Below are 53,923 nucleotides of genomic sequence, written 5' to 3'. Positions count from 1 at the left end.
CCTCGGGGTCCTCGGCGGCTGCGATCTGGCCGAGCGTGGCCACGAAGGTCTCGCGTGCGGCCAGTGAGGAGAGCACCGCGACGTTGATGCGCCAGTCGAAGCCGAGTGGCTCGAGGACCGGCTGGACCGCTTTGCCTCCCTTGGCGGCCCAGGAGTTGTCCATCGTGTAGGAGGTCTTCTGGGCCTCCAGCAGCTTGTCCAGCTCCTCGGGGTCGGTGACGGTCTCGTCGTCGTCGCCCTTGACGGTGGACGACGACGGCTCCTCCACCGCTGCTGCTACGGATGCGCACTCGGCGTTGGCGGCGCAGTGGGCGCTGAACTGCTCCTCGGAGCGCATGGGGACGTTGAGCAGCACCCACAGGATGATGGTGGTCAGGGTGATGATCGTGCCGGCTTTCTTCACGAAGCCCTTGCAGGCGTCCCACACCATGAGCGCGACGGCGCGTGGCCGCGGCAGCCGGTAGGGCGGCATCTCCATGTAGAAGGGCAGGAGCACCCCGCCGCGGTCGGTGAGGCGCTTGACCACCCAGGCGGCCGCCATCGCGGAGACCGCGCCCAGCAGGTAGAGCGCGAACATGACGGTGCCGCGCGCTCCCAGGGGCCCGATCCTGGCGTCGCCGGGCACCATGATGGAGGTGAGCAGGACGTAGACGGGCAGGCGCGCCGAGCAGGTCATGAGCGGGGCGGCCAGCATCGTGGCCACCCGGTCCTTGGCACTGGGAAGCGTGCGGGTGGCCATGATCCCGGGGATCGCGCAGGCCAACGAGGACAGTAGCGCCACGAAGGCCCGCCCCTCCAGCCCGGCCCGGCTCATGATCTTGTCCATGAGGAAGGCCGCTCGCGACATGTACCCCACGCCCTCCAGGACGGCGATGATGAGGAACATGGTGATGATCTGGGGGATGAAGGTGAGCACCGAGCCCACGCCCCCGATGAGGCCGTCGCCCAGGAGCCCGGCCAGCAGGGGGTGGGAGTCGTCGAGCCAGCCGTGCACCACGGTCCCCAGCGCTCCGAAGCCGTCCTCGATGGCCCCTTTGAAGGGCTCGGCCCAGGAGAAGATGGCCTGGAAGAAGACGTACATGATGGCGAAGAACACCAGGGACCCCAGGACCGGGTGGAGCAGTACCCGGTCGACGGCGGCCGTGGCGCGGTCCTGCTGGGGCGCCTCGTAGTCGGCGGCGGTCAGGATCGAGTCGGCCCAGGAGGCGACCTCACCGGGGTCGGTGGGCGGCGGCAGCGGCGGGCGCTGCCAGTCGGCGACCTCGGTGAGACGCCTGCGCAGATCGGGCATGCCGATGCCCCGGTTGCCGACCACTCGTACGGCCGGAATCCCCAGGGCCCGGCCCAGGGCCTCGACGTCGAGTCTCCCGGTGCGGCGGCTGAGTTCATCGGTCATGGTGACCACCAGGCAGGTGGGCAGGTCCAGGGCGAGGGCCTCGGCCACGAAGTTCAACCCCCGCCGCAGCGTCGTGGCATCGACGACGACCACTAGGGCGTCGGGGACGGAGACGGCCTGCGAGGCGTCGGTGAGGACGTCACGCACCACCTGCTCGTCGGGACTGATCGGGTCCAGGGAGTAGGCGCCCGGCAGGTCCTCGATCGTCAGGTCGGTCCCGCTGATCCGGCAGGTCCCCAGTGACCGGGCGACGGTGACGCCGGGATAGTTGCCGGTCTTGGCGCGCAGGCCCGTCAGGGCGTTGTAGATCGAGGTCTTGCCGGCGTTGGGGGCACCCGCCAGGGCGATGCGTCGGGCCCCGGCCACCAGCGTCTTGGAGTTGGAGGAACCGCAGTGGCAGTCCGGGGCGCCGGGGACCTCATGGGCGGCGCAGTGGTCGCTCATAGGCGCTGCTCCTCTCCCAGGATTCCGGCGACCGGCTCGGTGGAGGGCACCGTCTTTCCCGTCTCCGCCTCGGCCGCGGGGGCGGACTCCGCCGCGGCCTCGACGTCCTTGTCGGCCTTGGTGATGGTCTCGACCCGGACGATGCGGGCCTCGTGGTGGCGCAGGCACAGCTCGTAGTCGGCCACACGGTAGACGACCGGGTCGCCCAGTGGGGCGCGGCGCAACGGGGTGACGACCCTGCCGGGGACGAAGCCCAGGTTGCTCAGCCGCCTGATGATGGGGCCGCTGGCCGTGTCCTTCACAAGGCCGACCACGCGACTCGTGGTGCCCACGCGCAGGTCGGAGAGGAATCTTTCCGCCGGAGGCGGGCTGCTCGCGGTGCCGGTGGAGGTCGATGTGCTGTGCTGTGAGACTGCTGTCGCCATGATGTCCTCGGATATCGTCGGAGTTCCTCAGAGTCCTGTTCTGTCCTCGGTCTCGATGCGGACGATGCGCATCGTCCACAGCAGTTTAAGGTGAGGCTTCTCTATCGTCAGGCGATCGTGGTCTCTCTGACACGGCTCAGGTCGATCTTGCGTCGCTCGCCGTCGCTCTGGTCGCCCCTGCCCTGACCACGGCGCACAGCGAGCCCCACAGCCTTGAACCCGGTGAACGTCGCGAAGCCCAGCAGACAACGGTGGGGCTGCGCGACCTCCGCCCGGCTCGGCGATGGACAGGCGGCTCGGCGAAGGAGGGGCGGGCCCGGCGCGGCGACGAGGCCGATGCCCCCTACCCCTCGACCCGGCGGACCTCGACCAGCCAGGGGCAGCGGCGCCGCAGCAGGTGCTCGAAGCGCGCGTGCATCGTGATCTCGGCGGCCGGGCAGTCGTCGCAGGCGCCCTCCATGGAGATCTCGACGACGCCGTCGCGCACCGAGCGCACCATCAGCGAGCCGCCGTGGCTGTTGACGAAGGATCCCAGTGAGCCGCTCGCGATCTGCCGGGCGGCGGACTCCAGGGCGTCGTCGGGCCCGGAGGCGTGGGCCGCCTGGCCGCCCTCCCAGGAGCCCGGGGCGCCCAGGGCGTCCACCAGCGCACTGCGCACCCGGGCCCCCTCCTGGCGCCAGCTGCGGCCGGGCCCCAGAAGAGTGAGCACCGCGCCGCCGTCGACCCGCACGGAGCTCAGGGTGCCGTCGTCGATGAGGGCCTGAAGCAGAGCCGGTGCGCGGGCCACCTCCCCGGTGAAGGGCAGCAGGCCGTCGGGGACGACCCACCGCAGCACGTCGGGGTCCGGCGTGGTCACCGGGTGCGTGGGAACGACGGGCACGGCTGCCCCACCTCCCCTGAACGTCCTGTCGCGTGTCCGGTCATCGTCACAATCATATGAACACGGTGATGAGCGCGTGGGGCGCCGCCGTGACCCAGGTGGTGACGAGCATGCAGGTGCAGGCGATGGCCGGCTATTTCCGGGTGGCGGTGTCGCAGTGCATCGCTGCGGCCGTGGCCATGCACGGGAGGGCGTAGGCGAAGAGCACGAGGATCGCGACGACGGTGGACGGATTGAACAGCCGCACAAAGGGCCGAGCCCATCCTCTGGCCAGGGCCCCTGGGAGGGCTCCCGTCGCCGCCCGTGGTCGCCACCGCCCAGTGGGGCCACTGGGCGGTCACCACCCGCCCCCACTCCGGAATTCGGGAGTCGCCATGCGTCGAGCCTAGAGGAGAGAGGCCTCGACGGGGGATGGTCCCGGCATGTTGCCGGGTCCTCCGGGAGGACCGGGGTGAGTACGGAATGGCGAGCACGCGGGCCGGCGCCCGCCTATGTCACAACCCGGAGGCTCGGCCGGGCCGGTGGAAAAGCGCCACCGCCGGAGACATCCTGCGGGGAGGCGGCGTCGGCGTCGGGCGCTGCGCGCAGAGCCTGCCCGAACATGAAGTCCGCGACGTCGTCGGGCCGCAGACCGATGCCTTTCGCCCAGTCGGCCACCGCGACCCCCTCGGCCCTCAGGCGCTCCAGCACCGTGCTGAAGACCCGCGACTTCTCATAGGGCAGAGCGCTCCCCGGCTCGCCCGTGTGGAATCCTCGTGACGTGAGCGTCGCCACCAGCTGGCGATGGCCCCACTCCGACAGGAGGCCGGCGTCGCGGATCGAGCGCGCGGCCGCCATGGCCGAGGCCCCGTAGGCGCTCTTGATCCTCATGAGGTCCTCGATGGAGGGCGCGCCGCGGACGCGGGCGCGCAGGGCCTCGGTGGGCAGGAGGAGCTCGGCGGCGAAGACATCGGCCTCGCGCTCGATCTCCCGGTCGGTGGTCTCCCCGGTTCCAGTGACGTCGCAGTGGAGCACCAGGTGACCGATCTCGTGAGCCAGGTCGAAGCGCGAGCGCTCCGCCGTCTTGATCCGGGACAGGAAGACGAAAGGGCGTCCGTCGGGCGCCCAGAAGCTGAAGGCATCGACCGCGGCGTCCGCCAGCGGGATGCCGAGGACCCGGATACCGTGGGCCTCGGCCAGCTGGACCAGGTTGGGAGCGGGTCCCATCCCCATTCTCCAGGCCAGGCGCAGGGCCCGCGTGGCCTGTCGGGGAGAGTCGCCCGGCTCCGCCTCGGGCATGCTGAGCGCAGGAGTTCTGAAGCGCCGGCGAATGGAGTCGTAGAACCCGATGCCAAGAGATCCGAAGGCCGCTGATCGGTGCAGGAGGGCGGAGGGCGAGCGTCGTCGTGCCCGGAAGAAGATTCGATCCTCCTCGAGCAGGTCGATCGCTCCACCGGAGAAGAACTCGGCCGGCATTCCTGTCGCGCCGGCGATGTCGCTCAACCGTGATGAGGGGGCCCCTCTGGACTCCCAGGTCGTCACCGTACGCGGAGCGACCCCCGCCGCTCGGGCCAGAGCGGTCTTGGGCAGGCCCGCTCGTTGTCTCGCCAGGATGATTCGCGAGGGCTCCAGGGTCATGAGATGGCGGTGATCTCGAAGTCCACGTCCTGCGCGGGTGGCGACGGCACGTCGTCGTTGCTGCGCAGATCATCGTGGCTCGACAGGTCTTGCGCGGGCAGAATGATGCGGGTCTTCCACCGGGTGACGACACCGTCCTCGCAGGCGATCGGCAGCGACAGCTCAAGACGCAGTTCATCGGCCCTGCGGTCCCAGAAGTAGAGCAGCATCCACGTGCGCAAGCCGTTGAATCGAGTGCCGTCGTCGCCCAGGTCGCCTAGGGCGAGGTCGAGGCAGGGCTGGGTGAATCCGGGAGCGCTGCTGCCCTCCCCATTGTTCTTGACCTCGGCGTCGAACGTCGACCCCTTCCGACGAGCGCGGGCATTGCTCGGATCGGAACTCGCGCATGCGGTGTTCTCGTCGCCACCGATCGCCGCGATGGCCATCGTGCCGTCCGGGTTGACTGACCGCGGGGCGTTGACGGTGTCGGGGGATCGCCACCCCCGTTCGTCGAGCAGGGTGCGCAGCGAGCCCACGATCTTCGCCCAGATGGAGAACCCCAGGGCGATGTTCGGTTCGAAGGACGAGTGCTGATTGACGGCGGTCCGCAGCCCTTCGACGCACGCGCGGGACAAGGGAGCGACTGCCAGTCCCATCCCGCTGAGCTCCTGCTCGGCGTCCGGGCCGGCGAGCACCTCTGCGTGCGGTTGGTGTGCGATGGATTCGGACATGGACGGCCTCCACGAGCCTCGAACGAGTGGGCAGAACCGGAAGCTACCACGAATGAGTGCGCGGAACCGGAAGCTCGCCGGGCACGGCACCGCTGAGCCGAGGCGATCTCAGCGCGGCCGGCTCGCGGCGACCCTACGAGCCCTCTCGGCCCAGACGTCGGCCCGCTCGTCCACCCCGTCTGCCTCCCACGTCCCGCCGGCGCGCTCGACGGCGCGGGCCAGGAGCCAGTCGGCCACGGCCGGGTTCTTGGGCAGCAGGGAGCCGTGCAGGTAGGTGCCGATGATGTTGTGGACGCGCGCGCCCTCGGTGCGGTCCCTGCCGTTATTGCCGTCGCCCATGGTCACCCGCCCGAAGGGGCGCGCTTCGGGACCGAGAGTGGTCAGCCCCGAGTGGTTCTCGTAGCCCACGATCCTGCCGAAATCCTTCGACTCCAGGGTGATGTTCCCGATCAAGCGCCCGCTGCCGGCCACGGTCTCGGCGTCGAAGATCGAGATGCCGGGGATCTGCCCGCCGGTGCCGGTGACGAAGTGGCGCCCGAAGAGCTGGTAGAGCCCGCAGATGACGAGCATGGGCATGCCGTCGCGGGCCCACGCGCGCAGCTGCGGGCCGCGGGCGGTCAGGTCCTCCTTGATGCGCTCCTGTCCGGAGTCCTGGCCGCCGCCGCCCACGAGGAGGTCGACGTCCTCCGGGAGCTCGTCGCCGGGGTCGTAGGACAGCAGGTCGACGTCGTAGCCCGCCCACTGCGCGCGGCGCGCCAGGACCAGGGCGTTGCCCCAGTCGCCGTAGATGTTCATGTCTCGCGGGTAGAGCTGCAGCAGGCGCAGGCGCCCGCGGGCGGCGCCCTCGGTGGTGTGCGGGTAGGTCGGCTCGCTCATGTCAGGGCCTCCTCGACGTCGGTGAGCTCGGCCAGGTGGGCGCGCAGGGCGAGCATGGCGGTGTAGGTGGTGAAGATGCGCATGGGGCGGCCCGCCCCGTCATCGGCCTTCCCGGCGGCCTCGCGCAGGAGCGCCACGGCCCTGGTCAGGTCGGGCTCGACCGTTCCCACGGGCACCTCGTCGTATCGCAGCCGCAGCGCCATGTCCCAGGCGCGCACCCCGGTGACCACGGCGACCCCCTCGGCGCGCAGGCCCGCGAACTCGACGTCCCACAGCCAGGACATGTCGCGGCCGTCGGCGTACTCGTCGTTGATGGCGATCATGACCGACTCGGGGCCGCCGGAGCGCACGGCCTCGGCGGCGGTGAGCAGTCCCATGCGGAAGCCCGCGGGGTTCTTCACGAGCGAGAGCTGCACGTCGCGGCCGTCCAGGGCGAGGACCTCACCGCGCCCGAAGGCCGCCTGGACGCGGGCGAGGGTCGTCAGCAGCCCCGGCAGGTCCGCTCTGTCGCCCAGCGCCTCCAGGGCGACGGCCAGGGCCGCGCAGGCGTTGAGCTGGTTGTGGATGCCGGGGATGGTGAAGGTCACGTCGTGGTCGGTTCCGTCCACGCGCACGACGGCGTCCCGGCCACGCAGGGATTCCAGGCTCACACGCGGGGCGAGGGCCGCCGGGGCCTGCGGGACGGGGGCGCCCTCCTCGCCGGCCTCCTTGGCCGCTCCGCTCGCCCGCGGCTCCTGGGCCCGGGCCCCGGTGCGCAGGTCGTCGTCGGAGACGAACAGAGCGCGCAGGGCCTCGCCGGCGCCGAAGGCGGCGACGCGGGCCCTCAGATCGCCGATGAAGGAGGCGGCGCCCAGGCGCGGGTCGTCGGCGTTGACGACGACGGAGCCGGTCGTGGCCAGGGCGACCTTGTGCAGCAGGGAGGCGGTGTAGTCGATCTCGCCGAAGCGGTCGAGCTGGTCGCGCATGACGTTGAGCAACAGGGCGTGGCGGGGTTTGACGAGTCGGACGAAGCGCACCGCGTGGGCCTCGTCCAGCTCCAGGACGGCGACGTCGTGATGCACACGGCCGCCCGCGTCCACCTCGGTGAGCAGGGAGGCGAGCACCCCGCGCACGAAGTTCGACCCGGAGCGGTTGGTCAGCACCGTTAGACCCTGCTCGCGCAGGAGCTGAACGACCATCTTGGTCGTCGTCGTCTTGCCGTTGGTGCCCGAGACGACGATCACGCCCATGGGCAGCTGGCCCAGGGTGCGGGCCAGAAAGCCGGGATCGGTCTTCTCGACGACCAGGCCCGGCAGCGCGGTCCCGCCCGAGCCGCCGCCGCGCAGACGGGAGACCAGACGGGCCGTGCGGCCCAGAGCCACGGTGATGCGCGAGCGCAGGGACGCTGCGGGGGAGAGGTCCATGGGTGCGGCTCCTGCGGGTCGAGGACTGGGCGGCGCCAGTCTAGGGCCACCGGGACGCGATGGCGCCCGGGGCGCCCACGTCGGCGGCGGATCAGCCTGCATCGCGCGGCTCCACCCCAGGAGATCCTCATCGGCGAGGCACGTCGTGACCGACGACGACTTCCCCACCTGGTGGGAGAAGAGCGATCGGCTCGAGGAGCCGGACTGCGATCCGGTGGACATGACCCCCGGCCCGAGGCCCCTCTACCGCGGGCTGCGCCGTTGCCTCCCGCCCCTGAACGGCCCCGACGCGCGATGGTTCTCAGCCCCGGGGGATGTCGATCGACTCGCCGTCGGCGAGCATGGTGGCCCCGGTCGCGCCCTCGTTCCGCAGCGCGTCGATCACGTGGCGGGCGACCGAGAGCCCGTCCGCGTTGAGCAGGCCGTCGTGGACACCGACGACGAGCTCGGGGCGCACGTCGCGCACGTAGCGGATCAGGTCGGTGGCGCGCAGCCAGGGCGCGTCAGCGGGCGTGACCAGGGTGGTGAGACGGCCCGGCGGGACCGGGTGCTCATCGCCGGTGACGAACAGCCGCTGGTCGATCAGGTAGGCGCGATTCTCCGGACCCGGGAGAGCCGGGTGCAGCTCGGCGTGACGCTCGCCGGCCACCTGGACGGGCAGGGAGCCGATGCGCAGCGTCGTGCCCGGAACCGCCTCGTGCAGGCCGCCGTCCTCGATCCCGTCGGGAACGCCGATGTCCCCGAGCGCGTCCCCCGGCGCCCAGACGGGGATTCCGCGACGCAGCGCCTCCGCGACGAGGTCCGGGTCGAGGTGGTCGACGTGCCGGTGGGTGATGAGCACGGCGTCGACTCCGTCCAGGCCCGGGCGGGGCCCGAACTTCCCGGGATCGAGCAGGATCCTCGTGCTCCCGTCGTCGATCGTCAGGCAGGCGTGGTGGATCTTCGTCATTCGGATCGGGACCGGCATGACGACAGGCTACCGCGCCGCCGCCGGAGCGGGGCCCGGCCGGGAGCGGAGGCCGCGCTCAGGACAGCCGGGCGATGGAGCGCGGCGTGATCGCGTAGGCGTCGACGGCGCCGTCCGCCAGAGCTGAACGGCGCTCGCGGTTCCGCGCTCTCCAGTCCTTCCCGGAGCCTCCGCGGCCCTCAGGGCCCGCCACGCCGAGGCCGCCTCGGTGCGCGTTCGGGCCCGACGGACGCCTCTGCCCGCGGTGACCCTGCAGTTCGAGCAGGCCGAGGCTGGAGTCGATCGCTTCGAAGTGGTGCGGCGCGGGAGCGTCACTCCGAGGACTCGTGTGCTACGGTTGCGACGAGGTGATGGCCGTGTCGACCACGATTACGCATCGCGAGTTGCGCAATAGCAGTGCGTCGATCCTTCGTCGTGTTCAAGCAGGGGAGACCTTCGAAGTCACCAACAACGGGGAGCCGGTGGCTTTGCTCTCTCCCATGGGCGGCGAGCGTCTTGCTCTTCTCAGGCGGCGCGGGGCCGTCACTCCGAGGGCCCGTGTGGACTTCGCCCGGTTGAAGCGCGCAACCGGCATCGCATCTCGGGATGCGCTGGATGATCTGCGCGGCGAACGGTGACGATCTACTACCTGGATACGTCCGCGGCGCTCAAGCTCCTCATCGAGGAGGATGAGTCGGAGCCGTTGGCACAATGGCTCAATCAAACCGTGTCGCACAGTCCTGACAGTGCGGGCGATATCGCCCTGTGCTCGTCCTTTCTTCTCTCCACGGAACTCCACTGCGCCGCCAGGCGCCGTCGCGAACTGGACGAGGAGGCGGTCGCGACGCTGCTGTCGGGGGTCGAGCTCGTGGACGTCTCCAGGGAGCATCTGCTGAATGCCGCCGGAGACTCGGCGGGGCTGCGCTCCGCAGACGCCATTCATTTGACGGTCGCCCTGGACATCCGCTCCGATGCCCTTCTCACGTACGACCGTGAGATGCGGATCGCCGCGCGTCGCCGTGGGCTGGGGGTGGTCGCGCCGGCCTGATCGCGGACCCTGCGGGGGAGCCGCGAGGTCCTCGCTCCGATTCACCGGGACCCGCCCAGCCTCATCCCCGCCCTGGCCGCCGTCTCCCCGCCCTGGCCGCCGTCGGCGCCGTACGGCTCATGAGCAGCGTGGGACCCGCCGTGTAGCCGGGCGTGGCGATGCCGATGCCCATGCCGATCATCGTCACCGAGATGACGATGAGCACGAGTCCGCCGTCAACCGCGAGCAGGGCGAAGCCCATGGCCCCCAGGCAGGTGCCGACGCGCAGCAGGGTGGGGGGTGCCCACCTCGAGCGCGGCACGATGACGCTCTGGGCGAGCACCAGCCCGATGCCGGCCGCCAGCAGCGCCCCGCCGGTGACGAGGCCGTCATGTCCGCGTCCAGAGCGAGGAGGTCGTGTACGAGGAAGCCGGTGACGACTCTGATGATCCCCAGTGCGGTGAGCATGCCGAACCCCGCGACGAGGAAGTGCCAGGCCGGGCCGAAGGGGTTCATGTACGCGGGCTCGGCGGCCGGCTCGGTCCGAGTCTCTCGGCGCAGGGCGACCATGACCACCGGCAGGCCCGCGAGCAGCTCCCGCGTGGTCGAGGCGTGAGCGTCGCCCGGGCCGAGCGTCTGCGTGCCCCGCACGGTGTCGCCGACCGCTGTTAGCGTCGGCTTTGTTCTTCGGGGCGCCGCCCCGGCCGTCGTGAGATAAGGACTGGCTATGCCGGACTTCTGCCCGAACAGCATCATCCTCTACGTCGCCGACGTCGAACTCAGCACCGCCTTCTACTCCAGGATCCTCGGACGCGGGCCGCAGGAGACCTTTGAGGGGTTCGCCGTCTTCGCCTTGTCGCGGGCCGTGACCCTCTGTCTGCAGGAGGCGGCGGCGATTGAGCCTGCGGCCGAGCCTCACGTGGGTGGCAGCGAGCTGTCGCTGAGCGATGTCGGTCGCGATGATGTCGACCGCATCTATGCCCGGTGGCGGGAGCTGGGCGTGCCCATGATGCTGGAGCCGACCGAGCTCGATTTCGGCTACACCTTCGTTGCCGTCGATCCTGATGGCCATCGCCTGCGCGTGTGCGCGACTGACACCTCGGGCCTGAGCTGATCGTCCTGCTCGGCGTTCTTCACTTCGCGCATCGCCTCGTGGATGTGCGTGTCCGACGATCTCAGTCCATAGGTTCAGCGTCCGGCTGCTCAGTGCTGTGAGCGTGTCACGGACTTCGAGAGGCAGTCGGCGGGGATCCGGGTCTGATTCTCCGAGCGGCCTTCGACCGGTTCGTAGTGGCGATGACTGATTCAGCCAGGCAGGGGACCAGGGGTTCGTGGGCCTCGGTCCGGGTTGCGACCGGGCGGAGGGCCGTCCAGTTTCCAAGGTTGCCGTGGCAGAGCGAATCGTCCCGGAAAGGCATGCTTGTGTGTGGTGCTCTTGGGCGCCGGTGGCGGCGGTACTAGCGGTACTGGTGGTCCGTCGCACGTTGCCGTGGGCCTTCGCGGGCGCTGTCATGGCGGCCTCGTGACGGACGCGGTCGACGCGGTCTACGTGGGTGTCCTGCTATTTCGGATCGTGATCGATGACGGGATGCGGGGCTCGGCTTGGAGCGGGTGCCGGTGCTCAGGCCAGCCGGGCGATGGTGCGCGGCGTGATGGCGTAGGCGTCGACGGCGCCGCCCGCCAGAGCCGTGACGGCGCCGGGCCGCACGAGGACGGTGCCGACGCCGGCCAGGGCAGCGACCGCACTGGGCGGGTCCCGCAGGACGGGGGTCAGGACCTCGCGACTACCTTGAAGGGGCGGACGAGCGGTCAGGGCCCGCTTGAGCGCGCCGGCGACCGCTCGGCGGGTCCCCTGGGCCTCGGCCGCGCCCAGAGCGAGCGCCATGGTCGAGCGTGTGCGCGCTCCGGCCCTGGCGATGAGCGGACGCCGGGGCAGTGGACGACCGGTGGCCAGGGCGATGGAGAGCGCCGGCAGGTCGACACCCGCCGCAGCGGCGTTGGCGGGCTCGGTGGTGCGGGGATTGCACTCGATGAACAGGTTACGTCCAGCGTCGTCGCGGAAGTAGTCGCACGTGAGACCGCCGTGCCAGCCCAGCTCCGCCCCCAGACGCGTGACGACTCCGACCGCATCCGGGTCTGATACCGATAGGCGGGCCGCCGCGGAGCCGCCCGCACCGGTCCCGATGCGCTGGGAGCAGGCGGCCGCGACCAGCCGGCCGCCTTCGAAGAGCCCGGCAACCTGCCGGTAGGCCCCCGCGGCCGGAGCCTGCACCATGACGCCCGCCCCCTCGGCCCCGGCGTGAGCGAGACCCCGCCACGCCGAGACCGCCTCTGCACGCGTTCGGGCTCGACGCACACCGCGTCCAGCGGTCGAGTGGGCGGCCTTGACCCACACCGGATATTCGATACGGTCCAGGTCCTCCTCCTCGCGCACCTCGCTCCAGGTCGGCTGGGGGATGGCGAGCTGATCGCACAGGGAAGCGAAGGCGATCTTCGACTGCACCCGTGCGAAGGCCTCTGCGCTGGCGACGGCCAGGCGCCCGGTGGCGTGCGGCAGGTGCCGTTGTCCTGCCGCGAGTAGCCACGCCTGCTCATGGGTGGCCAGCAGTGCCTCGTAGCGCCCGGTGGCCAGCAGGGCGTCGAGAGCGCGCAGGTAGCCGACAGGGTCGGTCCCGGCAGGTGGCAGGCGGTGCACGGCTCGACACCATCTGCTGAACGACGCCAGCGGGAATCGGCTCGGGGAGGCGACCTCCACCTCGAATCCGCGGATGCCCAGGACGGTAACGAACTCGCGGGCCGTCAGACTCGACCCCTCTGTCAGCAGCACGCGCTCTCGGCCCACGGACAGAGCTTAATGGAATCTCCTCGGCTCATTTAGGCGGCGGATAGTGGCCGACCCGGCACGGCCGATCAGAAGAGGACGATAGCGCCGACGGCGTGGCAGACGCCGGCGAGCGCCGCCCCCGCCGCCATGCCCGGAAGACGCCGTAGGCCGCCGATGACGGCGTCTCCGAATTGAGCGAGCGCGGCGACGGCCAGGATGAACGGAGTCAGCGGGTACGCGGACGCGAGCCAGCAGACCGCGGTGACCAGCAACCCGAAGGGCACGGCTCGTGCCGCGTACATGGTCGGGTAGAAGCGGGCGCTGGGGTCGGTCCCGGGCGGCGCGATGAGCTCCGGCCGTGCCGCGGCTGCGGCCGCGATGCCGGCGGAGCCGGCACCTGCGACCGAGTTCAGCAGGGTGAGCCACCAGGGCATCAGGATCACAACCTCAGATCGTTCAATAATGAATGATTCTGTACTGTAACATTATGTTCGTGGAGGAGGAAGCGGATGAAGCGAGTACGAGTGGGGGAGAAGGCGGCGAGGCGATCCTGTCGGCGGCGTGCTTCCGGCTGGGAGTCCTGGGCGCGCGGGTCACGAGGTCCTTCTCCGAGCGGATGGACGGCACCGGGCTGACCCCCAAGCAGGTGGGGCTGCTCGCCGTTGTCGACGCGGGGACCGCCCGGTCTCAGCGGGAGATCGCATTCCGGATGCATGTGGCCCCGAGCCTGGTCGTCTCGCTCGTGGACCGGCTCGTCGACCTCGGAGCTGTTCGCCGGGTCCGCTCACCCACCGACCGCAGAGCGCGCACGATCGAGATCACCGCGGAGGGACGCCGGCTTCTCGCCCGCGGCATCGATGCCGCACGGGAGGTCGACGACGAGCTGCGCGCCGGCCTGTCCCCGGTCGGGCGCTCGGCCCTGGAGACCTTCCTGATTGAGTCGGCTGAGCTGATCGTGCCGACTCAGCCCGTTGATTCTGCCCGAGCCGTCGGGTCAGCCGATCCCTCCTCAGGTTCCTGAGCGCGAGCCGCATGGGAGGGAGACATGCCGAACGGACATGGACCGACTCGACCTGCTGCGACGACGCGGCGCCGTCTCGCCCGCTCGATCAGGTGCGCCGGACCGGGAACGCCACCGCTGGGCCCTCCGATCCTCGCTCACGCCTCGGGAGCGACAACCAGGAGCGCTTCGGGCTCGATCTCGACCGTGAGCGAGCGGGTGGTGCCGGTGGTGTCGCCGTCGAGCTCGAAGGGGACCGGCCTATCAGTCGCGATGCGCATCCGGGACGCCGAGGTCGTCGAGAAGCCCTTCTGGTCCCGGCCGGTGAGGATCTGCGCCCCCAGCCGCGCCCAGTCGGCCACCTTTCCGGGGCTGGCGAGCATGAGGTCCACCTTGCCGTCCGACGGCGAGGCGTGCGGGAACAGCGTCACCCCGCCGGTGATCGTGCCGACGTTGCCCAGCAGCGCCATCACCACCTGCTGCTCGACGGGCTCGCCGTCGTCGAGGGCGACTGTCGCAGTGAAAGGGACCGGCGCCGCGTTCTGCACCGCGGCCACCGCGTAGGCGCCGGCGCGGATGACCCTTTTGAGGTCGTCGCTCGTGTCCTCCATGATCTGGGCGTCCAGCCCCAGGCCCGCCATGACGACGAAGCGCTGGGTCATCGCGCTTTCACCGCCTGGGGCGTCGGTCTCGCAGCGCACGACGTCGATCGCCCGGGCGCGCCCGTGCAGCGCCAGGCGCAGGGCGGCGTCGGTGTCCATAGGCACGCCGAGATTGCGGGCCAACAGGTTGCCGGTGCCCGAGGGCAGCAGCGCCATGGGCACGCCGGTGCCGGCCAGCTCGGTGGAGACGGCCCGTACCGTTCCGTCCCCGCCGGCCACCAGGACGAGGTCGACGCCGGCGTCGAGCGCCCGCCCGGCCGGCTCGTGACCGGGATCGTCGACTGTGGTCTCCAGCCAGAGGGTCGGGCTCCACCCCGCGGCGAGCACCTCGGCCTCGACGCGGCGCCGCAGCAGCGACAGGTCGTCGAATTTGGCCGGGTTGAAAATGACGGCGGCTCGCTTATCGGTGCTCTCGCGCGGTAGGCCCAGCCGCGCCCAGGCGGACAGGATCGAGTCGACACCGCCGGCGCTCAGTGCCAGGTTGGCCACCGCGGCCCCCAGCAGCAGCCCGCCCACGATGTCGGACAGGTGGGCCAGGCCCATGATCCACTGGCACGCGGCGGTCAGTGCGACGGCGCCGACGCCGACCCCGACCCATTGGGCGACCGAGGAGGTGGGGCGCCGGTGAGCACGGGTGAGAGTGACGAGGACCCAGGCGCCCAGGGTCATGGCGGTGACATGGCTGGCCGGGTAGGCGCCCCCGAAGTGAGAGATCGAGTCGGCGAAAGCGGTGTGCGGCCGGGCGCGGTGGGTGGTCAGGGCGAGGATCGTCTGCAGGGGGATGCCTGCGGCGGCGACGGTCAGGGCCAGGGCCAGGCGCCGCATGCGTCGCCTGAAGGAGAAGACGGTGACACCCGCGATGGCGATGACAATGACGAGGGGGTGGGTGACCAGGGAGAAGGCCTCGGCGATCTGACCCGCGTAGGAGCGCGGCGGGAGGAAGAGTGGGCGGATGCGGTCGACAGCGGCGGTGCACCCGGTCAGGACCAGCCAGCTCCAGACGAGGAACAGTGCGACGAACAGCGCGGACAGGACGACCTCAGGCAGGTGCGGGACCGTCCGTCGCACCGCTGGGACCCAGGGCGTCATCGCAACCTCCTTACCAGCAGTGCGAGAATCGCCGCGCCCATGCTACGAGTCTCCTCCCGCCCCGCCCCGAAGGCGTGCCGTGACAGACCCCGCGCCGACGAAGTCGGCGTACTCCGGGCATCGGCGGATCAGGGAGGCGTGCGTCGAACCCGTGATCGTCCCCGATCCCGAGACGAATATGACGGCGTCGTCATCATCGATCAGCTCGAGGTCGTGCGTGACGATGAGGAAGGCCCGAGACCGGTCCTCGCCGATCGTCTGGCGGAAGACCGTACGGACGGTCTGCTCGTCGAGGCCGATGAACGGCTCGTCCAGCAGGACGAGGCTGTCACCGGCCGCGAGCGCCTTGGCGATGGCGAGCCTCCTCCTCTCCCCGTTCGACAAGTTGGTCCCGTCCTCGGAGACGTAGGAGTCGAGCCCCAGCGGGAGCCGGGTCACCCGTCCCCTCAGGGACACCGCCTCAAGAGCCGCCCGGCCATCGTCGTCCGTCAGGCCGACCCCGCGCGGGTCGAGGGCCTGCCGGACGGACTCCCCTCCCGGTCGCGTCTCCGCGAAGGCGACCCCCAGATGGTCCCTGAGGCCGGGGGACAGGGCGATGGTACCCGTGTGCGGGAGGAGGCCGACGAGCCCCTTGAGGAGCGTGGACTTCCCGCTTCCCGACGGCCCGACGATGAATGTCCTGGACGCCGGGGCGATCCTCAGGCTGACGTCGTCGATGACCCGGTTCCGCCCGAACCCGATGGTCAGCGCATCCGCCTCGATCAGGTCCTGGGACGCGACAGTGCGGTCCACGAAGTGCTGAGCATCGGTGCTGTCGAATATCTCCGTGTGTCGGTCGGTATTCTGACGGACCTGGTTCAGAGTCACCACGAGGGTGAGCGTGTCCTTCAGACCGCTGGCGACCAAGCCGCCCGCGACCTGGATCATAAGGAGGGTGCCCAGGGACATGGCGCCCGACTGGAACCGTGCGGCGGAGTAGAGCGCCAGGCCGGCGCTGATCAGGAACGTGAAGATGCTCGACAGCCCCTGCGAGTAGCCGGTCGTCCGCACGACCTTGATGTAGGAGTCGGTCAGCCTGCTGTTGGACTCCCCCCACGCCGTCGCGGTCGAGTCCGTCACCCCCAGGGTGATCATGTCGGCGATGCTCGCCAGGTCGCGCTGAACGAGCTGGCCGAACTCCTGCTGCCTGAGGATGTATGAGACGTTCGCCGAGTTCTGCTCGCCTATGAGGACCTGGTTGATGGCCAGGAACGCCGCCGAGCAGACGAGGATGCCGCAGGCGAGCCAGGGGTCGAGGAGAGCGAGGTAGGCGATGATGACCGCGGACGTGATCGTGGATGCGATCTGCGGCAGGGCCGAGACGATGATCGCGTCACGGATGGCGAAGCGGAAGCTGAGCCTTTCCATGAGGCTTCCGCGGCTGTTGCGCTCGAAGTAGGCCAGCGGCTTGGCGAGCAGGCTCGAGAAGAGTCGGTTGGAGTACCTCGCATCGAAGGAGCGCGCCCCGGCGGCAGTCCCGTGCACCTTTGTGACGACGGACAGGACGGACGCCAGCAGGATGCCGGTCACCAAGAGGGCGGATACTGCCGCGCTCCGGTGCTGGTCGACCAGGTCGCGCAGCGCCCAGGACAGGCCGAGTGCGCTGACCTGCGTCAGGAGGTAGGCCAGGAGCATCATGAGGTGGCTGCGCTGGCCCAGGGCGTTGACGACGCGGCGCAGGGCATACCTCCCCGGAGTCCGCGCTGCCTGCTTCGCCAGCAGCGCGGTATCCTGGGGGTAAAAGGAGAAGATAGCGCCGCTCGCACGCTCCTCGAAGTCCTCCTCACGGAGGTCGTAGCGGCCGATGGCCGGGTCATGAACCCGCATCTTCCGCCGGCTCCGCGCCGCTCTGACCACGACATAGTGGTGGGGCGTGAAGTGCACGATCGAAGTCTCCCGGGACGCCGTGAGAGCTCTCCAGACCTCCGACGGGCTCCCGCGTCTGGCCCGCAGCCGCAGGCCGTAGCCCGCGGTGAGGGCGCGCAGCTCCGCCGCGGAGATGCCCTCCGACTCGAAGGCGGTGGTCTGCCTGATCAGCTGCCACGGCTGCCTGTTGATGCCGTACGTGCTGAGCGTCATGGCGAAGCAGGCCAGCAGGCAGTCGCGCTCGGACTGCTGAAGTATTGTCCTCATGAGGTCATGCCCTCGGGCGTGATGGGGAGCAGCGGCTCCAGCGTGGGGCGGGGACCCGCGTGGACGTGCAGGGCGTGCAGGACGCCCGCCAGGCCGGTCATCAGCGCGTAGGACTGGTGGGTATCCGTCCCGCAGCGCCAGTCCCCGCCCAGGCCGAACGCCGCGACCTCGGCGAAGGCCTGTGCGATCCGGGCGTGGTAGCCGCTGACGGCTGATGTCCTGTCGAGGTAGTCCAGTGTCAACAGGCTGCCGGCGACGCCGTGGCACAGCGAGAAGCTCTCGGTGTCGTGGATTGCGGTGATCAGGTAGTCGGCCACGCGGCGCAGGTCGTCCGTGAAGCGCTCGCGGACGGTTGCGGGGAGCAGATCGCCTCCGGTGCGCTTGTCGAGCTCGAGGGCGGTGATCCTGGCGACCGCCAGTCCGGTCGCCCCGTGGCACCAGTGGGAGCTCGATGCCGGCGCCTCCTCTATGCGCAGGTCCTGCCACATGCCGTCGGCGGTGCGCAGGCGCTCGTCGGTCTGCAGGGCGGCCAGCCCCACCTCGACGTACTCCCGGCGTCCGGTTGTCACCCCGGCCACGAGCAGGGCGGTGCCGATTCCAGCGTTTCCGTGGGCGAAGCTGGCGTTATTGAGCCGGTTCTTTCGCTCCAGCGGCCACTGGAGGACGTCGGCTGAGGTGTCCCGGGAGTCGACCAGGTGCTGCGCCAGCGCGTCTATCACGTCGATCTCCGCGAGGTCCCGGGCGTGGCGCCATGAGAGGATGATTCCGGCGCTGCCCCCTATGACGTCGTACACGGAGTCGTCTTTGACGGACTCCCGCGGGTCGATGTCGGGCGAGTGCTGGGTGAGGAGGGGGCTCGACGGGCCGAGGTAGACCGAGCGTGACGCGTCCTGGGCCAGGATCTGGGGGCTGACCGGGGTGACATCTTGTCCGAGGGCGTGCTGGACGCCCTGGATGCCGTTGTAGATCCCGTCGGAGAGGGGACTGATGACGAGATTGTCCCTGTCGTCGACCGTTACGCTCTCCCAGCTCACGGAGTCGTCCGGGCCGGTGACCATAGCATCGCCGATCTGCTCGCGCAGGGTGTCGATGGCCGTCGCGACCGGTGAGGTGCGGGCGGGCCGGATCGCTTCGGCCCGGCGGGAGGGGTCGCTCCAGCGATGGGCCTGCATCTGCTGGGCACCGACCAGGGCGAAGGTGATGATGTTCATCTGGAAGTCCCGGTCCGCGGCAGACAGTCCCGCCATGTGGTCGAGCACCGTGCTGTAGGGGCTTGAGTCGAGGACGCAGACCGTGCGGCCGCTCTCGTCGACGACGTTCCTCGACGTGAGGTCGCAGCGGAAGGAGGGGATGAGGCCCGCGCGCAGACTCTCGCACTCCGAGTCGATGAGGGGCCCGGCGAGCGCGGTGTTCGAACGGCGCAGGTGGTCGAGTACATCGTCGGCACGGCCCTTGAATCGCTGGCTGCCGAGGGCCTGACGGACGGCGACGTACTCACTGGTGTTCCTGGCCAGGACGCGCGTCACGCACGCTTCGGCCCACTGAGAGACGGCCGCCGCCACACCGTCGGTGCTCCTCAGGTAGGCGTTGTAGGCCTCGCGGAAGCCGGTGAGGAGTGACGGAACATAGTGATCGTACCGGATACGGGTCTCCTTCCCGTTGGACTGTGCGCGCGTGAAGGGAAGGTGGTCCGTGACCTTCGTGATGTTCATGCGGCGCTCGAAGCGCATATTGTCGGTCGCCACGTCTTTGAGAACCCGGATCTCGCGGCGCAGCTCGTTCGCGGCGATGGCCGAGACGTCGGGGGCGCCGCTGTCCGCCGCGCCCAGCGGCAGCATGCCGGTCAAGAGCACGCTGTCCGCCAGCCGGTCGACGATATGCAGCGCGGCCGCGGTGGGCGCTCTGGCGGGGAGGAGCCGCACGGAGCCCACGGTCTCGGAATCGACGAGGACGGGGCAGTCCCCGTGCGGAATAATGTTCTCATAGTGGAGGTCGCTGGTCTGCAGCAAATAGGCCAGAAACAGCAGTTGACCGAGGCGCGCGTAGTAGGCGCTGGCCTCCTCGGGGCTGGTGAGCGGCAGTCGACTGACCTCCTTGGACCAGGTGTAGCCCCCCGATCTGAATGACTCCTCCCACGTCAGGGGCAGGAGCGAGTCGTCAGAGCCGTCCATGATCGCCGCCCAGACCGACGTCATCATGGCGGCATTCGCACTGGGATGGCCCTTGCGGAACAGGCGGACGCCGGCGGCGGTCAGACGTGCGGCGGGCTCCTGGTCGTGCCAGTCGCCCATGGCGGTGACCTCGATCGGCCGGGCCGGTTCGACGGTGGGGACGTAGCCGTGCTCGAACAGGGCCGACCAGTCCCGGGAGAGTGCCGCGGCGGCGGAGCGGGTGAAGGCCAGGTCGCGGTTGTTGTCGGCCAGGATCCGGTCGATAATGTCTTTATTGTCTCGTTTGAAGCCCTCGAGGAAATCATGCGTTCCCGAGTCGGTCTGGAACTCCTCGAACCGTTGCTCGGAGGTGTCCGCGTGAAGACGGCCGAGGTGCTTGGCCCTGTGCAGGTTGAGGAGCAGGGGAGAAATGGTGTAGAAAAGGATACGCTCGTTGGACCAGTCGTCGGCGTTGAGGCCGAGATCGGTCCGTAGATTGTCGGTGAACTGTGTGAAGACGGCGGTTGTGGGCTCAACGAGGTGTGACTGGATCATGGGGATTCTTCCGGGGGTCGGGTGACTTTCGGGTCTCGTGCTGGTTTACGTGTCTACCGGCCTATTGGACGGTCAATGGTCAGCAGCAGGTGAAGATGAATGCCCAGGAGTTGTAGTAGCACTCGTGGGAGATGGTGTGGAACACCCCGTTCCCTGCGCCGAGGGTGGCGTCGAGTTCGGCGTCGGTCATCTCAACGAGAATGTCAGCAGTCATAATATGTCCTTTCGTGGTTCTGAGTGAGGTGTGAGGGTGAGATCCGAAAGCCACCCGACGGTGATCGCGGTCACGGGACGAGTCTTTGCCTTGTGGGACGGGAGCGCTAGTGGCTGAAGTCGTTTGTCACCCTGGGGTGACAGTGGTTGCGGAATTGTTATCCGGGGCGGTTTGCGTAACAGAACAATATCTTTGTCGCACTTTTTGTTTCACTGTTATCTGATTTGATCGTGGTGCCGCTGACGGCGGTGATGTCGATAGAGTGAAACCTCATGATTCCGGGGAATACTCCGACCTGCCGGGTCGCCGGCCCGCGGCAGTACCCCATGGGTGACAGCTTCAGCTCCAGCGGTGCGGGCGGGCACGGCCTCGAGGTCTCATGGCTCCATGAGCACAGCAGCGAACTCCCCCGCACCCGCGACCGCGCCCTGGTCGGCTCCAGGCCGGCCGCCCGCGCAGCAGTCGGCTCCCGCGACGCTCGGCCCGGCGGGACAGCCGTCCTCCGGCCCCGGACGCGGCGCGCACGACCTGGTCGTCGCCACCGACGGCCTGACGAAGACCTACGGCGACTTCCACGCCGTCGACCACGTGGACCTGCGGGTCCCCCACGGCGGCATCTACGGGTTCCTCGGCCCCAACGGCGCCGGGAAGTCCACCACCATGAAGCTCCTCCTGGGGTTGACCCGCCCCACCTCGGGGACCATGAGCGTCATGGGCCACCCGGTGAGCGTCCGCTCGCCCTTGCCGGCCGGTACCATCGGCTCCCTCATCGAGGGGCCCTCCTACTACCCGAGGCTCACCGGCCCGGAGAATCTCACCATGGTCGCCGACTATCTCGGCCTGCCGCGGGCGCGCGTCCAGCACACCCTGGCCACCGTCGCACTGACCGGCCAGGACAAGAAGCTCGTCAAGGACTACTCCCTGGGTATGAAGCAGCGTCTGGGGCTGGCCATGGCCCTCCTGGCCGACCCTCCGCTCATGCTTCTGGACGAACCGACCAACGGACTGGACCCCGCCGGCGTCGCCGAGATCCGCCAGCTCATCATGGCTCTGGCCCGCCAGGAGGGCATGACCGTCCTCGTCTCCTCCCACATCCTCAGCGAGATCGAGCAGATGGCGGATATCGTCGGCATCATCTGCGCCGGGCGGTTGCGCTATCAGGGCCCGCTGTCCGGGCTCCAGGACGACGGCGTCATCGACGTCACCGTCTCCGATCCGGCGGGTGCGGCCGCCCTGCTCGACGAGCAGCGCATCGCCCACCAGGTCCGCGGCCGGACGGTGCGCATCCCCATGCTTCCCGACGAGGTGGTCGGCGACCTGGTGACCAGCATCGTGCGCTCGAACAATACCGTGTTCCGTGTGCAGACGGTCCGTAAGACCCTGGAGCAGGCCTTCCTCGAACTCACCGACCCGCTCGGCCACCGATCCGGCCCGGCCGCGAGCGCCGCCTCGCCGATGCCTGCCCCCGGCGTCCGCCCGTCGATGACCGCGCCCGACCCCACCTCGTTCCCGGCGGCCGCAAGCCCCTCGCCGGTGGCCGTGGGCACCGGTTATCCGACGGCCGCTCCCACCACCCGTATTCCGACCGGGCGGGGGGTGCAGCGGTGAGCACCATCGGCATGGAGCTACACAAGATCAAGCGGCGCCGCTTCTGGCTTATGGCTGCAGGGGCTATGGGTCTCCAGTTCGCATGGGTGGCTGCCGCTACAGCCAGGCGGGCTAGCGGACCTCCTGAGATGCGTACGCTGGAGTTGTCTCTTAATGAGGTCCTCTCTCTGGCTACGTTGATGCCGCCGATTATTGCAGCAATACTGGCCTCCCGTCTGGCGACGGTGGACACCGAAGAGCGGATGGGGTTGCTGCTCACCGCTCTGGGGCAGCGTGAGAGCACCCGTTTTGTCGGGAAGCTCTCTCTGGGGTCCATTGTCCTTGTGCTCGGCCAGGTTCTGCTTGTGGCGTATGTCGCCCTGATGGGTCCAGGGATGGGGCTGAAAACAACACCGGCCTATCAGGAGGCGCTGTGGCCCGCCCTGATCGTCGTGGCGGCCGCCTCGGTGGCGGCGGTGGCGGTTCAGCTGACATTGGCGATCTGCGTTCACAAACAGGGCGTCGGACTGGGGGTCGGCGCTCTGGCGGCCTTCCTCTGCTCCGGTCTGCCGCCCTATCATCTGGCACCGCTGGGCTGGCTGATTCCGTGGGGGGTCGCTGGTGCCGCCAGCCCGATTGATTACGCTCCCACATTACGCGCCGGCACGGTCTTGCTGGTGTCTCGCCCATGGCTCAATTCTGCACTCGCCGTCATCGTCGCCATTGTCTGGGTCGTACTGGCCAACCTCGTTATCGTTTACAAGGAGAGTCACCGATGAGCGTCTCAACAGTCTCTTCGCTCCCGGCCTCGCCGGAGCCCTTCATGAGTTCTTCGCAGCGTCAGGGATCTCGATCTGGTCCGTCGGTGCGGGCGGCCTGGGTGTGGGAGAACCGTAAGGCCTCCAGTCGTTGGTACTGGGTGGCGCTGGTGGTCTTGTGCACTCTTGGGATGGCGTCCGGATCGAGCCAGTATGTCAGTTATCGGGACGTATTCGATGCTCAGGGGGCGAGCTGGCTGGCCGTGTGGGGACAGGCAACGCTTCTGCCGTCCATGATGTTCATCCCTCTACTCGTGGGGGCGCTCATCGCGCAGATCGCCGCCGGCGAGCATGCGGGACGAAACTGGCAGCGTATGAACGCGAACCGTCTGCAGGACGCTATGATCCTCGGTAAAATCCTCCATATGGCCCAGGTCGCACTGCTCAGTGCGTTGGTACTCCTGGTGGAGTTCGTCATAACGGGGCTGCTGCTCGGATTCGACCCGGCAGGGCTCGGGCCGTACGCAGAGCGCATTGTTCCTGTTGCCGTGTCGATCCTTGCCGCTGAGCTGTTCTTCGCCTGGCTCGGCGTTATCATGACATCATTCTCCTCGGTCATGGCTACCGTGCTGGTGGTGGTTGTGGCTGGGTCCGCTATCACGGTGATGGCTCCTCGGGCCGGTGCTCTTCTCCCGTCGTCGTTCATAACCGCAGCCTGTGCTTCTCGTGATCCTGGTAGTATCGACTCCATGAGTTCTATGATCTTCGTCACTTTACTCGGCATCCTGTGGGCGCTCGTATGGGCACTGGCGCTGCGGCGTGCCGTCAACCGGGCCTCATGAGCGCGACCCCGCAGACAATGTCCCCGCGCCCCCTCCTGGACCGGGTCGTGGCCGCATGGCGCACCATGACCCGGCTCGGGGGCTCGACTCCGTCGACAATTCCCGCACCCCTCGGATCATCCGCGGAGCCCGCTCGGCCCGAGCCGACCGCGACGGAAATGAGGGCCCCGCGGACCCTCCTGGACCGTAGTGTCGGCTGGTGGCGCACCAGCGTCGTGACGCTGTGGGGCGTCGTGGCCGCCATGGCCCTGTTCGAGCTGCTCGTCCTGAACCACTCTCTGTCCGGGAACCCCGACATCAGCATCGGCTCATGGACGCTCCTGTGCATCCTCGCCGTGCTGACCCTGCTCGGCCGACGCCGCTGGCCGCTCGCGGCCGTCATCGCCACCGGCCTGGCCTCAGCGGTCACCGACCTGTGGGGACCGAGGTCGATCCTGGCTCTGCCTCCGCTGGTGGCCCTCTACTCCCTGTTCGTCATCGCCGGGACCCTTCAGCGCGTGATCGGCCTGCTCGTCATCACCGCCTGCTGGATCCTCCCCGCCGTTCTGACCGGTTCCTCTCCCCTGGTCGAGGTGGTTGCCCCCGATGTCTTCTTCCTCGCCGCCGCCGTCACTGCGGCATCGATCTCCCGGTCCCGCAGAGAGGCCCTCGAGCACGGCGACGCCCAGTTCGCCGCCCATACCGCCGAGCAGCGGCTCACCGCACAGCGCGACGCCGCCCGCAGCCAGGCGCGCGTGGCCGCCGAGCTCCACGACTCCGTAGGGCACGACCTGACCGCCATCCTCTCCCTATCCGAGGGCCTGGCGGGCATCACGGGGGACGCCGAGCTCGACGAGGCCATCACCGCCATCAACGCCCTCGCCCGCGACGGACTCGCTGACACGCGTCACGCCGTCGACGCCCTCCAGCCCGCCGCCGCCGAACCGGGCAGGAGAACGCCTGCTGAGCAGCCCCCCGCCGCCCTCGGACCGGCCGGCGCCCTCCACGGATGGGACGACCTCGCCGGCGTCCTGGGCACCACGCGCCGCACCGGCCTCGCCGTCGCCCTGGCCGAGACCGGACCGCGCCCCGAGGATCCCGTCATCGCGGACACCGTCTTCACCGTCGTGCGCGAGGCCCTAACCAACGTCATGCGCCACGCCGCAGGCGCCACCCGCATCGTCCTCGCTCTGGACCACGACGACTCCGCCACCCGGATCACGGTGTCCGACGACGGCGCCAATACCCAGGATGTCGGAGCCCAGCGACGACCCGTGCCCCCGCCCGGCAACGGGCTGACCCACCTGGCCGATATGCTCCGCGAGCGCGGTGGCGTCCTGAGCGCCGGCCCCATCCCCGGCGGATGGAGCCTGCGCGCCGTCATCCCCCTTCAGCCCTTTGGGAAGAACCTATGACGACCTCATCCTCCAGCGGCGCAAGCGGGTCCGGCGGGCCGATCACCGTCATGATCGTCGATGACCAGAAGGGCGCCCGCATGGGCATGTCCCTCATGATCAGACGGGCCCCCGACATGCAGGTCCTCGGCCTCGCCGTCGACGGCCGGGACGCCCTCGACCAGCTCGCCCGCCTGAGCGGCGCCCACCGGCCGCTGCCCCACGTCATACTCATGGACGTTCGCATGCCCGTCCTCAACGGGGTCGACGCCACCGCGCGCATCACCCAGCTCTACCCGTCCATCAGAACGCTGGTGCTGACCACCTACGACCAGGACGATTACGCCTTCGGCGCGCTGTCCGCCGGAGCCTCGGGCTTCCTGCTCAAGGACAGTCGAATGGCGCAGCTCCACCAGGCGATCCGAGCCGTTGCCTGCGGCGACGCCATTCTCACCCCGCGCATCACCCGCCAGCTGATCAACCGGCACATGATCCGCTCGGCGACCTCGCCCCAGCAGCGCGCCGCCCAGAACCAGCTGGGGAGGCTGAGCCCGCGTGAGCGCGAGGTGGCCGAACTCGTCGCCCAGGGACTGACCAACGCCGAGATCGCGCAGCGCCTGATCATCGCCCCCGGCTCGGTGAAGAAGAACGTCACCCGCATCCTGTCCAAGCTGAACCTGCGCGACCGGGTGCAGCTCGTCATCCTCATGCGCGACGTCCAGGGATGAAACCCGCTGGCGTCTACGGGCCCGGATGGACCGGCTCACGTGCCGACGCCGACGATCGACGCCCGGGCTTCAGGCCGGGACTCGGGGCGGGGCATGAAGCGCCCCGCCCGCCGCGTCCGTGCCGGAGGACGCGAGGCAGTAAGGTCCCGCCCGATTGAGCAGACAGTCGTTTACTGTAACGAGACCATGCCGTTCCCGTCAGTCGCCGCAGGCCGATGTCGGGTCTGGCATACTCGCACGATGTGAGCGCACAGTCCTCATCAGCCGCGTCCGGCCCCGGCCGGAGCCGGCGTACACGCAATCGTCGAGGCGAAGGATGGCGCCTGCGCGAGGACTTGCTCAACGCGGCCGACAGCCTGCTGGACGAGGTCGCGTCCCCGGACACGATCTCCCTGCGCGAGGTGGCACGACGCGCCGGTGTCTCGCCGATGGCGCCCTACCGTCACTTCGCCAGCAGCCAGGAGCTGGTCGGCGAGGTGCTCACCAAGCGCTTCGCGGCGCTCGCGGCGGCCTTGACTGAGGGGGTGAGGCTCGATGACCTGTTCCCCGAACGGGCCCGTGCCCAGTTGATCGTCATGGCCGAGCGCTACGTGGAATGGGGGAGAACCAGCTCCGCCACCTATCACGGTCTGTTCGACAGTTCCAGGGTGCCCGCCGAGCAGATGAATATGCCCGGCGCTGAGCTGTTCGACGCCGTTGCCACGCTGATCGGTGCCTGCTCGACGCATGACGACCTGGACGCGCAGACGGCGGCGCGCCTGTTCTGGTGCGGGCTACACGGGATCGTGTCGTTGCCCGAACGCGGCGTCCTTGTCGGTTGGACATCGGACCAGGACATGATCGCGGATCTCGTGCGTCTGACGACCTCCGGCTGAGGGCGTCGCGGCGAAGTTCGGTAGCCATTCAGCTCGGTGGCCTGCAGCACCGCCCTCCTCGCACGTCATACGAGCGAGCTCGTCGACGTGCTCGTCGTCGGGGTGGCGGGATTTGAACCCACGGCCTCTTCGTCCCGAACGAAGCGCGCTACCAAGCTGCGCCACACCCCGCGTGCAGCAGGGAACAGCATAGTCGGATCGTCACAATGGAAGGAAATTCGGCTGAGGAGGCGTCGGTCACGCGCCGCTCGGTCTTGCATCCTGCGTCGGGAAGCGGGTTCACTGACGTCGCACGTGCTCTCGCCCCGCCGCTATCGATCCCGGCCCGGAGTCGTCGCCCGCCGACTCCAGGCCGACGGTGCGTGCGGGTCCGGGGAGACCGGGAGGGAGATCAGGATGAGAATCGAAGCCGTCACCGGTGACATCACCACGCAGCAGGTCGACGCCATCGTCAACGCCGCCAACCGCGCGCTTCTGGGCGGAGGAGGAGTCGATGGCGCCATCCACCGTGCCGCCGGCCCGGAGCTGCTCGCCGCCTGCAAGGCGCTGCGCCGCACCGAGCTGCCCGGCGGCCTGGACGTCGGGCACGCCATCGAGACTCCAGGCTTCGACTTGCCCGCCCGGTGGGTCATCCACACCGTCGGCCCGAACCGTCACGCCGGGCAGAACGACCCCCGACTCCTGCGCGACGCCTTCGCGAGCAGTCTGGAGCTCGCCGTTCGGCTGGGCTGCCGTTCCATCGCCCTGCCGGCCGTGAGCGCCGGCGCCTTCGGATGGTCGATGGAGGATGTCGCCCGGATCGCCGTCGACCAGGCACGGCAGCTGGAGGCCCGCGCCGCCGCCCCGCAGGCCGTGGTCGCCCTGGAACTCATCCGTTTCGTCCTCGCCTCACCACGGGCCCTGACGACCTTCGAGCGCGAACTCTCGCGCACGGCGCCGTCGAGCAATCCGCAGACCCGATAGGGTCGCCGCTGATCCGGCGTCGAGATGCGGATGGGAAGTGGAATCGCGTTCAGGCCGCCGGCCGCAGCGTGAGTAGGGTCGCTTCGGGAGGACAGGCCAGACGCACGGGCGTGTACGGGCTCGTGCCCAACCCCGCTGAGACGTGCAGGTACATGTCACCAGTCGCTTCCGACGTGCCGGTGCGCCCCGGCCATTGCGACAGGCCTGAGGCCCGCCCCCGATCGAGGTCGCAGTTGGTCACCAGCGCTCCGACACCGGGCAGGCACAGCTGACCCCCGTGCGTGTGGCCTGCCAGTGCCAGCCCGACGCCGTCGGCCGCCATGGCGTCGAGCACGCGCCGATAGGGGGAGTGGACCAGCCCGATCCGCAACCGATGGCCGTCGCGGTCGCGCACCGCGATTCCCGAGCTTTCCTGCGCCGGGTGCCCCGGCGCAGGATAGGCGTCGCGTTCGGCGTGCGGATCATCCACGCCTACCAGGTCGATGCGTCTGCCGCCCGTGATGAGTGCGCTGCGGGTGTTGGTCAGATCGGTCCACCCGCCCGAGGCCTGCAGATCGCGCACCGCCTCCCACGGCAGCGCAATCTCGGCCTCGTCGAGTCCCTCGTAGGCCGACACCGGGTTCGTACGCAGATAGCGCGTGGGGAGTCTGAAAAGCGTCGTGCGATAGTCGTGGTCTCCCAGGACGAAGGCTCCGGGCAGGCCGAGGAGGGGTTCGAGCGCGCGCGCGAGTGGTTCCAGGCCGCTGGCGAAGGACAGGTTGTCCCCGGTGTTGACGACGACGTCCGGGCGTACTCGAGCCAACTCCCGCACCCAGGCCACTCGAGCCTCAGTGCGGTCGGTCAGGTGCAGATCCGCCAGGTGCAGGACTGTCAGGGGCCGCTCGCCGGGGGCGAGGACGGGGACATCGATACGACGCAGGACGGGGCGGCGCGCCTCCAGGAGCGTATAGCCGAGCAGGCAGATCCCCGCGGCGGTCACACCTCCCGCGGCACGGGCGAGCGTGCGCGCCGTGCTGTGCGTGATGGGCATTGCGTGTCAGTTCCCGCCCGGGGTTCCGGAGGCATGAGCCCCGAGGCTCGGCTGACTGAAGCCCGGATCGGGTTGTCCCGCCAGCGCCTCGTTCATGTACTGCTGCCACAGCGGCGCCGGGGCGTCCGAACCGTACATGGTCGTGTAGTAGTGACCGCCGATGGTCTGGTGGTCCATCCGGGAGTAGCCCTCCGAGTGGCCCAGCCACACGGACGCCGCCAGCTGCGGTGTGAAGCCTGTGAACCAGGCGTTGTCCATGTCCTCGGTCGTACCGGTCTTGCCGGCCGCCGTCCGGCCGCTGAGAGGAATGTCCTTTCCGGTGCCGTCCTTATCGAATACGTGGGTGAGGGTCAGCGCTGTCTGATCCGCGGCGGTGGCGTCCATCGCCTGCCAGCAGTTGGCGGAGGGCACGTCCATCGGACTGCCGTCGGCGTCCTCGATGGAGTCGATGGCGATCGGACGGCAGTACACGCCGTGGGCTGCGAATGACGCGTAGGCGTTGGCCATCTGCAGCGGCGTGACCTCCTGCGAGCCCAGTGCGATCGAGGGCGTTGGAGTCAGGGGATCGCCGGAGTTATTGGTGACCCCGAGCTTGGCGGCCAGGTTCGTGATGTTGCAGATGTCCATTTCGGAGGTCATCTGGGCGAAGCCGACGTTGATGGACTGAGCAGTACTCTGAATCACGTTGTGCGCTCCGCTCTCGGAGTCATTGGCGTTCCTGACGTCCCATGTGTCGGCCTTGGAGGGATCGCAGGAGATGTTCCACGTCGAGCGTCCGAAGGTCCGCGGCGAGGTGTTCATGGATGTGTAGCCGGAGCGGCCCTCCTGGTACCACTCCGCCAGGACGAAGGCCTTGAAGGTCGAGCCCGGCTGGAATCCGGAGCTGCCGCCGCCGGTCTCCAGACCGCCGTGGGAGGCGTCCGCACTGAAGGAGATCTGCGTCACTGAGGAATCGCTGTCGGTCGTCACGCCGTAGTCCGTGTTCTGACTCATGGCCATGATGCGGCCCGTGCCCGGTTCGACGGAGGCCAGTGCGGCTTTGACGTTGGAGGGGTCTCGTGTCGGCACGTAGTGCTGCACGGCGTCGTCCGCCGCCTGCTGCTTGCTCTGATCGAGCGTGGTGGTGATCGTCAGTCCTCCTCGCAGGAGCAGCTGCTTGCGCTCGGCCTCCGTGGCTCCGTAGAGATCGGAGTTCTCGATCTCGGAGACCACGTACTCGCAGAAGTAGGCCGCCGATCCGGCCGTGCCGCAGCCTCCGACGGTGTCCGACACGTTCAGAATGTCGGAGATCTGAGTGTTGTAACCGGCCTGCCATTCCTCATCGGTGATGAACTCCTCCTTGTGCATCTTGTCCAGGACCCAGTTCATACGGTCCTTCGCCTTGTCCGGGTAGGCGATCGGATCGTACGCGCCCGGTGCGTTGGTCAGGCCCGCCAGGAGCGCCGACTCGGTGATCGACAGGTCCTTGGCGGAGTGCGAGAAGTAGTGCCGCGCGGAGGCCTCGACCCCGTAGGTCGACGGGCCGAAGGCAGCGATATTGAGGTACCCCTCGAGGATCTGCTGCTTGGAGTACCTCTGCTCCAGGGTCAGTGCGTACTTGATCTCACGGATCTTGCGGGCGGCCGAGCGGGCGGTCGCGGCCGACTGCGCCGCCGTGTCGTCCTTCTGGATGGCGGCCTCCACCAGGACGTTGCGGACGTACTGCTGGGTCAGAGTCGATGCTCCCTGGGACCCGCCGTTGGCGTTGGAGACGACGGCGCGGATGATGCCGGTCGGATCGACGCCCTTGTGCTGGTAGAAGCGCTGGTCCTCCACGGCGACGATGGCGTTCTGCATGATGGGCGCGACCTCGTCCAGGGGCACGACGATGCGGTTCTCCGCGTAGAACTGGGCGATTTGCGTGCCGTCGGCGGCCTTGATGGTCGAGATCTGGCTCGGCTCGAGAACGTTGAAGTCGTCGGGCAGCTCATCGAAGAGCTTGGCGGAGGCGTTCGTCACAGCTGTCGCAGCGCCGACCATGGGCATCGCGAACCCTGCGGTGAGCACGCCGCCGGCGCTCGACAGAAGGACGAAGACCATGAGCATGGAGACCACCTGGGCCGACGTGAGTGACCTGCCGCGGGAGGGAGACTTCGACATGGGCACAGCCTACGGGGCAACCTGGTCTCGGCGCTGTGGGATTCGCCGCGATCGACCTGAGAAGGGTCTAGGAGTCGCTGGTGGGGTCGGTGTGAGCGGTGCGAGGCGCCTCGTGCGTCGATGCGGATTTGGCCTGAGGGCGACGCCTGACATACGGTCGTCGGTGTGACGCGGCTGACAGCGCGGTCGGCCGACCAGCTAGGGAGAAAGAAATGACGACCGATCAGACCTGGGCTGCCCGAGCAGCGTGCGCCGGCATCGAGCCGGACCAGCTCTTCGGTAAGGGCGCCGAGCAACGGGACATCCGGTCAGTGTGCTTCTCGTGTCCGGTTCGTATGGAGTGTCTCGCCGAGGCTCTCGACTCCGATTCCTCCTTCGGGGTGTGGGGCGGGCTGACCGAGCGCGAGCGGCGGGCTCTGCTGCGCCGCTTCCCGGAGGTGACCGACTGGAGCGAGTGGCTGCGGCAGGAGGATGACGACCTCGTCGCCGAGATCCACGCTCGCCGCGCCCCTCGGATCCTGGCCCGTGTGAGATGAGCTGTCGGACCCCGCTTCCGCTGCGCGCGGTGCTGCCCGTAGGCTCGCCCCATGACCACCTCGACCACATGGGAGTACGCCACCGTCCCCCTGCTCATCCACACCACTAAGCAGATCCTCGATCAGTGGGGCGCCGACGGGTGGGAGCTCGTCCAGGTCGTTCCCGGCCCGACCGGCTCGGACAGCCTCGTCGCCTATCTCAAGCGCCCCCGCGCCTGACTGCCGAGCGTCCCCTCCGGTCCGAGACCCAGGACTCCAGCGGGTCGCGGTCGGTGCCGGATCGGTCGGTCGCGGTCATCTCGGCTCGCCTCCGTCCTGGCGGCGGATCCCGCCACCAGGACCGGTCCGGCCCCTTCAGCGGGCGCGTCGACGGAGACGATCGACGTCGAGCAGTGTGACGGCACGGCCCTCCAGGCGGATCCACCCGCGGGAGACGAACTCGGCCAGTGACTTGTTGACCGTCTCGCGGGAAGCGCCCACCAGCTGCGCCAGTTCCTCCTGGGTCAGATCGTGGGGGACGTGCACACCGTCCTCCGTCGTCGAGCCGAAACGGTCGGCCAGGTCCAGCAGGGCCTTGGCGACGCGCCCGGGCACGTCGGAGAAGACCAGGTCGGCCAGAGCCGTGTTCGTGCGGCGCAGGCGCTGAGCCAGAGCTCGCAGCATGTCCTTGGCCAGGGCCGGGTGCGACTCGATGAACCCCATGAGCTGAGCGTGCTCGAGAGTGAGCAGCTCGGTGGGGGCGACGGCGGTGGCCGTCGTCGAGCGCGGGCCCGGGTCGAACAGTGTCAGCTCGCCGACCACCTCGCCGGGGCCGAGCACGGCCAGCAGATTCTCCCGCCCGTCCGCCGAGGCGTGGCCGAGCTTCACCTTGCCGGAGAGCAGGATGTAAAGGCGGTCACCCGCGTCCCCCTCGTTGAAGAGGGTCTCGCCACGACGCAGGGTCGTCTGCGTCATCATGGCGCGCAGCTCTTCCTGCTCTTCAGGGGTCATTCCCTCGAAAAGCGGGATTCTGGCGATGATGCTGTCTTCCACGAAGGTCCTCCTGGTGGGGTTGATCGTCTGAGTCCCGGCGCGCGGCGGGCAGGCTCACGCCCTATCCTGCCACGGCTTGTGATCTGTGGCACGCGGACCGACGCTGTAGTCTTGATTGTGATCTCGTCGCTCGCCGCTCGGCCGAGCACTCCGGGGGAGGGGGGAAGCGCCGAGGAGGATCCGGGGGCGCCGGGAAGGAGGCCGCGGGAGAACCGCGGGAAGCCAGGGAGAGGAGCCGCCGTGCCTGCACGTGTGTCGAGTCGCCCGGGGTCCCTCGTCTGGCGTGCGCGCGCCGTCGACGATGAGCTCGTCGAGCTCTATCCCGACGTCGGCTGCACCCTGGACCACAACGGCCCGTTCCAACTCCTGGTGGCCACGGTGCTGTCCGCCCAGACCACCGACGCCCGCGTCAACACGGTCACCTCAGGGCTCTTCGAGGCCTGCCCTGACGCCGCCGCACTGGCGGCCGCCGATCGGAGCGACCTCGAGGCGCGGCTGCGGCCGCTCGGCATGCAGCGCACGCGCGCCGCACGGCTCATCGATCTGGGCGGCGAACTGATCGAGCGCTTCGACGGCGCTGTCCCACCGGTGCGCGAGATGCTCGTCACCTTGCCGGGTGTGGGACGCAAGACCGCTAACGTCGTGCTGGGCGACGCCTTCGGGATGCCGGCGATCACCGTGGATACCCATGTGGGTCGTCTGTCGCGGCGCCTGGGGTGGACGACGTCGAAGGACCCGGTGCAGGTCGAGCGGGACCTGGCCGCGCTGTGGGAGCCGGAGCGCTGGACCGACGGCTGCCACCGACTCATCGAGCACGGACGGGCCGTATGCCGCTCGCGCTCGCCCCGTTGCGGGCAGTGCGCGCTGGTCGACTCCGGGCTGTGCCCGCGAGTGGGGGTGTGAGGTCGCGCCGGCCCCGCCGCCCGGTTACAGGCCCCGGCCGATCTCGATCAGGAAGGGCAGGATGATGTCGATCAGCCGGTCGGGCGCTTCCTCCTGGGGGAAGTGCCCGACGCCGCGCACGGTCACCTGGCGCAGGTGGCCGGCGACGTGGTGGGTGTCGCGGGCGTAGGCCTGCGCCGGCTGAAGCGGGTCCTGCTCGCCCTGCACGCTCATGACGGGGACGGTCACGGGATTGTCCAGGCAGGTCGCCTCCGCGTGGCTGAGAATCGTGCGGCGCACCGTCTCGAGTGCGGAATGCGCCGCGCCCGGCCGCGCCATGAGCGCCGCGTAGAATCCCGCCTGCTCGGCCGCGGCCTGCCTTGTGCGCGGGCCCGCCCAGGAGCGCAGCAATCGCTCGACGCCCGCCGTCGTGCGCAGCGACCGCTCCGGCAGCCCCGGCGTCTTGAGCCACAGGTACTGCAGGGCCGCTCCCGAGACGATCCGGCCGCGCAACGACCTGAGCGCCAGAGGGTGGGGTGCTCCCACGGGCGCCACGGCGGCGACCGTCGCCGGCTCCCGGCTCGCCAGCATCCAGGCGACCTGGCCGCCCAGCCCGGCCCCGACGACGACCGCTCTCTCGTGCCCGAGCGCCCGTACGACGGCGGCCAGGTCGGAGGCCAGGGTCACCAGGTCGTAGCCCGACGGCGGCCGGTCCGAACCGCCGAAGCCGCGCAGGTCCACGGCGGCGACGCGATGGCCCGCATCCGCCAGGGGCCCGATGACGTGGCGCCACGTCCACCAGCACTCGGGGAAGCCGTGAACGAGAAGAACCAGCGGCTGGGAGGGGGGCGCGTCGAGGCGCGGTTCGACGGGCGGGACAGTACCGCCCTCGGTCGTCCCGCCGGCACCGGGGTCGCTATCGGTCCCGGCGCCGGCGAGCGGCTCCTCGGGCCCGGCGAGAGCCACATGGAATCGAGTCCCACCGGCCGTGAGGTCGCGGTGGGTCCAAGGGCCGGGAAGGGCGACGGTGACGGGCACCAGTGCAGCCTACCGGGCGGCGGATCGCCGGGCGCGCCGACGGGGTCCGACCGTCCGGTCGGGGGTGCGGGCCGCGGAGCGCTGCTGGGGCCGGCCTTCCGGGCGGTGGATGCGGCGCCGTCCCCGGAGCCGGTGGATTCGCGCCTTCGGCCCGCCTTCGAGGCCGAGCTCACGTGCGGATCAGGTGCGTTCCGCTCCACCCGTTGCCGATCGCGTCCGCTACGGCCAAGGAGAAGTCCTCATAGCTGATCCGCCCGGTGAGGAACGGGGTCTCATCGTCCGACGGCGCAAGCCGCTTGTAATCGCCGGTGCACGGGCCATCGGGCAGGTAGTCGGGCGGCGGGACGAGATAGGTCCACGGGGCCGCGCATCCGCCGGTCTCGAGGTGATCTCTGAGCTCGGCGTGCGCGATCCCGCGCGGCAGCGTCGCCGCCGGAAAGCACGGGTGCTGCCAGAACCGGAGTCCGCCCGTCAGATGCAGGGATCCCGCGCCGCCCACGTGGACGATTCGCAGGTCGACGTCCTCATCGCTCGCCCGCCGGATCAGCTCGTGAAGATCGATCAGTGCGGTCGCCGCGATGTCCTCCCGCAGACGGATCGCGTTGACGACGACATCGATCCCCGCCAGGGATCGTCTCATCGTCGATGGATCGTCGAGGTCGATGAGGCGCACGCCGTCGGCGCCACGTTGGACGGGCGCGGTCTTCGCTCCCCTCCGGCGTGCGCCGGCGTACAGGCGCGCGCCCGGCGGGCGGTGCCTGAGCAGGGCGGCGCCGGTGCGGCCGGTGGCGCCGAGGACGAGTACGTTCGTGCCGGACATGCGAGTGCACTCCCCTTCCAACGGTAACGTTGGTCATTATCGTAGGAACGCTCGTGCACAAGATGCAACGGTTGCGTTGGAGATGTGGTTGAGAAGGTGACCCGATGGCATGGGATACGGCGGAGACCAGACGCAGGATCAAAAGGGCCGCGACAGCGGAATTCGCCCAGTACGGGCCCGACGGGACGGCGATCGAGCGGATCGCGAAGAGGGCCGGAGTCAACAAGGAGCGCGTGTACAACTACTTCGGCGACAAGCGGGCGTTGTTCGCAGCGGTGCTGCGCGACGAGTTGGCGGAGGTGGCGCGATCGGTGCCCGTGGAGTCCTTCGCCGCGGAGGACATCGGCGACTACGCCGGGCGGGTCTACGACTATCATCGCGAGCGCCCCGAACTGATTCGGCTCCTGCGGTGGGAGGCGTTGTCCTACGACGGCGAGGTGCCCGATGAGACTCTGCGCGCTGAGTACTACGAGTGCAAGTCCGAGGCTGTCACGAAGGGACAGAGCGCCGGAACGATCACCGCCGACATCGACGCTCCGCACCTGATGCTGCTCGTCCTCTCGGTGGCGGGATGGTGGTCGGCCGTTCCCCAAGTGGCGCGGATGCTCTGCGGCCCTCTGTCCGAGCAGGAGCATGTGAAGAGGCGTGCGGCCGTCGTCACGGCGGTCCGCCGCCTCGCTGCTCCGGGATCGACGCCGCAGCTCGGCTGACGACCGCACCGCCCGCGCCCGCCACTGGTCGGTGGGCCGGCCGCGCGGGCTTCGCACTCAGCGTCATGTTGATCGGCCGGGTCCGGCTGGACCGCCACGCGATGGTCTCCACCCTGCGGCGCGTCGACCAGCGGATGCTCGTGTGCAACCTGTTCCTCCTGCTCGACGTCGTTCTCCCCCTCGCCGCGACTGTGCTCGCCTCGACGTGCGAGCCGGGAACCGGCGCCCGGCTCGGCGCCTTACTTCTGCGGGGCGGTCATGACCGTCGGCGGCATCTCCTCCGATGCCCTGCGATAGGCGGGCCGCCGCCGGCCGCCCCTTCAGCTCAGCAGGATGCTGGCCAGGATGTAGACGCCGGTCCCGCCGATCAATGACAGGCCGATCGAGCGGCGCCACAGGTGCAGGCCCGCCGTCGTCCCGATCCCGACGACGGCCGGAAGCCATGTGGCCGGCGCGGCGCTGTCGAGGGTGTAGGCCACGAGGACGATCATGACGCCCAGCGGCATGGTGGAGGCCAGGAAATCGACCAGAGGGCTGCGGCTTCGACCCCGCAGCAGCGCGAAGGGCGCGACGCGGCAGACGAAGGTGATGACCGCGACGACGACCACGGCGACCGCGATGCGGGGATCGGTCAGCATCAACGGGCCCGTCCGGACTCGTGATCCGTTCCGCTCGCGCCGGGCTCGGCGGGGTCCGTGCCGGGCGCGCCGGAGACGGCCCGTCGAGCCGCGGGGCCGCTCGTCGAGCAGCGGCGCCGGCAGTAGAGCGCGACGAGCCCCGCCGACAGCACACCCAGAGCGCTGAGCAGGGCGGCCGACCCCCCGACCGTCATGCCGACGGCGCCCGCGAGGACCCCGATGACCAGGACCGCCGGATCCGGATGGCTCCTCCAGTTCTCGATGGCCAGAACGACGAACAGAGAGGTCAGGACGAAGCCCAGCAGTGTGATGTTCCCACCGATCAGCGCCGCCAGCCCGGTGCCCGCCAGGGCGCCCGCCGCCGTCCCCAGAGTCCACGACACGTGGCTGACCGCTTCGATGGTGAGGATGTAGCGGCTGGTCATCGCCGTGCGATCCTTGGAAGCGAGCAGCGCGTAGACCTCATCGGTGATGGTGTGGACGGCGTAGAACCGGGCGAGGGCGCCCCCGCGCACACGGTTCAGGGGGAAGCCCAGTCCGTAAAAGACGTGCCGACTCGAGACGAAGGCCGTCGTCGTCGCGATCGCCGCCAACGGCTCGCCCGATCCCGCCAGGGGCGCGAGCAGCATCTGCATCGTGCCCGAGTAGATGACGACGCTCCACAGCGGCGCCCACCACCACGACAGCCCCTCGGCCACCAGCAGCATGCCGGCGGCCAGTCCCAAAGTCGCATAGCCGATGACAACGGGCACGACGTCGCGCAGGGCGTCGCGCGCGGAAACCGTGGACGGAGCCCCCGGAGCCGTCGGGACGGGCCGGGGTACGCGGAAGGGCACGCCCTCCAGGTTAGCCGAGAGCGCTCCGCCGTCAGTCAGTCGGAGCGGCGCACGCGGTCGATGACCTCCTGCTCGCGTCGTCCCGCGCGTCGGGCCGAGTGCGAGACGACGCCGACCATCACCATGAACACGCCCAGAGCCAGGAACTTGCCGGTGACGGCGTCGGCCCACAGGTAGTCGCTCAGGCTCGTGCCGAGGGCGGACTGCGCGTTCAGATCATCGAGGAATGGCGAGACGACGTCGGTCATCACCCCGGGGAGGACGAGGAAGGGCAGTCCCAGCAGGATCGAAACGACCCCGACGACAATGCTGCCCGCACTGGTGTAGCGCGCCATCCACAGGGCGACGGCGAGGGCCAGCGCGCCCGACCCCAGCTCGACCGCGCCGCGCGCCGACGTGGTGAACACGTGGGGCTCCGCCGGTGCGGCGGTCGCCGCCGAGGCGCCGTCGTGGAGGAAGAACCAGGCGATGGGCAGTGCCACGATCGACACGAGGATGCCGGCCCAGTGGGCGGCGGTCCGCGACTTCGGGTGCCCGACCACAGTGGAGCCGTCGAGCGGCACGTCGTCGTCGGCGGCATGCCTGCCCTTCAGGGCGCTCCTGCTGCTGCGCGCGGCGGGTGCGTCCTGCCCGACCCGGTCGACGGGGCCGCCGGGGCCCGCCGCACCGGCTCCGCCTCGGGGCCGGGTCGTGAACGCCTGGCGTCCCGCGCCGGGCGCTTGAGGCGGCTCTGTTCGCCATCCCGAGTCACCCGCGATCCTCCCCTCGGGCGCCCGACCGCGATCGGGTACCGGGTCGGGCTCCGCCGGCACCTGCTCAGCGGGGCCGGAGGCGGGAGCGGCGGTGAACAGAGAGCGGCGGCGCACGGCCGTGTCCTCGATGGGAGGCCGGCCTTCTTCCTCCGGTGCTCCCGGATCGGGGACGGACGGGATGGTGGGGCCGGGCCTTTCGAGTTCAAGAGGATCGTCGACGGGGCGGCCCACGGGAATCGTCCTCGCATCGACGGGCAGCGACAGTTCCGGTGGACCCGAGGCGCCGGGCTGCAAGGGCATGGCGGGGCCGGAGGAATTCCCCGCAGCGGCCGCTGCGTCGGGCCCGGTGGGCGGTGCGCCTGCGTCCGGCCCGGTGGGCGGTGCCGGCAGCCCCGGAGAAGCGGCGGCGCCGGTCCGCCCGAGTCCCTCGCGCTTGGCCGGGGGCTCGCCGTCGTCGCCGAGCGCCGGGGTGGGGGACGGCATCTGCGGGGAAACGGCTCCGGCCGCGGACGCGTCACCGGCATCGACGGGTCCGCCCTTCTTAGGCGCCTCGGTCTCCTCCTTCTCGGAACGACTGGAATTCTCGGTGCTCACGAGGCCTCCTTCTACCCTGCTTCCTGCGGGCCACGGTAGTCGCCTCCCGGCACGGCCGGGGGAAGGCGTGCCGGGGCCGCGGCTGCGGGACTGTTGCGGTCTTCTGCGGGAGCGTCGCGGACCGCGGGTCATGATGCCTCCTGCGAGTGGGCGGCGCCGAGCGCCGGCGTCGTCGGCTCGACGGATCTGAGCCCGACCAGCTCCTCGGCGCGGCTCCGGTGCCTGGCCAGATGCGCGCCCCAGCCCACCGTCGTGAGCAGTATGCCGGTCGCGATCAGGCCCACACCGGTCGGGTCGTGGGGCAGCCACCGCACGAGCGCTTCCGTTCCCGGCACTGCGGGTCGCGCCCCGCCGAGCAGCGCCGGCAGGCCGGCGAGCCCGAGCAACGGGCCCGTCGCCCGGGCGCCGAGGGTCGAACGACCCGTGACGAAGGCGCCCAGGGCGAGCAGGACGAGGGCGCCGAGGGTCGTGAGGGAGTCGACCGGGCTGGCGGAATCGCCGAGAGGGCCGACCAGATCGGCGTAACCGTGCTGGAGCAGCGCCAAGGCGGCAACGGTGGTTGCCGCCGTCACAATGAGAGACATGCCGTGATCGCGACGCCTCGACGGCGGAGCGGACGGCGTCACTCCCATGGTGCGGTCGGCCGCCGTCAGGCGCACGGCCAGTCGGGCGTCGTCGCGTCCAGCGCGGCGGGCGTAGCGCATGCCCCACGAGCCGCCCAGGAGCACACCCGCGGCGATCAGCAGCGTACCGGTCGGAATGAAGGTGCGCGCCCACGGCGTCGGGGCGGACTGGGACCCCTGCGGGGACAGGAGCACGGCCACCTGCGCCACCAGTGCCACCAGACCGGCGGCGAGCCCGCCCAGTGAGGAGCGTACGGCGAAGAACCACTGCGCGGCGGCGCACACCGTCAGCGCCAGGGCGAGGTGGAGCACCGCCAGGGGCAGTCGGTCGGCGGCGGCCAGACTCGACGCGGTACCGAGCAGAACCATGGTCGCGGGAGCCGCAGCGACCCCGACGGCGACGGCCAGGAGGTAATCGACGCGTCGAGGACGCGGAGCGAGCGGGGCGCCTCCCGGAGACGCCGGGGAGGGGCCGCGTACGTCGAGGCTCGGGGCGGGGGTCACGGCCCGAAGCCTAGATGAGACGTGCGGCGCGGGGGCCGGTTCGAGGTGGTCGGGAGCGCGGGGGCAGCGGCGTCTCATGCTCCTCGCTCCAACCGCTACTACAGTGAAGCGATGATGAGTATGGGGGTGAGCATCGGGTCGGGCCCCGGCCGCGGAGGCAGCCGTCAGCTGTATCCCGCGGCCGAGGAGGCGTCGAGGCGCGTCGGGCGGACGGGGCCGGGCGCCCCGCACGCCGATACGGGTCCTGTCTCCCGGGCGCTGCGCGCCATCGCCGCCGACGAGCGGGTCGTGCGCGCGGCCGGGGCCCTGCGCGAGGCTTCGGCCGAGCTGCGGTGGCATGAGGCCCTACGGCGCCGGTGGCGCGAGGCCCGCGCCGAGGCGGCGGTGCGTTGCGCCATCGCCTCGGGCGGAATCGAGGGCGTGGTCGTGCCTACCGCCGTCCTGCGCGAGGCCGTTGCCGCCCGCGCGCTCACCGAGGCCGCCACCGGCGACCCGTCGCTGGATGCCGTCGCCGGACTGTGGCGGGCCGGGGCGCGCCTGACGACCTGGATGCCGGATCTGCGCGGCGATGCCAGGCCCGCCCAGCCGCCTCCGCGGGCGCTGCTGACCGCTCTGCACCGGGACGTGGCCGGACCCATCGCCGTCGCCGGGCGGATCCCGCTGGACGCCGTCGCGGCCCCCCGGACCGACGGGACCGTTCCCGTGGAGGGGGGTCCGGGCCCCGCTCCCGATGGCGAGGCCCTGGCAGCGCGACTGGGGGCTCTGATCCGCCTCATCGACCTGCGCGGCGCTCCTGCGCTCGTGCGCGCCGCGCTCGTGCACGCCGAGATGGCGACCGCGCGTCCCTTCCTCGCCGGCAATGCCGCTGTCGGCAGACTGCTGGTCCGCCACCTCGTCACCCGCGACGGGCTCGAACCGACCGGGGTCGCCGTCACCGATCGGTACGCCGGACGCGTGCCGGCGGCCTACGCGGAGGCGATCGCCGCCTACGCCTCCGGAACTCATGAGGGCGTGGTGGCGTGGGTCGTGTGGCAGGCGGAGGCGATCCTCGTGGGGATCCAGGAGGCGCAGACGATCTGCCGGGCGGTTCGGGCGGGGACGACGGCGGTCGGCGGGGTGTCCGACTGAGGCGTCCCGGACTCCCGGGGCGCGCCGGCGGGGCCCGTCACCGGCCCCGCCGACGCGCCATCACCACGCTCGCCGTGCCGGCCGCGGCGAGGACCGTGACAAGACCGACCGCGCTGCGGACGGGCCCGGCGCCCGTCCCCGGGGTTCGCGGACGCGGTGCCGGCAGCCTCGGACGGCGTACCCGCACCGGGCGGGCGAAGTCGCGCACCGGCCAGTCCTGAGCTTCGGCCAGACGCCGCAATTCCCGGTCGGGGTTGACCGCGACCGGATGACCGACGGCTCGGAGCATGGGGCGGTCCGAGATGGAGTCGGAGTAGGCCCAGGAGCGGGCGAGATCGATGCCGTGGTCGCGCGCGTCCTCGGCGAGGGCGTCGACCTTGGCGCCGTGCAGCAGACTGTGAGCGATCCGGCCGGTGAAACGGCCCCGGGCGTCGACCTCCATGCGGGTGGCGATGGCGCGGTCGGCCCCGACGAGCGCGGCGACCGGCTCGACCATCTCGCTTAAGGAGGCAGAGACCACGACGGCGTCGTGCCCGGCCCGGTGGTGGGCCTCGATGAGGTCGAGGGCTTCGGCGTAGACGGCGGGCTCGATCGCGGTGGCCAGGGCGTCGTGCACGACGGCCTGCAAGTGCGCGCGCTCGATGCCGGCGGACATGAGCGCCAGACGCTCCATGAGACGGGCGGTCTGGCCCTCGTCGGCGCCCACCAGGAGGTAGGGGAGCTGGGAGAGGACTCCGCGCGCCAGGGAGGCGGTCGAGATCAGGCCGCTGCGGCGCATGGGCGAACCAAGGGCGATTGTGGCCGACGTCGCCAGAATGGTCTTGTCGAGGTCGAAGTAGGCGCACGTACGCCCGGCGGATGCGAGGGCGGGGGACTCGCCGGCGCTGGATGCGGCGGGACCGACGGATGCGGGAAGGGCCGACGGGTCGGCGCCCCGACTGGCTGTCGGGGCATCGGGCCGCCGGGCGCCGTCCGCGGCTTCCGGGTCCGGGCGCGTAGGGGTCGCCACCGCTCGCCCCCAATCCTCATTCTCATCGCGATGCCTGTCACGCTGTCACGAGGGTACCCGCCTTCCCGAGACCGGAGCAGGACCTGCCCTTTCGCTTCGTTCTTCCCGAGGGTTCCTCCCTCCGAACCGTTCGATCCGCCGCCCCTGCGCGTGAGCGCATGTCGAAGTCGTTGCAGGGCTCCACAGGGCCGGCCGCGACTGCGCTGCCCACAGGGACCGGAGGGATCGGATGCGGCGTCGACCCCTCCTGTCTCACCCTGAGGACGCGGGGACGACGCCCCCGTATCCCGCTCGAACCGAAGGAGTCGCCGTGCCCGCCTCACCCGCCCCTTCAGCCGTTCGCGGTGCCTCGGCCGCGCCGCCGATGAGCGCTCGCGCCCCCGGCCTCGAACCGCCGCCCGCGGCTTGCGCGAGCCGTACGGCCGAAGGCGCTCCGCCGGCGCCGGGCGTCAGCGTCCTCATCATGGCGGCCGGTTTCGCCGGGCCGGTCGGGGCCGGCCGCACGGACCCCCGATCCGAGGGGCCGATCGCCGCGGCCGACTCCTCGGGCCCCCTGGACGAGGAGGTCCTCGCGCTCGTGCGCGCCTGCACCGGCGCCGACCCGTTCCTGTGTTCCCCCTCGGACGACCCGCTCGACGCCGTCGCCGCGCTGACGCCGAGCGCGGACGCTGTCCTGCTCCTGGGGCCCGCAGCCGTACTTCCCGAGGCACCCGCGGGACAGCGCCTGGTTACCTTCGACGTGGAGTCACTGGCCGCGCCTGACGGCCTCGACCGTCTTGTCGCCGCCCTGCTGAGCGCCCAGCACCCGCCGCGCGCCCGCATCGTCGCCCTGGTCGGGACCCGCGGCGGCCTGGGCACGAGCACGTTCCTGCTCCACCTCGCGCGCGCCTGCACCGTCGCCGGCGCCCGGGTCTCGCTCCTGGACGCGGATCCGGCCGGCGGTCTCGGCCTACTCATCGGCGACGACGTCGTCCCCGGCCTGCGTTGGAGCGACCTGCCCGCGGACGAGGCCGCCTTCCGTCCCGACCGGCTCGTTCCGGTCCTGCCCACCTGGCTCGGCATGCCCGTCCTGACCGGCGATGCACGCGGCGGGATCCCCGATCGGAGTTGCTTGGTCCCCGCCCTGGAGGCGCTGGCCGCGCACCACGACCTCGTACTGGTCGATCTGCCGCGCGGCATTGACCTGCCGCCCGGCGCTCTGACTCTGCTCGTGACAGCTCTGGATCTGCGCGCCGCCCTCGCCGCTGAGGCTCTCGCCGCCCGCTACCGAACCCGTGAGAGCGGCTCGGTGGCCATGGCCGTGCGGCTGGTCGGGGAGGATCTCGTCCTCGACGAGCTTGAGATCATGACCCGGGCGCCGGTGATTGCGACGATTCCCCATGACCGGGCCGTCACCCAACGGGTCGCACGCGGCGACGACCCCACCCGGGGCCGGGGGGCTACTCGCCGCGCCGCCCGCGCGCTCGCAGCGGAGCTGGTCGGAGCGGACCGGCCATGGTGAGCTCACGGGCGGTCCCCGCCGGGCGGGGAGGCGGGACGGACGCGGCTGCGGGGGACGAACTCGCCACCGTGCGCGGGGCGCTGGCGCGCGGTGCCAGCCTGGAGAGCGCTCTGGGCGCGGGCGCCGCGCCCACCACCGGAGCCGGCGGACTGGCCCGCCTCAGCCGTCGTGTGCGCGCCGACGTCGAGGGCGCCGGTCCCGTGCTCCAGCCGCTGCTGTCCGCCGACGGGGTCACCGACGTCCTTGTGGGCGCCGGCACCACGTGGATCGACCGCGGCCGCGGTCTCGAGGCCGTGCCCGACGCCGTCCTCCCCGAGACGCAGGCGCGGGCTCTCGCCGTCCGCATGGCGGCCTCCTGCGGGCGCCGACTGGATGATGCCAGCCCCGTCGTCGACGCCACCCTGCCCGACGGCACCCGTCTGAACGCCGTCCTGCCGCCCCTGAGCGCCGACGGTACTCTTATCTGCTTGCGCACCAAACGACGCCGCGCCTTCACTCTGGCCGAGCTGACCGACGCCGGCACTCTCGCCCCCGGCTTGGATGCCGTTCTGGAGAGCCTGGTGACCGCTCGCGCCTCCTGCCTGGTCACCGGCGCCACCGGCACCGGCAAGACCACTCTGCTGGCCGCTCTTCTGGGGCTCGTGCCCGCCACGGAGCGCATCGTGTGTATCGAGGAGGCCAGCGAGCTGCGCCCCGACCACCCCCACGTCATCCACCTCCAGGAGCGGAGCGACAATGTTCAGGGCATCGGCGCCGTGCCCATGACCGCGCTCGTGCGCACCGCCCTGCGCATGCGGCCCGACCGTATCGTCCTGGGGGAATGCCGCGGGCCCGAGGTGCGCGATGTGCTTACCGCTCTCAACACCGGGCACGAGGGCGGCTGGGCCACCCTGCACGCCAATTCCCCGGCGGATGTGCCCGCGCGTCTGACCGCGCTCGGAGCGCTCGCCGGGCTCGACGAGATCGCGGTCGCGGCTCAGGCCGCCAGCGCTCTGGACGCCGTCATCCATCTGCGGCGCACCAGGGGAGCGCTTGCAGCGGAGGCCGTCCCGGGACGCGGGGCGGGGTCGGGGCGGGGCCCCGTCTCACCGAGCGCGCGGCGCTATGTGGCCAGCGTCGGCATGCTGCACCGGGACGAGGGCGGGCATCTGATGTGCCTGGAGGCGCTCCTGCTCGGTTCGGACGGGGTTGTGCGCGCCGGCCCGTCGGCCGACGCCTTGGCCAGGCGCATCGGCACGGAACCGGTCACAGCGGTACTCACAGGCGGGTCGCGATGAACGGCGAGGTAGTCGCTATCGGGTTGCTAGTGGCGCTCGCCGCCGCCGTCGTGCTGCTGCCGGCCAGGCGCGAGCTTCCCGACGAGCGGGGGACGCGCCGCGCGGGCGCCATCGGGCGCGGCGGTGCGTCGGGTGCCCGCGAGCGGGCCGATCTCGATGTCGGGCTGCTCCTGACCGAGGTCGCCACCCTGCTGCGCGCCGGGGCCACCCCGCAGCGCGCCTGGTTGCGCGCCCTGGAGCGCTCCGGGGTGTCCGAGGGGGTTGAGCCGGGTGAGGACGGCGTGCCGCCCGCCCTGCGGGAACTGGCCGAGGCGGCGCCTGACGGCTGGATGCCGGCCCGCGTGCGCGGCAGGTGGGTGTGGAACCCTCCGCTGCCGGGCCGCCGGGCCTCCCGGCGGAGGCGACGGGCGGCGACGGCGGCGGTGCCCGGAGCGGTGGCGGCGTGCCGGCTGACGGCCTCGCTCGGCGCTCCTCTGGCCGGCATCCTGGAGGCGGTCGCCGGGGGCGTGGCCGAGTCCGGGCACGCCGAGGCGTCGCGGCGCACCGCGCTATCCGGGCCGCGCTCGACCGCCCGGCTCCTGGCCCTGCTGCCGTTGGCCGGCCTGCTGCTGGGGGCGGCGGTGGGTGCGCGCCCCGAGGAGGTTCTGCTCGATGGCGGTCTGGGAAGCGCCCTGGGGCTGTTCGGGATCGGCCTCATGGTCGTGGGTCACCGGGTGACGGCGCGCCTGGTCGCGGCGGCGACGGCCCCCGTCTGCAGGGTGGATGAGGCTCTCGTGCTCGATCTGGCGGCTGCAGCGCTGTCGGCAGGGGCTTCTCTGCCAGGGGCTCTGCAGGCCCTCGGCGAAGCCCTTGACGAGAGGGGACTGACGGTTGTGGGGCGGGCGCTGCTGCTGGGTGCGGAGTGGGATGAGGCCTGGCAGGCGCCTGACGATGCCGCTTGGAGGGAGCGTCGTACGCGTCTGGAAGGGTGTCTGCGTCCCGGCTGGGAGGATGGGGCCTCTCCGACGGCGCTCCTGGTCGGGACCGCCGCCGCCCTGCGGGCCGGGAGACGGGCGGCCGACGAGGAGGCCGCTGAGCGTTTGGCCGTGCGGCTCGTGGTCCCGCTCGGACTGTGCCATCTGCCTGCCTTCGTCGTGCTGGGGATCGCCCCGGTGGTCGCCAGCGTGGGTCTGGACCTCGTGCACGGCTGAGGACCGTGCTCGGCGGGCGTGCTCATACCTGACTCATGGGCCAGGAGTGCTCGGCCCAGGCGCGGATCGCTCTCACACCAACGCCGACCGGCACTACACGGTACACGGACCCATCCGACAGGACCGTCCGGCACGGGAAAACAGCACCAGCTGTATCAGCAGTCACAGGATGCCCTCCTGATGGTAGTGGTCAGGTGTCCGGGTTATCGATATCGATGTAGGGCACGTCGTTCTCGTCGGCGATCTCATCGAAGTACTGGGCCTCACCCCTAGCGATCTCATTGAGCTCCGGGGAGTTGACACCGACATCAATGACCCAGCCGACGGTGCCGATTCTTACCGATGCATCACTGGGCAGAGCCCATGTCATCGAAGCGTGCTGCTTGCGCTTTCCGCGCTTGCCCTGACCGTAGACGGCGGTGAGCGCCTCAACGTAGGCATCGAAAGCCCTCTCTGTAATAGGGACGGCCTCATCCATCACCTCCTTGGGAATACGGGACGTCAAAATCAAGTTGAAGCTGGCGACCGTCTGCTCTCTCTTGATGATGGTGAAGGAGGCGTCCTTCTCCTCCAGATCATGATCGGTCGTGAACATCTCCTCATCGGTGGGTGAGGAGGTCCAGCCGAGCCGATCACGCAAAGCCAGAGCCTGAGCCGGACTCATAGGCCACGGATACTCAGCCCAGGCACGAATCGCCCGCACACCAGCCTCAACCGGCACCATACGGAACACGGACCCATCCGACAGGACCGTCCGGCACGGGAAAACAGCACCAGCTGTATCAGCAGTCACAGGATGCCCTCCTGCATTGGTGGTGGTCAGGTGTCCGGGTTATCGATGGGTCAGCGGGCGGGGTCGTTCTCGTCAGCGATCTCATCGAAGTACTGAGCCTCACCCCTAGCAGCCTCATTGCTCGCCGGGGAATCGACATCAGCACCAATGACCCAGCCGACGGTACCGATTCTTACCGATGCATCACTGGGCAGAGTCCACGTCACTGAGGCATGCTGCTTGCGCTTGCCACGCGTGCCCTGACCGTAGACGGCGGTGAGCGCCTCAACATAGGCATCGAACGCCCTCTCCGCAATAGGGACGGCCTCATCCATCACATCCTTGGGAATACGGGACGTCAAAGACATACGGAAACTGACGACGGTTCTGGTGTCCTCGCCGGCCTCGACGGCGATAAACCAGGCGTCCTTCTCACCGATACCATGATCGGTCGTGAACATCTCCTCATCAGTGGGTGAGGATGTCCAGCCGAGCCGGTCACGCAGAGCCAGAGCCTGAGCCGGACTCATAGGCCAGGGATGCTCGGCCCAGGCACGGATCGCCCTCACACCAGTATCGACCGGCACGACACGGTACACGGACCCATCCGACAGGACCGTCTCGGTCGGGAAAACAGCATCGGCTGTATCGTCAGTCACGAAGTTCCCTCCTTGTCAGGATACCGCGGTCCGTGAGAGACCGTAGCACAGCCGGTGGTCAGCTGTCCGGGTTATCGATATCGATGTAGGGCACGTCGTTCTCGTCGGCGATCTCAGCGAAGTACTGAGCCTCACCCCTAGCCGCCTCATTGAGTTCCGGGGAATCGACGTCGATACTGATGAGCCAGCTGACGGTGCTGATGTCCACCGATGCGTCGCTGGGCAGAGCCCATGTCACCGTGGTGTGCTGCTTGCGCTTGCTGCGCGTGCCTTGACCGTAGACGGTGGTGAGCGCCTCAACATAGGCATCGAAAGCCCTCTCCGTAATGGGAACGGCCTCATCCATCACATTCTTGGGAATACGGGACGTCAAAGACATACGGAAGCTGGAGACGGTTCTGGTACCCTTGTTGGCCCCAGCAGTGATAAACCAGGCGTCCTTCTCACCGATACCATGGTCGGTTGTGAGCATCTCCTCATCGGTGGGTGAGGATGTCCAGCCGAGCCGATCACGCAGAGCCAGAGCCTGAGCCGGACTCATAGGCCACGGATGCTCAACCCAGGCACGGATCGCCCTCACACCAGTATCGACCGGCACCACACGGTACACGGACCCATCCGACAGGACCGTCTCGGTCGGGAAAACAGCACCAGCTGTATTAGCGGTCACAGGGTGTCCTCCTCGTCAGAATGCTGCAACCTGTGAGAAGCCGTAGCACAGCTAATGGTCAGGTGTCCGGGTTGTCGATATCGATGTAGGGCACGTCGTTCTCGTCGGCGATCTCATCGAAGTACTGAGCCTCACCCCTAGCGATCTCATTGAGCGCCGGGGAGTTGACATCAACATCAATGACCCAGCCGACGGTACCAATGTTCACCAATGTATCGCCGGGCAGAGTCCACTTCACCGACAGAACACCACGATTGCGTGAACGCTTGCCCTGACCGTAGACGGCGGTGAGCGCCTCAACATAGGCATCGAAAGCTCTCCCCGTAATAGGGACGGCCTCATCCATCACATCCTTGGGCACACGGGACGTCAAAGACAGGTTGAAGCTGACGACAGTCCTGGTGTCCCCGCCGGCCTCGACGGTAGTGAAGGAGGCGTCTTTCTCCTCCAGATCGTGATCGGTCGTGAACATCTCCTCATCGGTGGGTGAGGATGTCCAGCCGAGCCGGTCACGCAAAGCCAGAGCCTGAGCCGGACTCATAGGCCACGGATACTCAGCCCAGGCACGGATCGCCCTCACACCAGCCTCAACCGGCACCACACGGAACACGGACCCATCCGACAGGACCGTCTCGGTCGGGAAGGCAGCATCAGCTGCATCGTCAGTCACGAAGTTCCCTCCTCGTCAGAATGCTGCTGCCCGTGAGAGACCGTAGCACAGCTGGTGATCAGTTGTCCGAATTGTCGATATCGATGTAGGGCACGTCGTTCTCGTCGGCGATCTCATCGAAGTACTGAGCCTCACCCCTAGCGATCTCATTGAGCTCCGGGGAGTTGACACCGACATCAATGACCCAGCCGACGGTACCGATTCTTACCGATGCATCACTGGGCAGAGCCCATGTCATCGAAGCGTGCTGCTTGCGCTTTCCGCGCTTGCCCTGACCGTAGACGGCGGTGAGCGCCTCAACATAGGCATCAAAAGCCCTCTCCGCAATAGGGACGGCCTCATCCATCACATCCTTGGGAATACGGGACGTCAAAGACATACGGAAGCTGGAGACGGTTCTGGTACCCCTGTCGGCCTCAGCGGTGAGAAACCAGGCGTCTTTCTCACCGATACCATGATCGGTTGTGAGCATCTCCTCATCGGTGGGTGAGGAGGTCCAGCCGAGCCGGTCACGCAGAGCCAGGGCCTGAGCCGGACTCATAGGCCACGAGTGCTCGGCCCAGGCACGGATCGCTCTCACACCGGCACCGACCGGCACTACACGGTACACGGACCCATCCGACAGGACCGTCTCGGTCGGGAAAACAGCACCAGTAGTCACAGGGTGTCCTCCTCGTCAGAATGCTGCTACAGACCGTAGCACAGCTGGCGATCAGCTGTCCGGGTTATCGATATCGATGCTGTCCGGGTTGTCGATATCGATGTAGGGCACGTCGTTCTCGTCGGCGATCTCAGCGAAGTACTGGGCCTCACCCCTAGCGATCTCATTGAGCGCCGGAGAATTGACGTCGACGGATACGACGCGGCCGATGGTACCAATGTTCACCAATGTGTCGCTGGGTAGAGTCCACTTCACCGACAGGACACCACGATTGCGTGAACGCTTGCCCTGACCGTAGACAGCGGTGAGCGCCTCAACATAGGCATCAAACGCCCTCCCCGCAGTAGGAACAGCCTCCGCCCTGACCGGCTTGGGAATGCGGGACGTCAAAGACAGGTGGAAGCTGGAGACGGTTCTGGTGTCCCCGCCGGCCTCGACGGTAGTGAAGGAGGCGTCTTTCTCCTCCAGATCGTGGTCGGTCGTGAACATCCGCTCATTGGTGGGTGAGGATGTCCAGCCGAGCCGGTCACGCAGAGCCAGAGCCTGAGCTGGACTCATAGGCCACGGGTACTCGGCCCAGGCACGGATCGCTCTCACACCGGTACCGACCGGCACTACCCGGTACACGGACCCATCCGACAGGACCGTCCGGCACGGGAAAACAGCACCAGTAGTCACGGGGTGTCCTCCTTGTCAGAATGCTGCTGCCCGTGAGAGACCGTAGCACAGCTGGCGGTCAGCTGTCCGGGTTATCGATATCGATGTAGGGCACGTCGTTCTCGTCGGCGATCTCATCGAAGTACTGGGCCTCACCCCTAGCAGCCTCATTGCTCGCCGGGGAATCGACATCAACATCAATGACCCAGCCGACGGTACCAATCTCCACCGATGTGTCGCTGGGCAGAGTCCACGTCACCGACAGGACACCACGACTACGCGAACGAGCGCCCTGGCCGTAGATGGCGGTGAGCGCCTCAACATAGGCATCGAACGCCCTCTCCGTAATAGGGACGGCCTCATCCATCACATTCTTGGGAATACGGGACGTCAAAGACATGTTGAAGCTGGCGACCGTCTGCTCTCTCTTGATGATGGTAAAGGAGGCGTCTTTCTCCTCCAGATCATGGTCGGTCGTGAACATCTCCTCGTCGGTGGGTGAGGAGGTCCAGCCGAGCCGGTCGCGTAGAGCCAGAGCCTGAGCCGGACTCATAGGCCACGGGTACTCGGCCCAGGCACGGACCGCTCTCACGCCAGTCTCAACCGGCACTACCCGGTACACGGACCCATCCGATAGGACTGTCTTGGTCGGGAAGTCGTTGTTGTCAGTCATCGAGGACTCCTCTCATCATGTCACCGGCCAGTCTAACCCTGACCGCCGTCATTATCACCGGCGGCCTGCCGACCACTCGCACCATCATCCGCCTCACCATCACCATCGGACGCAATGTCACATGACCCTGCGAGGCCCTCGGGTATGTTCGGATGGGGTGGCGCGGAAGCGCTGTCGAGAGCGTCGATCTTGGCCTGGAGCGCATCACGAACCTCCGAACCACCACTGTTCGTGGTCAAGTCGAAGGGAAAATCACGCACGAGAGGCGGCCCATCCGGAGTACGGGTGAAAATCGCCTTGAAGTTCAAGCGAGTGTCACCCCGCTTAATACTCTCCCATAGGTCAGGGTGATCATGGAAATACTGAGCGAAACGCGGATCAGTCAACAGGTGATTACGAGAATAGGCCGGATCTCCCTGACGCGCAGGCCCCTCGAACTCGGTCTTCACCGGCCTACGGGCGAGCCTCGCATCACCACCCTTGAACTCGGAAATATCGAACTCCGACCCATCGATCTTAACAGCCGCACCATCCGACCAACCCCCCGGCGGCGTCTCCCCTGGCCTCGTGCAGAACTCCGGACCAGCAATCTCATAATCAGGATGCTCATCCAAGTACTGTTCTCCACCGACCTCACCAATACGCGCCGTCGTCTGATTAACATCACGCCGCGCATCAGTCGCATCCCTAGCCGCGTTCCGGAGCTCTTTGACCTCGTCCGGGTCGTAACCAGAAAGGCGGAGGTCCTTCAGAGTTGTTTTCCTGTTGGTGGCGTTGAAGTCGCTCCTGGAGTGGTCTTCGGGCATATGCGCATCGAGCCTGCTCAGTGCCTCATCACGTGCCTCTATGTAGCGGGAGCGGTCTTCGAACAGCTCGGGAACGGTCTTGTCATGGTCGGGCGTACCGCCGTCATCGGAGCCCGGCTGGTCATGATCGGAATGGTCATGGTCTCCACTGTCTCGGTGATTGTGGTCGTGCACCGAGTCATCGTCAGGTCCGTGCCTGTCGGCGTCAGTGGCAGCAGTGGAATCACGGGCAGCACCAGGCGTGTCGTTCTTCTTAGGCGCATCCGGAGTCCCGGACTCATCGGGCCCCGCGCCCTCGGGGCGGCCGTTGTCGCCGGCCCGTCGAGACGAGTGACCGCTACCAGGGCCCTCCGGGCCCTGGTAGGACCGGGCCCCCGCACCATGAGCCCCACCAGTATGCGTATGCGGGGTCGCGCCACCCAACCCGTGGGCATGCGTTCCACCACCAAGAGCATGAGCAGCACCAGCCCCCGCCACGCCCAGCCCAGCCGTACCAGCCACAGCAGCACCAGCCTCATGAGCCGACGCCGAACCCCCACCATGAGACCCACCGGCCTCATCAGCAAACGAACCGCCCCCACGCCCACCGGCATGACCGGCTCCATCGGTGGCAGCATCGGCATGCGAAGCCCCAGAACCACCACCATGACTGCTACCAGCATCCGCATGCGAGGCCTCAGAACCACCGACATGACCGCTACCAGCATCCGCATGCACCGGCGCCGGCGAGGCACCCGTATGCGAGGCCGACGCCCCCGCCGCCGAGTGCGAGGCAGCAGACCCATCACCAGCACGACCGGACCCACCCTCGCCAGCATGACCGGCCCCACTGGCGCCCTCGCCAGCATGACCGGTCCCGCTGGTGCCGGTGTGACCGGCGCCGGAGTCGGCATGGCCGGTTCCACCGCTGGCATCCGCGTGCGAGGCCTCGGAACCGCCGGCATGACTGCTACCGGCATCCGCATGCGAGGCAGCAGACCCATCGCCAGCATGGCCGGTCCCGCTGGCGTCGGTGCGACCGGCACCGCCGCTGGCGTCGGCGTGCGAGGCCTCGGAACCGCCGGCATGACTGCTACCGGCATCCGCATGTGAGGCAGCAGGCCCATCGCCGGCATGGCCGGTCCCGCTGGTGTCGGTGTGACCGGCGCCGGAGTCGCCGTGGCCGGTTCCACCGCTGCTGGCATCCGCGTGCGAGGCTTCGGAACCACCAGTGTGACTACTGCTCCCGCTGGCGTCGCCGTGACCGGACCCACCACTGGCAGCGTCCGCGTGCGAGGCCTCGGAACCACCGGCATGACTGCTACCAGCATCCGCATGCGAGGCAGACGCGCCCGCATCCGCATGCGAAGCGGACGCGTCCGCGACCGAGTGCGGAGCAGCAGGCCCATCGCCGGCACGACCGGACCCACCGGCGCCATCACCAGCATGACCGGATCCGCTGGTGTCGGTGTGACCGGCGCCGGAGTCGGCATGGCCGGTTCCACCGCTGGCGTCGGCGTGCGAGGTCTCGGAACCACCGGCATGACCGGCTCCGCCGCTGCCGGCATCCGCATGCGATGCGGACGCCCCCGCTGCCGGGTGCGAGGCAGCAGGCCCATCGCCGGCACGACCGGACCCACCGGCGCCCTCGCCAGCATGACCGGACCCGCTGGTGTCGGTACGACCGGCACCGGAGTCGCCATGGCCGGTTCCACCGCTGGCGGCACCGGCGTGCGAGGCCTCAGAACCACCGCCCGTGTGACTACTGCTCCCGCTAGCGTCGGCGTGACCGGCGCTGGTGTCGGCATGGCCGGTTCCGCCGCTGGCGTCGGCGTGCGAAGCCTCGGAACCACCGCCAGTGTGGCCACTGCCCCCGTTAGAGTCGCCGTGACCGGACCCACCGGCGTCGCCGGTGTGCCCGGCTTCGCCGCCGGTGTCGGCATGGCCGGTTCCACCGCTGGCGGCACCGGCGTGCGAGGCCTCAGAACCACCGCCCGTGTGGCCACTGCCCCCGCTAGCGTCGCCGTGGCCGGTCCCGCCGGCGCTGGTGTGGGTGTGGGTGGTGGGGGTGTCGGTGGTTGTTGCGGTGGCGTGGGCGGTCTGGGGGGCTTGGGCGTGGGTATGGCCGGTGACGGGATTGAGACCGTGATAAGTAGTCACGCCCGTACTAGCACTGGCCGTCGCGGTGTGGGCCGGTGCTCCCGCCATTGCTGGAACGGGGCCCGTGAGCGGATCCAGACCATGATAAGTCCCCGAACCCGACCGGGCCGTCGCGTTCTCGCCCCCGTCACTGGCCGGTGAGCCCGGCTCGGCTTCCCGGCTTTGGGCGCCGATCCCACGATCACGGCCAGCGCCCGTGCCCGAGCCCGCCCCAGCCGACTCACCACCGTGACCGCCGCTGGCCGACTCACCACCGGTCGACTCACCACCGTGCCCTCCGGCGTCATGCCCGCCGCTGGCGTCCGCATGACCCGTCCCGGCCGGTTCACCGCCGCTGGCCGACTCACCAGCGTGCCCGGCGTGCCCACCAGCGCCGTGACCGGTGCTGGTGTCCGCATGACCGCTGCTGGTATGCCCACCAGCGCCGTCGGCACTGCTGGCCGACTCACCGCCGTGCTCGC

58 protein-coding genes and 1 tRNA gene (1 of these 59 cut by a window edge) are annotated in these 53,923 nt (G+C 69.4%); 23 read left to right on the top strand and 36 right to left on the bottom strand.

Annotated features, from left to right (window positions below; genetic code table 11):
- The 3 genes from feoB to HMPREF9062_RS00780 all read right to left on the bottom strand — a co-directional run.
- Positions 1-1,840: the 5' portion of a ferrous iron transporter B gene (gene feoB / locus HMPREF9062_RS00790; RefSeq protein WP_009409697.1), read on the bottom strand. Its footprint begins 260 nt before the window's first position; 1,840 of the gene's 2,100 nt are visible here — the first part of the coding sequence; its start codon is at positions 1,838-1,840; its stop codon lies beyond the left edge, outside the window.
- Entirely contained in the window at positions 1,837-2,265 is a 429-nt protein-coding gene (locus tag HMPREF9062_RS00785; protein ID WP_009409696.1) for a FeoA family protein, read from the bottom strand. The genes feoB and HMPREF9062_RS00785 overlap by 4 nt, the downstream gene beginning before the upstream one ends.
- 343 nt (positions 2,266-2,608) lie before the next feature.
- Entirely contained in the window at positions 2,609-3,145 is a 537-nt protein-coding gene (locus tag HMPREF9062_RS00780) for a NifU family protein (RefSeq protein ID WP_009409695.1), read from the bottom strand.
- A gap of 68 nt (positions 3,146-3,213) precedes the next feature.
- Between HMPREF9062_RS00780 and HMPREF9062_RS13745 the strand changes: the two genes are divergently transcribed.
- Positions 3,214-3,342, top strand: a complete 129-nt coding sequence (locus HMPREF9062_RS13745) for a hypothetical protein (RefSeq protein ID WP_291455090.1) — start codon at positions 3,214-3,216, stop codon at positions 3,340-3,342.
- 292 nt (positions 3,343-3,634) lie between these two features.
- On the opposite strand, the gene HMPREF9062_RS00775 is transcribed toward HMPREF9062_RS13745, so the two are convergent.
- The 6 genes from HMPREF9062_RS00775 to HMPREF9062_RS13740 all read right to left on the bottom strand — a co-directional run bounded on the left by HMPREF9062_RS00775 (position 3,635) and on the right by HMPREF9062_RS13740 (position 8,911).
- Positions 3,635-4,762, bottom strand: coding sequence for an XRE family transcriptional regulator (locus tag HMPREF9062_RS00775; RefSeq protein ID WP_009409693.1), 1,128 nt, complete (start codon positions 4,760-4,762; stop codon positions 3,635-3,637).
- Positions 4,759-5,472 carry a hypothetical protein gene (locus HMPREF9062_RS00770; RefSeq protein WP_009409692.1) on the bottom strand — a complete coding sequence of 238 codons (714 nt, stop codon included), beginning with the start codon at positions 5,470-5,472 and terminating at the stop codon, positions 4,759-4,761. Before HMPREF9062_RS00770 ends, HMPREF9062_RS00775 begins: the two co-directional genes overlap by 4 nt.
- A gap of 108 nt (positions 5,473-5,580) precedes the next feature.
- Positions 5,581-6,348 (bottom strand): type 1 glutamine amidotransferase, encoded by a 768-nt coding sequence (locus HMPREF9062_RS00765; RefSeq protein WP_009409691.1) that lies wholly within the window; start codon positions 6,346-6,348, stop codon positions 5,581-5,583.
- Positions 6,345-7,751: a Mur ligase family protein gene (locus tag HMPREF9062_RS00760; RefSeq protein ID WP_009409690.1), complete on the bottom strand. Its 1,407-nt coding sequence runs from the start codon at positions 7,749-7,751 to the stop codon at positions 6,345-6,347. Before HMPREF9062_RS00760 ends, HMPREF9062_RS00765 begins: the two co-directional genes overlap by 4 nt.
- 301 nt (positions 7,752-8,052) lie before the next feature.
- Positions 8,053-8,718: an MBL fold metallo-hydrolase gene (locus tag HMPREF9062_RS00755; protein ID WP_009409689.1), complete on the bottom strand. Its 666-nt coding sequence runs from the start codon at positions 8,716-8,718 to the stop codon at positions 8,053-8,055.
- 58 nt (positions 8,719-8,776) lie between these two features.
- The gene (locus HMPREF9062_RS13740; protein WP_009409688.1) at positions 8,777-8,911 is read right to left on the bottom strand and encodes a hypothetical protein; all 135 of its coding nucleotides are present in this window, start codon (positions 8,909-8,911) and stop codon (positions 8,777-8,779) included.
- Positions 8,912-9,074: 163 nt separating this feature from the next.
- Between HMPREF9062_RS13740 and HMPREF9062_RS00750 the strand changes: the two genes are divergently transcribed.
- Positions 9,075-9,335 (top strand): type II toxin-antitoxin system Phd/YefM family antitoxin, encoded by a 261-nt coding sequence (locus HMPREF9062_RS00750; protein ID WP_216584397.1) that lies wholly within the window; start codon positions 9,075-9,077, stop codon positions 9,333-9,335.
- A complete protein-coding gene (locus tag HMPREF9062_RS00745; RefSeq protein WP_009409686.1) occupies positions 9,332-9,745 on the top strand; it encodes a type II toxin-antitoxin system VapC family toxin in 414 nt (137 codons plus the stop codon). Before HMPREF9062_RS00750 ends, HMPREF9062_RS00745 begins: the two co-directional genes overlap by 4 nt.
- A gap of 61 nt (positions 9,746-9,806) precedes the next feature.
- Here the strand turns inward: HMPREF9062_RS00745 and HMPREF9062_RS13335 are convergent, their stop codons facing one another.
- Entirely contained in the window at positions 9,807-10,067 is a 261-nt protein-coding gene (locus HMPREF9062_RS13335) for a hypothetical protein (RefSeq protein ID WP_009409685.1), read from the bottom strand.
- 384 nt (positions 10,068-10,451) lie between these two features.
- On the opposite strand from HMPREF9062_RS13335, the gene HMPREF9062_RS00735 reads away from it, so the two are divergent.
- Complete coding sequence (locus HMPREF9062_RS00735; protein ID WP_009409683.1) at positions 10,452-10,838, top strand: VOC family protein; 387 nt, start codon at positions 10,452-10,454, stop codon at positions 10,836-10,838.
- A gap of 507 nt (positions 10,839-11,345) precedes the next feature.
- On the opposite strand, the gene HMPREF9062_RS00730 is transcribed toward HMPREF9062_RS00735, so the two are convergent.
- Together HMPREF9062_RS00730 and HMPREF9062_RS00725 are read right to left on the bottom strand one after the other, a co-directional pair.
- Positions 11,346-12,566, bottom strand: a complete 1,221-nt coding sequence (locus HMPREF9062_RS00730; RefSeq protein WP_034253433.1) for a carbamoyl-phosphate-synthetase — start codon at positions 12,564-12,566, stop codon at positions 11,346-11,348.
- Between the two features lie 68 nt (positions 12,567-12,634).
- Positions 12,635-12,982 (bottom strand): hypothetical protein, encoded by a 348-nt coding sequence (locus HMPREF9062_RS00725; RefSeq protein ID WP_034254401.1) that lies wholly within the window; start codon positions 12,980-12,982, stop codon positions 12,635-12,637.
- A 32-nt stretch (positions 12,983-13,014) separates the two neighbouring features.
- On the opposite strand from HMPREF9062_RS00725, the gene HMPREF9062_RS00720 reads away from it, so the two are divergent.
- Complete coding sequence (locus HMPREF9062_RS00720; protein ID WP_009409680.1) at positions 13,015-13,569, top strand: MarR family winged helix-turn-helix transcriptional regulator; 555 nt, start codon at positions 13,015-13,017, stop codon at positions 13,567-13,569.
- A gap of 137 nt (positions 13,570-13,706) precedes the next feature.
- Here HMPREF9062_RS00720 and HMPREF9062_RS00715 read toward each other — a convergent pair whose 3' ends face one another.
- From HMPREF9062_RS00715 to HMPREF9062_RS00700, 4 genes are all read right to left on the bottom strand, one after another.
- Positions 13,707-15,299, bottom strand: coding sequence for a bifunctional phosphatase PAP2/diacylglycerol kinase family protein (locus HMPREF9062_RS00715; RefSeq protein WP_009409679.1), 1,593 nt, complete (start codon positions 15,297-15,299; stop codon positions 13,707-13,709).
- A gap of 42 nt (positions 15,300-15,341) precedes the next feature.
- The gene (locus HMPREF9062_RS00710; RefSeq protein WP_009409678.1) at positions 15,342-17,471 is read right to left on the bottom strand and encodes an ATP-binding cassette domain-containing protein; all 2,130 of its coding nucleotides are present in this window, start codon (positions 17,469-17,471) and stop codon (positions 15,342-15,344) included.
- Positions 17,468-20,176, bottom strand: coding sequence for a DUF4135 domain-containing protein (locus tag HMPREF9062_RS00705; protein ID WP_009409677.1), 2,709 nt, complete (start codon positions 20,174-20,176; stop codon positions 17,468-17,470). The genes HMPREF9062_RS00710 and HMPREF9062_RS00705 overlap by 4 nt, the downstream gene beginning before the upstream one ends.
- Positions 20,177-20,255: 79 nt before the next feature.
- A complete protein-coding gene (locus tag HMPREF9062_RS00700) occupies positions 20,256-20,390 on the bottom strand; it encodes a lacticin 481 family lantibiotic (protein ID WP_009409676.1) in 135 nt (44 codons plus the stop codon).
- 387 nt (positions 20,391-20,777) lie between these two features.
- On the opposite strand from HMPREF9062_RS00700, the gene HMPREF9062_RS00695 reads away from it, so the two are divergent.
- The 6 genes from HMPREF9062_RS00695 to HMPREF9062_RS12005 all read left to right on the top strand — a co-directional run bounded on the left by HMPREF9062_RS00695 (position 20,778) and on the right by HMPREF9062_RS12005 (position 26,553).
- Positions 20,778-21,998, top strand: a complete 1,221-nt coding sequence (locus HMPREF9062_RS00695; RefSeq protein ID WP_009409674.1) for an ABC transporter ATP-binding protein — start codon at positions 20,778-20,780, stop codon at positions 21,996-21,998.
- 11 nt (positions 21,999-22,009) lie between these two features.
- The gene (locus HMPREF9062_RS00690; protein WP_291455118.1) at positions 22,010-22,756 is read left to right on the top strand and encodes an ABC transporter permease; all 747 of its coding nucleotides are present in this window, start codon (positions 22,010-22,012) and stop codon (positions 22,754-22,756) included.
- Entirely contained in the window at positions 22,753-23,577 is an 825-nt protein-coding gene (locus HMPREF9062_RS00685; protein WP_050795229.1) for an ABC transporter permease, read from the top strand. The genes HMPREF9062_RS00690 and HMPREF9062_RS00685 overlap by 4 nt, the downstream gene beginning before the upstream one ends.
- A complete protein-coding gene (locus tag HMPREF9062_RS00680) occupies positions 23,574-24,971 on the top strand; it encodes a sensor histidine kinase (protein WP_253270623.1) in 1,398 nt (465 codons plus the stop codon). The genes HMPREF9062_RS00685 and HMPREF9062_RS00680 overlap by 4 nt, the downstream gene beginning before the upstream one ends.
- Complete coding sequence (locus HMPREF9062_RS00675; RefSeq protein ID WP_009409670.1) at positions 24,968-25,678, top strand: response regulator; 711 nt, start codon at positions 24,968-24,970, stop codon at positions 25,676-25,678. The genes HMPREF9062_RS00680 and HMPREF9062_RS00675 overlap by 4 nt, the downstream gene beginning before the upstream one ends.
- Positions 25,679-25,920: 242 nt before the next feature.
- Positions 25,921-26,553, top strand: a complete 633-nt coding sequence (locus tag HMPREF9062_RS12005; RefSeq protein WP_216584396.1) for a TetR/AcrR family transcriptional regulator — start codon at positions 25,921-25,923, stop codon at positions 26,551-26,553.
- A gap of 97 nt (positions 26,554-26,650) precedes the next feature.
- Here HMPREF9062_RS12005 and HMPREF9062_RS00665 read toward each other — a convergent pair.
- Positions 26,651-26,724 (bottom strand) — tRNA-Pro (locus HMPREF9062_RS00665).
- A gap of 225 nt (positions 26,725-26,949) precedes the next feature.
- Between HMPREF9062_RS00665 and HMPREF9062_RS00660 the strand changes: the two genes are divergently transcribed.
- Positions 26,950-27,516, top strand: coding sequence for an O-acetyl-ADP-ribose deacetylase (locus HMPREF9062_RS00660; RefSeq protein WP_034253427.1), 567 nt, complete (start codon positions 26,950-26,952; stop codon positions 27,514-27,516).
- Positions 27,517-27,565: 49 nt separating this feature from the next.
- On the opposite strand, the gene HMPREF9062_RS00655 is transcribed toward HMPREF9062_RS00660, so the two are convergent.
- Positions 27,566-28,546, bottom strand: coding sequence for a metallophosphoesterase (locus HMPREF9062_RS00655; RefSeq protein WP_009409667.1), 981 nt, complete (start codon positions 28,544-28,546; stop codon positions 27,566-27,568).
- A 6-nt stretch (positions 28,547-28,552) separates the two neighbouring features.
- Positions 28,553-30,685, bottom strand: coding sequence for a transglycosylase domain-containing protein (locus HMPREF9062_RS00650; protein WP_009409666.1), 2,133 nt, complete (start codon positions 30,683-30,685; stop codon positions 28,553-28,555).
- 212 nt (positions 30,686-30,897) lie between these two features.
- Between HMPREF9062_RS00650 and HMPREF9062_RS00645 the strand changes: the two genes are divergently transcribed.
- Both HMPREF9062_RS00645 and HMPREF9062_RS12295 read left to right on the top strand, forming a co-directional pair.
- Positions 30,898-31,221, top strand: a complete 324-nt coding sequence (locus HMPREF9062_RS00645; protein ID WP_009409665.1) for a WhiB family transcriptional regulator — start codon at positions 30,898-30,900, stop codon at positions 31,219-31,221.
- A 51-nt stretch (positions 31,222-31,272) separates the two neighbouring features.
- Entirely contained in the window at positions 31,273-31,440 is a 168-nt protein-coding gene (locus HMPREF9062_RS12295) for a DUF4177 domain-containing protein (protein ID WP_009409664.1), read from the top strand.
- 135 nt (positions 31,441-31,575) lie between these two features.
- Here HMPREF9062_RS12295 and HMPREF9062_RS00640 read toward each other — a convergent pair whose 3' ends face one another.
- Positions 31,576-32,253, bottom strand: coding sequence for a Crp/Fnr family transcriptional regulator (locus HMPREF9062_RS00640; protein ID WP_009409663.1), 678 nt, complete (start codon positions 32,251-32,253; stop codon positions 31,576-31,578).
- Between the two features lie 240 nt (positions 32,254-32,493).
- Between HMPREF9062_RS00640 and nth the strand changes: the two genes are divergently transcribed.
- Positions 32,494-33,156, top strand: coding sequence for an endonuclease III (nth, locus tag HMPREF9062_RS00630; RefSeq protein ID WP_009409662.1), 663 nt, complete (start codon positions 32,494-32,496; stop codon positions 33,154-33,156).
- 24 nt (positions 33,157-33,180) lie between these two features.
- Here nth and HMPREF9062_RS00625 read toward each other — a convergent pair whose 3' ends face one another.
- Together HMPREF9062_RS00625 and HMPREF9062_RS00620 are read right to left on the bottom strand one after the other, a co-directional pair.
- On the bottom strand, positions 33,181-34,173 hold the full coding sequence (locus HMPREF9062_RS00625; RefSeq protein ID WP_009409661.1) for an alpha/beta fold hydrolase: 993 nt from the start codon (positions 34,171-34,173) through the stop codon (positions 33,181-33,183).
- Between the two features lie 169 nt (positions 34,174-34,342).
- Entirely contained in the window at positions 34,343-34,993 is a 651-nt protein-coding gene (locus HMPREF9062_RS00620; protein ID WP_009409660.1) for an NAD(P)-dependent oxidoreductase, read from the bottom strand.
- A 104-nt stretch (positions 34,994-35,097) separates the two neighbouring features.
- Between HMPREF9062_RS00620 and HMPREF9062_RS00615 the strand changes: the two genes are divergently transcribed.
- Positions 35,098-35,703: a TetR family transcriptional regulator gene (locus HMPREF9062_RS00615; RefSeq protein ID WP_009409659.1), complete on the top strand. Its 606-nt coding sequence runs from the start codon at positions 35,098-35,100 to the stop codon at positions 35,701-35,703.
- A 320-nt stretch (positions 35,704-36,023) separates the two neighbouring features.
- Here HMPREF9062_RS00615 and HMPREF9062_RS00610 read toward each other — a convergent pair whose 3' ends face one another.
- The 4 genes from HMPREF9062_RS00610 to HMPREF9062_RS00595 all read right to left on the bottom strand — a co-directional run bounded on the left by HMPREF9062_RS00610 (position 36,024) and on the right by HMPREF9062_RS00595 (position 39,650).
- Positions 36,024-36,341, bottom strand: a complete 318-nt coding sequence (locus HMPREF9062_RS00610) for a branched-chain amino acid transporter permease (protein WP_009409658.1) — start codon at positions 36,339-36,341, stop codon at positions 36,024-36,026.
- Positions 36,341-37,177: an AzlC family ABC transporter permease gene (locus HMPREF9062_RS00605; RefSeq protein ID WP_009409657.1), complete on the bottom strand. Its 837-nt coding sequence runs from the start codon at positions 37,175-37,177 to the stop codon at positions 36,341-36,343. The genes HMPREF9062_RS00610 and HMPREF9062_RS00605 overlap by 1 nt, the downstream gene beginning before the upstream one ends.
- Before the next feature lie 35 nt (positions 37,178-37,212).
- On the bottom strand, positions 37,213-38,523 hold the full coding sequence (locus HMPREF9062_RS12000) for a hypothetical protein (RefSeq protein WP_050795227.1): 1,311 nt from the start codon (positions 38,521-38,523) through the stop codon (positions 37,213-37,215).
- A gap of 128 nt (positions 38,524-38,651) precedes the next feature.
- Complete coding sequence (locus HMPREF9062_RS00595) at positions 38,652-39,650, bottom strand: hypothetical protein (protein WP_253270622.1); 999 nt, start codon at positions 39,648-39,650, stop codon at positions 38,652-38,654.
- Between the two features lie 111 nt (positions 39,651-39,761).
- Between HMPREF9062_RS00595 and HMPREF9062_RS00590 the strand changes: the two genes are divergently transcribed.
- A complete protein-coding gene (locus tag HMPREF9062_RS00590) occupies positions 39,762-40,778 on the top strand; it encodes a Fic family protein (RefSeq protein ID WP_009409654.1) in 1,017 nt (338 codons plus the stop codon).
- Positions 40,779-40,815: 37 nt separating this feature from the next.
- Here HMPREF9062_RS00590 and HMPREF9062_RS00585 read toward each other — a convergent pair whose 3' ends face one another.
- A complete protein-coding gene (locus HMPREF9062_RS00585) occupies positions 40,816-41,787 on the bottom strand; it encodes an HAD family hydrolase (RefSeq protein WP_009409653.1) in 972 nt (323 codons plus the stop codon).
- A gap of 310 nt (positions 41,788-42,097) precedes the next feature.
- Between HMPREF9062_RS00585 and HMPREF9062_RS00580 the strand changes: the two genes are divergently transcribed.
- Genes HMPREF9062_RS00580 through HMPREF9062_RS00570 form a run of 3 tightly spaced genes read left to right on the top strand, consistent with a single transcriptional unit; the run spans position 42,098 to position 45,755 of the window.
- On the top strand, positions 42,098-43,288 hold the full coding sequence (locus HMPREF9062_RS00580; protein ID WP_253270621.1) for a cellulose synthase operon protein YhjQ/BcsQ: 1,191 nt from the start codon (positions 42,098-42,100) through the stop codon (positions 43,286-43,288).
- A complete protein-coding gene (locus HMPREF9062_RS00575; RefSeq protein WP_009409651.1) occupies positions 43,282-44,565 on the top strand; it encodes a TadA family conjugal transfer-associated ATPase in 1,284 nt (427 codons plus the stop codon). The genes HMPREF9062_RS00580 and HMPREF9062_RS00575 overlap by 7 nt, the downstream gene beginning before the upstream one ends.
- Positions 44,562-45,755 (top strand): hypothetical protein, encoded by a 1,194-nt coding sequence (locus tag HMPREF9062_RS00570; protein WP_009409650.1) that lies wholly within the window; start codon positions 44,562-44,564, stop codon positions 45,753-45,755. The genes HMPREF9062_RS00575 and HMPREF9062_RS00570 overlap by 4 nt, the downstream gene beginning before the upstream one ends.
- A 22-nt stretch (positions 45,756-45,777) precedes the next feature.
- Here the strand turns inward: HMPREF9062_RS00570 and HMPREF9062_RS13050 are convergent, their stop codons facing one another.
- The 9 genes from HMPREF9062_RS13050 to HMPREF9062_RS13175 all read right to left on the bottom strand — a co-directional run bounded on the left by HMPREF9062_RS13050 (position 45,778) and on the right by HMPREF9062_RS13175 (position 51,497).
- The gene (locus tag HMPREF9062_RS13050) at positions 45,778-45,921 is read right to left on the bottom strand and encodes a hypothetical protein (RefSeq protein WP_172634809.1); all 144 of its coding nucleotides are present in this window, start codon (positions 45,919-45,921) and stop codon (positions 45,778-45,780) included.
- Between the two features lie 24 nt (positions 45,922-45,945).
- A complete protein-coding gene (locus HMPREF9062_RS00565) occupies positions 45,946-46,479 on the bottom strand; it encodes a DUF6301 family protein (protein ID WP_301280148.1) in 534 nt (177 codons plus the stop codon).
- A gap of 119 nt (positions 46,480-46,598) precedes the next feature.
- On the bottom strand, positions 46,599-47,087 hold the full coding sequence (locus tag HMPREF9062_RS00560; RefSeq protein ID WP_301280147.1) for a DUF6301 family protein: 489 nt from the start codon (positions 47,085-47,087) through the stop codon (positions 46,599-46,601).
- A gap of 157 nt (positions 47,088-47,244) precedes the next feature.
- The gene (locus HMPREF9062_RS00555) at positions 47,245-47,757 is read right to left on the bottom strand and encodes a DUF6301 family protein (protein ID WP_301280146.1); all 513 of its coding nucleotides are present in this window, start codon (positions 47,755-47,757) and stop codon (positions 47,245-47,247) included.
- A gap of 157 nt (positions 47,758-47,914) precedes the next feature.
- Positions 47,915-48,427, bottom strand: a complete 513-nt coding sequence (locus tag HMPREF9062_RS00550; RefSeq protein WP_301280145.1) for a DUF6301 family protein — start codon at positions 48,425-48,427, stop codon at positions 47,915-47,917.
- 157 nt (positions 48,428-48,584) lie between these two features.
- Positions 48,585-49,097: a DUF6301 family protein gene (locus HMPREF9062_RS00545; protein WP_301280144.1), complete on the bottom strand. Its 513-nt coding sequence runs from the start codon at positions 49,095-49,097 to the stop codon at positions 48,585-48,587.
- 141 nt (positions 49,098-49,238) lie between these two features.
- Positions 49,239-49,775, bottom strand: coding sequence for a DUF6301 family protein (locus tag HMPREF9062_RS00540; protein ID WP_301280143.1), 537 nt, complete (start codon positions 49,773-49,775; stop codon positions 49,239-49,241).
- A gap of 148 nt (positions 49,776-49,923) precedes the next feature.
- Positions 49,924-50,517 (bottom strand): DUF6301 family protein, encoded by a 594-nt coding sequence (locus HMPREF9062_RS00535; RefSeq protein WP_034253413.1) that lies wholly within the window; start codon positions 50,515-50,517, stop codon positions 49,924-49,926.
- 32 nt (positions 50,518-50,549) lie between these two features.
- Positions 50,550-51,497, bottom strand: coding sequence for a hypothetical protein (locus HMPREF9062_RS13175; protein ID WP_216584395.1), 948 nt, complete (start codon positions 51,495-51,497; stop codon positions 50,550-50,552).
- Between the two features lie 207 nt (positions 51,498-51,704).
- Here HMPREF9062_RS13175 and HMPREF9062_RS13170 point away from each other — a divergent pair, with 207 nt between their 5' ends.
- The 3 genes from HMPREF9062_RS13170 to HMPREF9062_RS13045 all read left to right on the top strand — a co-directional run.
- Positions 51,705-52,415: a hypothetical protein gene (locus HMPREF9062_RS13170; RefSeq protein ID WP_216584394.1), complete on the top strand. Its 711-nt coding sequence runs from the start codon at positions 51,705-51,707 to the stop codon at positions 52,413-52,415.
- 21 nt (positions 52,416-52,436) lie between these two features.
- A complete protein-coding gene (locus HMPREF9062_RS13165; RefSeq protein ID WP_034253404.1) occupies positions 52,437-53,603 on the top strand; it encodes a hypothetical protein in 1,167 nt (388 codons plus the stop codon).
- 87 nt (positions 53,604-53,690) lie between these two features.
- The coding region (locus HMPREF9062_RS13045; RefSeq protein WP_172634813.1) for a hypothetical protein at positions 53,691-53,923 on the top strand (233 nt) is incomplete at its 3' end.

This window comes from Actinomyces sp. oral taxon 448 str. F0400, from assembly GCF_000220835.1.
Classification (GTDB): domain Bacteria; phylum Actinomycetota; class Actinomycetes; order Actinomycetales; family Actinomycetaceae; genus Actinomyces.
Note: the sequence above shows the minus strand (reverse complement) of the source record. Positions and strands in the feature narration are given on the sequence as shown.

What these genes read in the sequence shown, in the direction of transcription:
- HMPREF9062_RS00570 (WP_009409650.1), top strand. Translation starts at nt 44,562, where the DNA reads ATGAACGGCGAGGTAGTCGCTATCGGGTTGCTAGTGGCGCTCGCCGCC.
- HMPREF9062_RS13165 (WP_034253404.1), top strand. Translation starts at nt 52,437, where the DNA reads ATGGCCGGTCCCGCTGGTGTCGGTGTGACCGGCGCCGGAGTCGCCGTG.
- HMPREF9062_RS00680 (WP_253270623.1), top strand. Translation starts at nt 23,574, where the DNA reads ATGAGCGCGACCCCGCAGACAATGTCCCCGCGCCCCCTCCTGGACCGG.
- HMPREF9062_RS00695 (WP_009409674.1), top strand. Translation starts at nt 20,778, where the DNA reads ATGAGCACAGCAGCGAACTCCCCCGCACCCGCGACCGCGCCCTGGTCG.
- HMPREF9062_RS00770 (WP_009409692.1), bottom strand. Translation starts at nt 5,472, where the DNA reads ATGTCCGAATCCATCGCACACCAACCGCACGCAGAGGTGCTCGCCGGC.
- HMPREF9062_RS00590 (WP_009409654.1), top strand. Translation starts at nt 39,762, where the DNA reads ATGATGAGTATGGGGGTGAGCATCGGGTCGGGCCCCGGCCGCGGAGGC.
- HMPREF9062_RS00660 (WP_034253427.1), top strand. Translation starts at nt 26,950, where the DNA reads ATGAGAATCGAAGCCGTCACCGGTGACATCACCACGCAGCAGGTCGAC.
- HMPREF9062_RS00760 (WP_009409690.1), bottom strand. Translation starts at nt 7,751, where the DNA reads ATGGACCTCTCCCCCGCAGCGTCCCTGCGCTCGCGCATCACCGTGGCT.
- HMPREF9062_RS00610 (WP_009409658.1), bottom strand. Translation starts at nt 36,341, where the DNA reads ATGCTGACCGATCCCCGCATCGCGGTCGCCGTGGTCGTCGTCGCGGTC.
- HMPREF9062_RS00735 (WP_009409683.1), top strand. Translation starts at nt 10,452, where the DNA reads ATGCCGGACTTCTGCCCGAACAGCATCATCCTCTACGTCGCCGACGTC.
- HMPREF9062_RS00690 (WP_291455118.1), top strand. Translation starts at nt 22,010, where the DNA reads ATGGAGCTACACAAGATCAAGCGGCGCCGCTTCTGGCTTATGGCTGCA.
- HMPREF9062_RS00705 (WP_009409677.1), bottom strand. Translation starts at nt 20,176, where the DNA reads ATGATCCAGTCACACCTCGTTGAGCCCACAACCGCCGTCTTCACACAG.
- HMPREF9062_RS00710 (WP_009409678.1), bottom strand. Translation starts at nt 17,471, where the DNA reads ATGAGGACAATACTTCAGCAGTCCGAGCGCGACTGCCTGCTGGCCTGC.
- HMPREF9062_RS00685 (WP_050795229.1), top strand. Translation starts at nt 22,753, where the DNA reads ATGAGCGTCTCAACAGTCTCTTCGCTCCCGGCCTCGCCGGAGCCCTTC.
- HMPREF9062_RS00675 (WP_009409670.1), top strand. Translation starts at nt 24,968, where the DNA reads ATGACGACCTCATCCTCCAGCGGCGCAAGCGGGTCCGGCGGGCCGATC.
- HMPREF9062_RS00720 (WP_009409680.1), top strand. Translation starts at nt 13,015, where the DNA reads ATGATTCTGTACTGTAACATTATGTTCGTGGAGGAGGAAGCGGATGAA.
- HMPREF9062_RS00565 (WP_301280148.1), bottom strand. Translation starts at nt 46,479, where the DNA reads ATGGTGCCGGTTGAGGCTGGTGTGCGGGCGATTCGTGCCTGGGCTGAG.
- HMPREF9062_RS00645 (WP_009409665.1), top strand. Translation starts at nt 30,898, where the DNA reads ATGACGACCGATCAGACCTGGGCTGCCCGAGCAGCGTGCGCCGGCATC.
- HMPREF9062_RS00715 (WP_009409679.1), bottom strand. Translation starts at nt 15,299, where the DNA reads ATGACGCCCTGGGTCCCAGCGGTGCGACGGACGGTCCCGCACCTGCCT.
- HMPREF9062_RS00755 (WP_009409689.1), bottom strand. Translation starts at nt 8,718, where the DNA reads ATGCCGGTCCCGATCCGAATGACGAAGATCCACCACGCCTGCCTGACG.
- HMPREF9062_RS13170 (WP_216584394.1), top strand. Translation starts at nt 51,705, where the DNA reads ATGAGCCCCACCAGTATGCGTATGCGGGGTCGCGCCACCCAACCCGTG.
- HMPREF9062_RS12295 (WP_009409664.1), top strand. Translation starts at nt 31,273, where the DNA reads ATGACCACCTCGACCACATGGGAGTACGCCACCGTCCCCCTGCTCATC.
- HMPREF9062_RS00655 (WP_009409667.1), bottom strand. Translation starts at nt 28,546, where the DNA reads ATGCCCATCACGCACAGCACGGCGCGCACGCTCGCCCGTGCCGCGGGA.
- HMPREF9062_RS00785 (WP_009409696.1), bottom strand. Translation starts at nt 2,265, where the DNA reads ATGGCGACAGCAGTCTCACAGCACAGCACATCGACCTCCACCGGCACC.
- HMPREF9062_RS00725 (WP_034254401.1), bottom strand. Translation starts at nt 12,982, where the DNA reads ATGCCCTGGTGGCTCACCCTGCTGAACTCGGTCGCAGGTGCCGGCTCC.
- HMPREF9062_RS00700 (WP_009409676.1), bottom strand. Translation starts at nt 20,390, where the DNA reads ATGACTGCTGACATTCTCGTTGAGATGACCGACGCCGAACTCGACGCC.
- HMPREF9062_RS00615 (WP_009409659.1), top strand. Translation starts at nt 35,098, where the DNA reads ATGGCATGGGATACGGCGGAGACCAGACGCAGGATCAAAAGGGCCGCG.
- HMPREF9062_RS13745 (WP_291455090.1), top strand. Translation starts at nt 3,214, where the DNA reads ATGAGCGCGTGGGGCGCCGCCGTGACCCAGGTGGTGACGAGCATGCAG.
- HMPREF9062_RS00650 (WP_009409666.1), bottom strand. Translation starts at nt 30,685, where the DNA reads ATGTCGAAGTCTCCCTCCCGCGGCAGGTCACTCACGTCGGCCCAGGTG.
- HMPREF9062_RS00535 (WP_034253413.1), bottom strand. Translation starts at nt 50,517, where the DNA reads ATGACTGACAACAACGACTTCCCGACCAAGACAGTCCTATCGGATGGG.
- HMPREF9062_RS00620 (WP_009409660.1), bottom strand. Translation starts at nt 34,993, where the DNA reads ATGTCCGGCACGAACGTACTCGTCCTCGGCGCCACCGGCCGCACCGGC.
- HMPREF9062_RS00765 (WP_009409691.1), bottom strand. Translation starts at nt 6,348, where the DNA reads ATGAGCGAGCCGACCTACCCGCACACCACCGAGGGCGCCGCCCGCGGG.
- HMPREF9062_RS00775 (WP_009409693.1), bottom strand. Translation starts at nt 4,762, where the DNA reads ATGACCCTGGAGCCCTCGCGAATCATCCTGGCGAGACAACGAGCGGGC.
- HMPREF9062_RS00575 (WP_009409651.1), top strand. Translation starts at nt 43,282, where the DNA reads ATGGTGAGCTCACGGGCGGTCCCCGCCGGGCGGGGAGGCGGGACGGAC.